Genomic DNA, 53,666 nt, shown 5'->3' with positions numbered 1-53,666 from the left:
CGGGGTCATCGGTGTGGATGTGCCCCTTCACGTAGCCCTCGGCCCCCACCACCAGGAGGGAGTCCCCGAAGGGGGCCACGGCCTCGCGGATCTTCTCTAGGGGCACCTCCACCCCCTCCATGAGGAACTCCGTGCAGTAACCGAACTCCTCGGGGGCGAAGGCGGTCTGGGCGTAACGCTCCACCTTGGGGGGTTCGGGGAGGGGAAGCCTCAAGGCGTAGCCCCGCAGGCCCTCCAGGAAGCGCACGTACCCCGCACCCCCCGCGTCCACCACCCCCGCCTGCTTCAGCACGGGGAGGAGCTCGGGGGTCGTGGCCAAGGCGGCCCGGGCGGCCTCCAGGGCGCTTTCCAGGACGGCCTCGAGGCCCTCCCCTTTGGCCCCCTCCGCCGCCGCCCTGGCCACGGTGAGGATGGTGCCCTCCACCGGCTTCATCACCGCCTTGTAGCCCGTCTCCGCCCCCAGGCGCAGGGCCTGGCGCAGGGTGGCGGCGTCCAGCACCTCCTTCCGGCGGATGGCCTCGGTGAAGCCCTTCAGGATCTGGGAGAGGATGACCCCGCTGTTGCCCCGGGCCCCCAGGAGGCTCCCGTAGGCGATGGCCCGGGCCACCTCGGGCATCCTGGAGGTGTCCACCAGGTCCAGCTCCCGCCGGGCGGACTGGAGGGTGAGGTGCATGTTGGTGCCGGTGTCTCCGTCGGGCACGGGGTAGACGTTGAGGGCGTTCAGCTCCTCCACGTAGACCCCAAACCAGTCCGTGGCGTAGCGGAAGGCCTCCGCCAGCTCCCCCGGGGCCCAGTTACCCACGCCCCACCCCCACCACGTGGACCCGCACCTGGGAGAGCCTCACCCCCGCCAGCTTCTCGGCGGCGAAGGCCACCCGTTCCGCCAGAGACTCCACCACCGTGGGGATGCGGGTGCCCACGGCCACCACCACGTAGAAGTCCGCGGTGTACTGGCCGGGGCTCGCCGGGTCCTGGCGCACCACCACCCCCTCGCTGGCCTCCTGCCGCCCCAGGATGCGCACCACCTGCTCCTTAAGCCCCGCCGGGGCCATGCCCACCACCCCCGGCACCTCGTGGGCGGCCAGGGCCAGGAGGGAGGCCAGGGCGGCTTCCGTGAGGGTCACGCGGCCCTGCATCCTACCTCCCGAGCGCCTCCTCCGGAGGCGTGTAGGCCAGGCCGAAGGCCTCGGCCACCCCAGGGTGGGTGAGGAGGCCCTTGTGGGTGTTCAGCCCCTTGCGAAGGGCCCCGTCCTCCCAGAGGGCCTCGAGGCCCTTCTCCGCCAGCTTCAGCACGTAGGGCAGGGTCTGGTTGGTGAGGGCGAAGGTGCTGGTCCTGGGCACCGCCCCCGGCATGTTGGCCACCCCGTAGTGCACCACCCCGTCCACCACGTAGGTGGGCTCCGCGTGGGTGGTGGGGCGGATGGTTTCCACGCACCCCCCCTGGTCCACGGCCACGTCCACGATGACCGAACCCTCCTTCATCAGGGGGAGCATGTCCCGGGTGACGAGCTTCGGGGCCTTGGCCCCCGGGACGAGCACCGCCCCGATGAGGAGGTCGGCGTGCTGGATGCTCTTCTTGATGTTGGCCTCGGTGGCGGTGAGGGTGACCACCCGTCCCCCGAAGACGTCGTCCAGGTACTGGAGCCGTTTGTGGTTGACGTCCAGGATGGTCACCTGGGCCCCCATGCCCAGGGCGATCTTGGCGGCGTTGGTGCCCACGGTGCCACCCCCCAGGACCACCACGCTGGCGGGGGCCACCCCGGGCACCCCCCCAAGGAGGACCCCCCGCCCCCCCTTGGGCTTCTCCAGGAACTGGGCCCCCACCTGGGGGGCCATGCGCCCCGCCACCTCGCTCATGGGCACCAAGAGGGGCAAGGTGCCATCGGGGAGCTGGACGGTCTCGTAGGCGATCCCCGTGACCCCGCTACGCAGCATGGCCTCGGTGAGGTGGCGGTCCGCGGCCAGGTGCAGGTAGGTGAAGAGGACGAGGCCCTCCCGCAGGAAGGGGTACTCCTCGGGCAGGGGCTCCTTCACCTTCACCACCATCTCCGCCCCCCAGGCCTCCTCCCGGCCCACCAGGTGGGCCCCCGCCCGCTCGTACTCGGCATCGGATAGGCCCGAGCCCACCCCCGCCCCCCGCTCCACCAGCACGGTATGGCCGCGCCTCACCAGGCTCTCCACCCCGCCCGGGGTCAGGGCCACGCGGTTCTCCAGGGTCTTGATCTCCTTGGGCACGCCGATCACCATAGCTACGCCTCCTTTACGAAAACCCGCCGGATCTTGAGCTTGAAGCCGTCGCCCTCCGCGATGGCCAGAAGCCGCCTGCGGGAGTCTACCAGGGTCACGTACCCCAAGGCGGGGATGGGCAAGGGTACCCCCTCCAGGACACGCCTGGCCTCGGTGTGGGAGAGCTCCACCACGGGGTAGGGCAGGGCGTCCACCTCGGGGATGGCCTTGTCCGGGGAGAGCTCGGAAAGCCTCACCGCCCGCTCCAGCCCGATCTTGCCGATGCGGGTGCGCACCAGCCCTGAGAGGAAGGCCTTGGTCTTAAGCCTCTCCCCGAGGTCGCGGGCAAAGGCCCGCACGTAGGTGCCCGGGCCCACCACCAGGCGGATCACCGCGGTGGGGTAGGGACCCAAGGGCTTGGGAAGCTCCACCTTCCTTCCCCCCTTCTCCGCAAGCCGCCAGCCCTTGGCGGAAGGGGCGATGGGATGGGGCGTGGGCGAGGGGTCAAGGGCCAGGAGCTCCACCTCCAGGTACTTCACCGGCCTAGGGCCCAGCTCCAGGGGCTGCCCTTCCCGGGCGGCCTCGTAGGCCCGCTTTCCCCCCACCTTGATGGCGGAGTAGAGGGGGGGCACCTGCGCCTTTAGCTCCAGGAAGGAGGGAAGGAGGTTCTCCAGGTCCTTGCGGTCAAAGCGCACGGGGGCTTCCTCGCTGATGGGCCCCTCCGCGTCCAGGGTGGGGGTGGTGGCCCCGAAGGAAACCCAGGCCAGGTACTCCTTGTCCTCCCCGGAGAGGAAGGGGACGAGCTTGGTGGTCTCCTGGGAAACCAGGAGGAGGAGCCCCGTGGCCAAGGGATCCAGGGTGCCGGTGTGCCCCACCCGGCGGGTAGCAAGGCGCTTCCTGGCCTCCTCCACCACATCGTGGGAGGTGAGGTGGAGGGGCTTGTCCACCGCGTAGAGGGCCATGCCTAGGGGATTGTATCACCGGAGAAGGGGCGGAAGAATGGAGGCATGGACCTGGAGGGCCGCTACCCCGCCCTGCGGTTTGCCTGGCCTAGGCCCGGGGTGCTGGAGATCACCTTTTCCGGGGAGAAGCTGAACGCCCTCCCCCCGGGGGCCCACCGGGACCTGTCCCGGATCTGGCGGGACCTCGAGGGCCTGGAGGAGGTCCGCTCCGTCCTCCTTAAGGGGGAGGGCGGGGTCTTCTCCGCGGGGGGTTCCTTCGCCCTCATTGAGGAGATGCGGGCCTCCCACGAGGCCCTGATGCGGGTCTTCTGGGAGGCCAGGGACCTCGTCCTGGGGCCCCTCAACTTCCCGAGGCCCGTGGTGGCGGCGGTGGAGGGGGTGGCGGTGGGGGCGGGGCTCGCCCTGGCCCTGGCCTCGGACGTGGTGGTGGCGGGGAGGAAGGCGAGGCTCCTGGACGGCCACCTGCGCCTGGGGGTGGCGGCGGGGGACCACGCCGTCCTCCTCTGGCCCCTCCTGGTGGGCATGGCCAAGGCCAAGTACCACCTCCTCCTGAACGAGCCCCTCACGGGGGAGGAGGCGGAGCGGCTTGGCCTCATCGCCCTGGCGGTGGAGGACGAAAGGGTCTACGAGAGGGCCCTCGAGGTGGCGGAGAGGCTCGCCCAAGGCCCCAAGGAGGCCCTAAGCCTCACCAAGCACGCCCTCAACAACTGGCTTAGGACCTTCCTCCCCCACTTTGAGGTCTCCCTGGCCCTGGAGTTCCTGGGGTTCTCAGGAAACGAGGTGGAGGCGGGCCTGAGGGCCCTGAGGGAAAAGCGCCCGCCCCACTTCCCATGATGCGCCTGCAAGCCTTCTTGGCCCGGGCCGGGGTGGCAAGCCGCCGGAATGCGGAGGACCTCATCCGCCAGGGCCGGGTGCGGGTGAACGGGGTGGTGGCGAGCCTCGGCCAGAAGGTGGGGCTCGAGGACCTGGTGGAGGTGGACGGGAAGCGGGTGGAGCCCCCCAAGGCGCGCCTGGTCCTGGCCCTCCACAAGCCCAAGGGCTACACCACCACCCGCCGCGACCCCCATGCCCGGCACACGGTTTACGAACTCCTCCCCGATATCCCCGGCCTGCACCCCGTGGGCCGCCTGGACCGGGACTCGGAGGGGCTCCTTCTCTTCAGCAACGACGGCGACCTCACCTTTCGCCTCACCCACCCCCGCTTCGGGGTGCGGAAGGTCTACCGGGTGTGGACGGAACGGGGCACCCTGCCCGAAGGGGTCTGCCAGAGGCTCCTAAAGGGCATACTCCTGGAAGACGGCCCCGCCCAGGCCCTCGCCTGCCGCCCCGCGCCCGGGGGGGCCTTCCTCACCCTGGCAGAGGGCAGGAAGCGGGAGGTGCGGCGGATGCTTAGGGCGGTGGGCTACCCGGTGCGGCGCCTCCTCAGGGTACAGATCGGGCCCATCCGCCTGGGGGATCTTCCCCCCGGCCGGTGGCGCCTCCTCTCGGAGGAAGAGGTGGCGGCCCTGCTCCGGGAAAGCCCGGTAGAATGAAGGGCATGTTTACCGCGGGGAACGGACCCGTGCAGCTAAGCGCGGAAGCCATCGCCAAGCGAGTTCAGGAGCTGGGGGAGGCCATCGCCCGGGACTACCAGGGAAAGAACCCCCACCTCATCTGCGTCTTAAACGGCGCCTTCATCTTCATGGCCGACCTGGTGCGGGCCATCCCCTTGCCCCTCACCCTGGACTTCATCTCCATCAGCTCCTACGGAAACGCCTACAAGACGAGCGGCGAGGTGGAGCTCATCAAGGACCTGCGCCTGCCCATCCACGGCCGGGACGTGATCGTGGTGGAGGACATCGTGGACACGGGGCTCACCCTCTCCTACCTCCTGGACTACCTGGAGGCCAGAAAACCCGCCTCCATCCGGGTGGCCGCCCTCCTCTCCAAGCCCGCCCGCCGTCAGGTGGAGGTGCCCATCCACTACCTGGGCTTTGAGATTGAGGACGCCTACGTCTACGGCTACGGCCTGGACCGGGCCCAGTTTGACCGCAACCTGCCCTTCATCACCTCCATCCGCCCGGAGGAAGAATGAGGTACCTGGACCTCCTCACCGCCCTCTTCGCCACGGTGCTTCTGGTCTCCAACGTGGCCTCCACCAAGCTGGTGGTGCTGGGGCCCTTTACCTTTGACGGGGGCACCCTCCTCTTCCCCTTGGCCTACATCTTCGGGGACGTGCTCACCGAGGTCTACGGCTACAAAAGGAGCCGCCGGGTCATCTGGACGGGCTTCTTCGCCCTCCTCCTCGCCACCCTCACCTTCCAAATGGTGGCGGCCCTCCCCACCCCGCCCGACGGGGAAAGCCGGCGCTTCGGTGAGGCCTTCGGCCTCCTCCTCGGCCTCACCCCCAGGATCGTCTTGGGAAGCCTCCTGGCCTACTTCCTGGGGGAGTTCGCCAACGCCTACGTGCTGGCCAAGCTCAAGGTGAGGACGGAGGGGCGCTTCTTCTGGCTCAGGGCCATGGCCTCCACCCTGGTGGGCCAGGGGCTGGACACCGGGGTCTTCCTCCTGGTGGCCTTCTACGGGGTCTTCCCCAACGAGGTGCTCCTCGCCGTCTTTCTCTCCAACTACGCCTTCAAGGTGGGCGTGGAGGCCCTCATGCTCCCCGCCACCTACGGGGTGGTGGGCTTCTTGAAGCGGGCCGAGGGCCTGGACGTCTACGACCGGGACACGGACTTCAACCCCTTCCGCCTGGCCTGAGCCCCGGCTCTCACCTCCCCCCGATACCGGACCCCTCTTCCCCAAAGGGGGGTTTCCCGGCCCTGGCCCCGGCTGGCGTAGACTTAGAGGGTATGCCGGGCATCGCCATCATCGGGGCGCAGTGGGGGGACGAGGGCAAGGGTAAGGTGGTGGATGTCCTGGCCCGGGAGGCCGACTACGTGATCCGCTACCAGGGGGGGGCCAATGCCGGGCACACGGTGGTGGCCGAGGGCAGGGTTTTCAAGCTCAACCTCCTGCCCTCGGGGGTCATCCACCCCCATGCGGTGAACGTTCTGGCCGACGGCATGGTCATAGACCCCTTCCGCTTCCAGGAGGAGCTTGCCCACCTCCGCCAGGAGGGCTTTGACCCCAAAGTCCTGGTCTCGGAGCGGGCCCACCTGGTCCTTCCCCACCACAAGCACGTGGAAAGCCGCCACAACTTCGTGGGCACCACGGGCCGGGGCATCGGCCCCGCCTACTCCGACCGGGCACGGCGGGTGGGGATCCGGGCCGGGGACCTTTTGGACGAGGCCACCTTGAGGGAGAGGGTGCGCCGCCTCCTCACCGAGAAGCCCAACTCCACCCGGGAGGCGGGCTGGGACACGGAGGAAAAGGCCCTCGCCGACCTCCACCGCATGCGGGAGATCCTAAGCCCCTACATCGCCGACACGGGGGCCATCCTCCGCGAGGCCTGGCGCAAGGGGAAGCGCCTCCTCTTCGAGGGGGCCCAGGCCACCCTCCTGGACCTGAACTACGGCACCTACCCCTTCGTGACCAGCTCCCATCCCACCGTGGGCGGGATCCTGGTGGGGACGGGCCTTTCCCACAAGGCCATCAACAAGGTCTACGGCGTGGCCAAGGCCTACGCCACCAGGGTGGGGGAAGGCCCCTTCCCCACGGAGATCCAAGGGGAGCTGGCCCGCCACCTCCGGGAAAAGGGCGGGGAGTACGGTACCACCACGGGCAGGCCCCGCAGGGTGGGCTGGCTGGACCTGGTGGCCCTCCGGTACGCCTGCGAGGTGAACGGGTTTGACGGCCTCGTCCTCACCAAGCTGGACGTGCTCTCCGGGCTGGAGAAGGTGAAGGTGGCCGTGGAGTACCTGGACGGAAGCCGCCCGGGGGAGGCGGACCCGAGGGCGGTGCGCTACGTGGAGCTTCCGGGCTGGGGCGACCTCTCCCACGTGAAGCGCCGGGAGGACCTCCCCCAAAGCCTCCTCCGCTACCTGGAGCTCGTAGAGGAACACACCGGAATCCCCGTGGTCCTCTTTTCCACCAGCCCCAGGCGGGAGGACACCTTCGGGGCGGTGAGCTGGGTGTAAGCGCCCAAGGCGCGCCCGCGTATACTGAAGCCATGCCCCGAAGCGCCCCCCTGCGCCGGGCCACCTTTGAGGAGTTCCTGGCCTTGGAGGCCGCCTCCTCCGAACGCCACGAGTTCGTGGAGGGGCTGATCTTCGCCATGGCCGGGGGAACGGATGTTCACAACCGCCTGGTGGCCCGCCTTCTCCTAAAGCTTCTCCCCAAAGCCGAGGCCAAGGGGTGCGAGGCCTTCGCCGAAGGCATGCTCCTCAAGGTGGGGGAAGCCGCCTACTACCCGGACCTCTTCGTCACCTGCGAGGAATCCCTAAACGGAGCCCCCTACAAGGAGACCGCGTGCCTGGTGGTGGAGGTCCTTTCCCCGGGCACGGAGGCCATAGACCGCGGGGAGAAGCTCCTCCGCTACCGGGAGCTTCCCGGCCTTCAGGCCTACGCCCTCGTGGCCCAGGAGGCCAGGCGGGTGGAGATCTACCGCCGCCTGCCCGATGGCAGCTGGCGCTACGAGGTGGTGGAGGAGGGTCAGGTGGAGCTTCCCTGCGTGGGAGCGGTCCTGGACCTGGAGGAGCTCTACCGTGGGCTCCCCCTGGGGCCTAGGCCCTGAGGAAGGCCACGTAGCGCTCCAGAAGCAGGTAGGCCTCCCCCGAGGCCAAGACCTCCCGGGCCAGGGCCACGCCCTCGGCGAGGGCCAACACCTTCCCCGCCGCGTAGAACCCGGCCCCTGCCGCCAGGGCCACGGCATCCGCCAGGGGCCCCTTTTCCTCCCCCTTGAGGAGGCGGCGGGCCAGCTCGGCGTTCTCCTGGGGGCTACCCCCTCTGAGGACCGAGAGGGGGGCCCTCTTCAGGCCCACCGCCTCCGGGGTGAGGGTATAGGGGCCCTTCCCCACCTCCACCACCTGGTTCTCCCCCAGGACGAGCTCGTCCGCCCCCTCCCCGTGGACCACGAGGCCCCTGGCCCCAAGCCGCTCCAGGGCCTCGGCCATGGGGGCGAGCCACGCGGGGCTAAAGACTCCGAGCACGTACCGGTCCGCCCCGGCGGGGTTGGTGAGGGGCCCCAGGAGGTTGAAGACCGTGCGGATGCCAAGCTCCGCCCTTACGGGGGCCACGTGGCGCATGGCGGGGTGGAAGACCCGGGCGAAGAGGAAGCCAAAGCCGAGGGTTTCTATGGCCTCCCCCACCCGTTCGGGGGGGGCTTCCAGGTCCACCCCCAGGGCCTCGAGGAGGTCTGCGCTCCCCGCGCGGGAGCTCGCCGCCCGGTTTCCGTGCTTAGCCACCGCCACCCCCCCCGCCGCCGCCACCAAGGCCCCCAGGGTGGAGAGGTTCAAAAGCCCCTGGTGGTCCCCCCCCGTGCCCACCAGGTCCAAGAGGGGGCGCCGCTTCACGGGAAGGGGCCTCGCCGCCTCCCGCATGGCCCTGGCCATGGCGGCGATCTCGTGGGGCCTCTCTCCCCGCAGGCTCAAGGCGGTGAGGAGCCCCGCGGTCCGCACCGGGGACACCTCTCCCCCCATCAGGGCCCGCATGACCCCGTGGGCCTCCTCCTCGGTCAAAACCTCGCCCAAAAGCACCTTCTTCACCGCGTCCATGGGTCCTCCAAGAAGTTCTTGAGGATGAGTTTACCCGCCTCCGTGAGGTAGCTTTCCGGATGGAACTGGACCCCGTGGGTGGGATACTCCCGGTGGCGAAAGCCCATCACTGTGCGGCCCCCCGCCTCCTCCACCCAGGCGTTCACCTCGAGGTCCTCAGGCACCTCCTCCACCACCAGGGAGTGGTAGCGGGTGGCGGGGAAGGGGTTGGGCACCCCGCGAAAGACCCCCGTGCCGTCGTGGTGGATCTCGCTCACCTTGCCGTGCATGAGCACGGGCGCCGGCACCACCTTTCCCCCGAAGGCCGCCCCGATGGCCTGGTGGCCTAAGCAGACCCCCAGGATGGGGTAGCGGGGAGCATAGCGGGCGATGAGGGGCACGGAAAGCCCCGCCTCAAAGGGGGTGCAGGGCCCGGGGCTCACCAGGATCCGCTCCGGGTCCAAGGCCTCCACCTCCTCCAGCCGGAACTGGTCGTTCCGCCACACGATGGGGCTCGCCCCCAGCTCCCCCAGGTACTGCACCAGGTTGTAGGTGAAGCTGTCGTAGTTGTCCACCACCAAGACCCTCATAGCCCCTCCTCCGCCATCTCCACCGCCTTCAGGAGCGCCTGGGCCTTGTTCAGGCACTCCTGGTACTCCCGCTCGGGCACCGAGTCCGCCACGATGCCGGCCCCCGCCTGCACGTGCATCTGGCCGTGGGCGATGACGAAGGTGCGCAAGGTGAGGGCCACGTCCATGGCCCCGTCGTAGGCCAGGTAGCCGAAGCTCCCCCCGTAGGGGCCCCGGCGGTGGGGCTCCAGCTCCTCAATGATCTCCATGGCCCTGATCTTCGGGGCCCCGGAGACCGTGCCCATGGGGAGCACGCTGGCCAAGGCGTCCAAGGGCGTCTTGCCCTCGGCCAAAACCCCCTCCACCGTGGAGACCAGGTGCATCACGTGGGAGTAGTACTCCACGTGCATGGGCTCCAGGACCCGCACCGTGCCAAAGGCGGCCACCCGGCCGATGTCGTTGCGGGAGAGGTCCAGGAGCATCACGTGCTCCGCCCGCTCCTTCTCGTCCTTAAGTAGCTCCTCCGCAAGCCTCCGGTCCTCCTCCTCGGTTTTGCCCCTTGGCCTGGTGCCCGCGATGGGGCGGGTGACCACCCTCTTCCCGTCCGAGCGCAGGAGGCTTTCCGGGCTCGCCGAGACCAGGACCACCTCCCCCAGGTCCAGGTACCCCATGTAGGGGCTCGGGTTCACGCTCCTGAGGGCGCGGTAGAGGGCAAAGGGGTGGACGGTGAGGGGGGAGGAAAGCCGCAAGGAGAGGACCACCTGGAAGATGTCCCCGGCCCGGATGTAGTCCAGGGCCTTCTCCACCGCCTTCAGGTACGCCTCCCGGGGCATGTCCTGCTGGAAGCGGGCCCTGCCCCCCGCCCGTCCCCCCGGCACCCCGGGCAGGGGGCCCTTGAGCCTCCTCTCCGCCCAGGCCAGCCGGGCCTCGGCCTCCTCCGGGTCGGTGCCCGGGGCCACCAGGTGGAGGAGGCTCTGGAGGTGGTCAAAGACAAGGACCACCTCGGGCTCCACGAAGAGGAGGTCGGGGAGGCCCAGGTCGTCGGGCTTGAGGGCGGGCAGGCGCTCGTAGTAGCGGATGAGGTCGTAGGCGGCGTAGCCCACCACCCCCCCGAAGAAGGGGGGCAGGTCGGGGTGGCGCTCCAGGGGGGCAGAGACCTCTTCGTAGAGGGTGCGCAAGGGGTCACGGGTTTCCACCCGCCTCCCGTTCACGGTGAAAACCCCGTCCTTCAGGCGGAAGGTGCGCCTCCCCCCCACCCCCACGATGGAGAAGCGGCTCTGCCTGCCCCGCTCCACCGACTCCAGGAGGAAGCTCACGGGGGCCTTCTCCGAAAGCTTCAGGTAGGCGGTCACCGGGGTTTCCAGGTCCGCCAGCAGGGTCCTGCGAAAAGGCCTTATGGTCGCCATGCCACCCCCTAAAGAAACCCCCCGGGTGTACCCCGGGGGAAAGGCCGCCTCCCTCCCGGGGCCTAGCCGGGCCACCAGGGGCGGGAGGTCGGGCTCATGTTCACCAGGATAGCCCAAAGGACCCCGGGGGTCCAGGGGGCTCAGAAGCGCTCGGCCACCGTCTTCATCTGCAGGAAGTGCAGGAGGTAGTCGGGGCCCCCCGCCTTGGTGTCCGTGCCCGAGAGGTTGAAGCCGCCGAAGGGCTGCACCCCCACCAGGGCCCCGGTGATCTTGCGGTTGAAGTAGAGGTTCCCCACGTGGAACTCCCGCCTGGCCCACTCCAGGTGCTCCCGCTTCCTGGAGTAGACCCCTCCGGTGAGGCCGTAAACGGTGCCGTTCGCCACCTCCAGGGCCTCGGCGAAATCCCCCACCCGGATCACGGAAAGCACGGGGCCGAAGATCTCCTCCTGGGCGATCCTGGCCGTGGGGGCCACCTCGGTGAAGATGGTGGGGGCGATGAAATACCCCTCGCCCTCCAGGCGCTTTCCGCCCAGGACCAGCTGGCCCTCCCCCTTGCCCACCTCAATGTAGGAGAGCACCTTCTCCTCCTGGGCCTTGGAGGCCACCGGGCCCAGGTCGGGGTTCTCCTCCGCGGGGCCCACCACCAGGCGCTCGGAGCGGGCCAGCACCCGCTCCATGAGGGGGGCAAAGGCCTTTTCCGTGACGATGAGGCGGCTTGCCGCCGAGCACTTCTGCCCCTGGAAGCCGTAGGCGGAGATGAGGATGCCCTCGGTGGCGGCGTCCAGGTCGGCGGTCTCGTCCACGATGATGGCGTCCTTCCCCCCAAGCTCCAAGAAGACCCGCTTGAGCCACCTCTGGCCCGGGGCCAGCTTGGCCGCGGCCTCCTGGATGTAAAGGCCCACCTCGAGGCTCCCCGTGAAGTTGATGAAGCGGGTCCTGGGGTGCTCCACCAGGAAGGCCCCCACCTCCCGCCCAGACCCGGGGAGGAGGTTCACCACCCCGGGGGGGAAGCCCGCCTCGTGGAAGATCTCAAAGACCTTGGCGGCGATGACCACCGTGTCCTCCGCGGGCTTGGCCACCACGGTGTTGCCCACCACCACCGGACCTGCCATCATCCCGGTGAAGATGGCGATGGGGAAGTTCCAGGGGGCGATGACCACCCCGGCCCCCAAGGGGATGTAGAAGCTCTCGTTGTCCTCCCCCGGGAAGGGCACCACCTCCACCGAGGGGTACTTGTACTTGAGGGCCTGGCGGGCGTAGTACTCCAGGAAGTCAATGGCCTCGGCCACCTCGGCGCTGGCCTCCACCCAGTTTTTGCCGATCTCGTAGACCAGGGTGGCCTCCAGCTCCCGGCGGCGCCGCTTCATGAGGGCGGCGGCCTTCAGCAGGAGGCGGGACCGGTCCTCCTGGGGCCAGTCCTTCCAGGTCTTGAAGGCCCTCCAGGCGGCCTCGAGGGCGGCCTCCGCCTCCGCCTTTCCCGCCTTGGCCACGGTGCCCACCACCTCCCGGGGGGCCGAGGGGTTCAGGGAGACGATCCGCTCCTTGGTGTCCATCCAGGCCCCATCCAGGTATAGGGGGTAGTGGCGGCCAAACTCGGCGCGCACCCTCCTAAGCGCCTCCTTCATCTCCCGCCGGGCCCCTTCCGTCTGGAAGGTCTCCACGGGCTGGTTGCGGAAAGGTTCTACCGTCATGGCTTCCTCCTTTTGCTAGCCCCTAAGAAGGCTCTGCAGCACCAGGAGAAGGTTCTCCGGCCTCTCGGCGATGCGCCGGGTCAGGTAGGGATACCAGTGGGTGCCGTAGGGCACGTAGGCCCGCACGGTGTACCCCTCCTGGGCAAGCCGGCCCTGCGCCTCGGACCGCACCCCGTAGAGGAGCTGGAACTCAAACCCCTCCTTGGGGAGGCCCATGGCCTCCGTGTAGCGCTTCACCTCGGCGATGAGGCGGGGGTCGTGGGTGGCGAAGGCCACATAAAGCCCTTCCCTCAGGGCGAGCTTCCCCAGGTGCAAGAACTCCGCGTCAATGAGGCGCTTGTCCTGGAAGGCCACCTCCTTGGGCTCCCGGTAAGCCCCCTTGACGAGCCGGAGGTTGGGCCTGTAGGGGAGGAGGTCCCAGAAATCCCGCTCCGTGCGGTAGAGGTAACTCTGGAGAACGATCCCCACCCCGGCAAACCCCTCTTCCCGCAGGGCCTTGTAGATGCGCAAGGTGGCCTCCACGCGGGGAGAGTCCTCCATGTCTATGCGGACGAAGACCCCGCGGGGCTCCGCCTCCTTTAGGATCTCCCGCATCAGGGAGAGGGCCAGGGCCTCCGAGAGGTCCAGGCCCAGCTGGGTGAGCTTCAGGGAGACGTACTTGGGCCAGGGCTTCCCGGCCAAGGCCCGGACGAGCTCCAGGATGCCCCCTTGAAAGGCCCGGGCCTCCTCCTCGCTACGCACCATCTCCCCCAGGAGGTCCAGGATGGCATGCACCCCCTGGGCCTCGAGGCGCTCCGCCGCCTGGAGGGCCTCCTCCAGGGTCTCCCCCGCCACGTAGCGGCGGACCAAGCCCTTGGCCCTCCCCTTGATGAGGGCCTCCACCCGCGGGTTTCCCGCCACGGAAAGCACCACCTGCCGATACGCCAGGTCCAGGTTCATAGCCCTCCTTTCCCGAGCCTCCCCACCACCAGGTCGCGGAACCGGTACACGTGGGCCTCCACCGCCCGCCTGGCCCCCTCGGGGTCCCGGGCCTTCAGGGCCTCGAGGATGGCCCGGTGCTCCCGCCGCGTGGCCTCGTCCTGGGAAAGGGTGGGGAGAGCGCTCCGGGCCAGGGCCAGGGTGGAGAGGAGGTCCTCGTAGAGGCCTAGAAGGGTCTTGTTGCCGGAAAGGCGCACAAGGGCGCGGTGGAACTCCAGGTCGCGGCGCATCTGCTCGGGGTAGTCCTCCCGGGGGGCCTCGTCTATGGCCCGCAGGTACCTTTCCAGCTCGGTGAGCTCCCAAGGGGTGGCCCTTAAGGCCGCCTCCCGCGCCGCCTCCCCTTCCAAGAGGGCCCGCACCCCATAAACCTCCTCCACCTCCTCCGGGGTGAAGACCCTGACCCTGGCCCCCCTGCCGGGGACGAGCTCTATAAGCCCCTCCTCCGCCAGGCGCATGAGGGCCTCCCGCACCGGGGTGCGGGAGACGCCGAGCTCCTGCGCCAGGAGGGGCTCGGAAAGCCTTTCCCCAGGGGCGAAGCGCCCGGAGAGGAGGAGGTCCTTCAGGTGGCGGTAAACCGCCTCGCGCACCTGGTTGGGTCGGCGAAAGCCCACAGCCTGCATCCTGTATACAGGATAAGCGGAGGAGGGCTCCCGGGCAACCCCTAAGCGCCCGACCCAGGGCTTCGCTGCAGGGGTGCTTAGGGTCTCCCCAAAAGCCGCTTCAGCCCTCCCCCGAGCCGCTTCCAAGCCCGTCCAAACCGCTCCTCGTAGCTCCGCGCCGCCGCCTCAGGACCCAGGTCCACCCCCAGCTCCTTGGCCAAGAAATAGCGGTGGTCCATGACCCAAAGGTAAAGGTCGGCTTCGCTGCGGCCCTTGAACTCCTGGAGAAGCCCCAGGTGGCGGATGGCCTCCACCGTGGGCCGGTAAAGGTTTTGGTGCCAGTCCACCACCGCCTCCTCCCAGGAGATCTCCCGGTCTTCCTCCAACCCCTTGAAGTAGCGACGGGTGGCGATGTGGTCCAGGAGGATGTCGTAGCGGCCCAAGGCGGTGAAGCGGATCTCCTCGGCCTGGGGAAGGAGTTCCTTAAGACGGGTCTTTTCCAGGAAGTTCGCGTACTCGGCCTTTAGAATCACGTCCTTCAGGGTGTCCCCCGGCTCCAGGGGGATCGGCACGTCCAAGGCGATCACGTGGGCATCTATGTACCTTTGCCCCGTGGCCTTGGCCAAGGCCACCCGGTGATGCCCGTCCTTCACGAAGTAGGCCTCCCCCACCTGGTAGACCTCAATGGGGGGAAGCTCCACCCCTTCAAGCTGCAAGGTCCTCAGGCGCTTCCAGCGCTCCAGGGTGTGGGGGGTTTTGGGGAGGAAGTGGCGGTCAAAGTCCTCGTAGCGGTCCACGGAGCCCACCACCTTGTCCACCTCGATGGTCTGGAGGCCCAGATGGTGCTCCCCTTTGGGCCTCAGGGCCAGGGCTTGGTGAAAGGGAAGGAGCGCATCGGGCTCCCCCTTCAGGCGCAAGAAGAGCTCCTGGAGCTTCACCCGGCGCTCCAGGTACACGGCCTCGGTTTCCGCCTGCAGGCGCTCTCGCATGGAAGCGCTCCCACCCCCTTTTCCCAGGGTACAACCCCCCTGTCAGAAAAGGATGAAAGCCCCGCGCCTGGACAAGGGCGGGGCTTAGGGGGTTAGATAGGGCCATGAGCGTGTCCCTGCGCACCCGCATCCAGAGCGAGCTAGAGCGGCTGAAAGGGGAGGGGCTCTACATTCGCCCCAAGGTCCTCGAGGCCCCCCAGGAACCCGTGACCCGGGTGGAGGGGCGTGAGGTGGTGAACCTGGCCTCCAACAACTACCTGGGCTTCGCCAACCACCCCTACCTCAAGGAGAAGGCCCGGCAGTACCTGGAAAGGTGGGGAGCGGGAAGCGGGGCCGTGCGCACCATCGCGGGCACCTTCACCTACCACCTGGAGCTGGAGGAGGCCTTGGCCCGCTTCAAGGGCACGGAAAGCGCCTTGGTCCTGCAGTCCGGCTTCACCGCCAACCAGGGGGTGCTGGGGGCCCTCCTCCAGGAGGGGGACCTGGTCTTCTCCGATGAGCTCAACCACGCCTCCATCATCGACGGCCTCCGCCTCACCAAGGCCACCCGGCTGGTCTTTCGCCACGCGGACGTGGCCCACCTGGAGGAGCTCCTCAAGGCCCACGACACCGACGGGCTCAAGCTCATCGTCACCGACGGGGTCTTCTCCATGGACGGGGACGTCGCCCCCCTGGACAAAATCGTCCCCCTGGCCAAGAAGTACGGGGCCCTGGTCTACGTGGACGACGCCCACGGCTCGGGGGTCCTAGGGGAGATGGGTAAGGGCACGGTCCACCACTTTGGCTTCCACCAGGACCCCGACGTCATCCAGGTGGCCACCCTCTCCAAGGCCTGGGCGGTGATCGGGGGGTACGCGGCGGGGGCCCGGGAGCTCAAGGACCTCCTCATCAACAAGGCAAGGCCCCTCCTCTTCTCCACGAGCCACCCGCCCGCGGTGGTGGGGGCGCTTCTGGGGGCCTTGGAGCTGATAGAGAAGGAGCCCGAGCGGGTGGAGAGGCTCTGGGCGAACACCCGCTACTTCAAGGAGGAGCTTGCCCGCCTGGGCTACGACACCTTGGGAAGCCAGACCCCCATCACCCCGGTCCTCTTCGGGGAGGCCCCCTTGGCCTTCCAGGCGAGCCAGATGCTCCTGGAAGAGGGGGTCTTCGCCGTGGGCATCGGCTTCCCCACCGTGCCCCGGGGCAAGGCGAGGATCCGCAACATCGTCACCGCGGCCCACACCCAAGAGATGCTGGATAGGGCCCTCGAGGCCTACGCGAAGGTGGGGCGGAAACTCGGTATAATCCGCTAAATGCTCTTCCCTCCCCCCCTACCTCCCACGCGGAGCCTCGGCCGGGTGGAAACCCCCCCTGAGGTGGTGCGCTTCATGGTGGGCCTGAGCGAGGCCCCCAAAGGGGGCAGGGTCTTAGAGCCCGCCTGCGCGGATGGGCCCTTCCTCCGGGCCTTCCGGGAGGCCCACGGAACGGATTACCGCTTCCTTGGGGTGGAAATCGACCCAAGGGCCCTGGACCTCCCCGCCTGGGCCCACGGGGTGGTGGCGGACTTCCTCCTCTGGGAACCCGGGGAAACCTTTGACCTCATCCTGGGCAACCCGCCCTACGGGGCCCTGGGGGCAGGGGCGCGGCTTCCCGCCTCCTTACGGGCGGCCTACCGCCAGCGCTTCACCACCTGGCGGGGGCGGTACAACCTCTACGGGGCCTTCCTGGAAAAGGGGGCGCGCCTCCTTCGCGAAGGAGGGGTGCTTTGCTACGTGGTCCCCGCGGGCTGGATGGTGCTGGAGGAGTTCACCCTCCTCCGCGCCTTTTTGGCCCGGGAGGGGGCCCTCGAGGTCTACTACCTGGGCCGGGCCTTCCCCGGCCTCAAGGTGCGGGCCACCGTCCTTCGCTTCCAGCGAGGGGGAAAGGGCCTGAAGCTTTATGACGCGGAGGGAAAGCCTCCGGAGCTCCTTTTGGAGGACCCCTTCTGGCGGGGGGAGATGGTGCGCTTTCCCCACCCGAAGGCCCTGGCCCTGGAGCGGGAAGGCGTTCCCTTAGGCCACCTCTTCCGCCTTCACTTCGCTGCGCGAAGCCCCGAGGTCCAGGCCCATCCCCTGACGCAAAAGGCGCCCGGCCCTGGCCTGGTTCCCGTCCTCACCGGGCGCAACCTCCTCCCGGGGCGCATTGACTACGAGACCCCCTACGCCCGCCTCTACTTTCCCAAGGCCGAAGCGCACCGCCTGAAGCCCTTCTACGCCTTCCCCCACCTGGTGGTGGGGCACACCCGCCACTACCGGGTGGTGGCGGCGTGGGACGAACGGGCCTACCCCTGGCGGGAGGAGTTTCACCTCCTTCCCAAGGATGGGGTGTGGGTGGACTGGGAGGGGGCGGTGGCCTACCTCAACGGCCCCCTGGCCCAGGCCTACTACCGGGGGCTTTACCGGGAGGTGGTTCCCCACCTCACCCGGGCCATGCTGGAGCGGTTTCCCCTGCCCAAAGACCTCCTCCTCACCGGCCCGTGAAGTAGACGCGAAGCACGAGCCCCACGGCGAAAAGAAGCCCCAGGGCCACGAAGACCTCCGGGCGCCTAGGGGGCTCCCGCAGGCTCCGGTAAAACCACCCCCCGGGCTCGAGGCCCCCCAGGTAGTGAAGCCCCGCCGCCAAGAGGAGGCCATAGACCAAGTGCAGGCCCTCCTTGGGCCTAAGGCCCAAAAGGAAGAGGCCAAAGCCCAAAACCACCTGGAGGATGGCCACCCAGGCCACCCCCCGGAGGGCGGCGTAGAAGCGGGGCGGCAAGGGGCGAAAGAACCCCCAAACCCCCACCAGGGCCAAGGCGGGCACCGCCAGGAGCAGGAAAAGCCCCAGGAAGGCGTGGAGATAAAGCAAAAGCGGCATAGGGGCATCTTAATGCCCCCGGAAGCCCGGGGAAAGGGGAGGTGTTACTCGGACTTGGTCCCGATAGAACGGGCAAGGAAAGGGGCATCTCACCCCTTCCTCACGGCAAAAATGCAAAGGGGCAACCTGTGCTATACTGAAGGGGTGAGCTACGACGCATCCGCCATTAAGGTGCTCAAGGGCCTGGAGGGCGTGCGCCACCGCCCGGCCATGTACATCGGCGGCACGGGGGTGGAAGGCTACCACCACCTCTTCAAGGAGATCCTGGACAACGCGGTGGACGAGGCCTTGGCGGGCTACGCCACCGAGATCGTCACCACCCTGAACCCGGACGGCTCCCTCACCGTGGAGGACAACGGCCGGGGCATCCCCGTGGACCTCATGCCCGAGGAGGGGAAGCCCGCGGTGGAGGTCATCTACACCACCCTGCACTCGGGGGGCAAGTTCGAGAGCGGGGCCTACAAGGTCTCCGGGGGGCTCCACGGGGTGGGGGCCAGCGTGGTGAACGCCCTTTCCGAGCGGACCCTGGTGGAGGTCTTCCGGGAGGGGAAGCACTACCGGATCGCCTTCAGCCGGGGGGAGGTGGTGGAACCCCTCCAGGTGGTGGGCCAAGCCCCCAAGGGAAAGCGGGGGACCCGGGTCACCTTCAAGCCCGACCCCCAGATCTTCGGAAGCCTGGCCTTTGACCCCAGCAAGCTGCGGGCCCGCCTGCGGGAGGTGAGCTACCTGGTGGCCGGGCTCAAGCTGGTCTTCAAGGACCTGCAGCACGGCAAGGAGGAGGTCTTCCTGGACAAGGGGGGCGTGGCCTCCTTCGCCAAGGCCCTGGCGGAAGGGGAGGAACTCCTCTACGAGAAGCCCTTCCTCCTCAAGGGCCAGGACGGGGACGTGGAGGTGGAGGTGGGCCTCATCCACACCAAGGGCTACACCGCGGAGATCCTCACCTACGCCAACATGATCCCCACCCGGGACGGGGGCACCCACCTCACCGCCTTCAAGGGGGCTTACAGCCGGGCCCTGAACCAGTACGCCAAGAAGGCGGGGCTCAACAAGGAAAAAGGCCCCCAGCCCACGGGGGATGACCTGTTGGAGGGGCTTTACGCGGTGGTCTCGGTGAAGCTCCCCCAGCCCCAGTTTGAGGGGCAGACCAAGGGGAAGCTCTTAAACCCCGAGGCGGGGAGCGCCGTGGCCCAGGTGGTCTACGAGAAGTTCCTGGAGATCCTGGAGGAAAACCCCCGCATCGCCAAGACCGTGTACGAGAAGGCCCTGCGGGCGGCCCAGGCCCGGGAGGCGGCGAGGAAGGCGAGGGAGCTCGTCCGCAGGCAGAACCCCCTGGAGTCCGACGACCTTCCCGGGAAGCTCGCCGACTGCCAGACGGAAAACCCGGAGGAGGCGGAGCTTTTCATCGTGGAGGGGGACTCGGCGGGCGGGAGCGCCAAGCAGGGCCGGGACCGCCGCTTCCAGGCCATCCTGCCCCTCCGGGGCAAGATCCTCAACGTGGAGAAGGCGGGGCTTTCCAAGGCGCTCAAGAACGCCGAGGTGCGGGCCATGGTGGCCGCCATCGGGGCGGGGATCGGGGGCACGGGGGACGAGGCCCACTTTGACCTGGAAGGGCTCCGCTACCACAAGATCATCATCATGACCGACGCCGACGTGGACGGGAGCCACATCCGCACCCTCCTCCTCACCTTCTTCTACCGCTACATGCGCCCCCTCCTCGAGGGGGGCTACGTGTACATCGCCCAGCCCCCCCTCTACCGCCTGCAGGTGGGGAAGAAGGTGGAGTACCTCTACTCCGAGGAGGAGCTTCAGGCCCGCCTAAAGGATCTGGAGGGGAAAAACTACGAGGTGCAGCGCTTCAAGGGCCTGGGGGAGATGAACCCCGAGCAGCTTTGGGAGACCACCATGAACCCGGCGAAGCGGGTGCTGAAGAAGGTGGAGCTCCAGGACGCCCTCGAGGCCAGCGAGCTCTTCGAGAAGCTCATGGGCCAGGACGTGGCCCCGAGGCGGGAGTTCATTGAGGAACACGCCCGCTATGCGGAGCTGGACATCTGAAGGCCACCCCGCGCAGGCCCCTGCCCGCACGGGGGCCCCGGTGGGGATTGAGGAAGCCGAGCATAGCGTCCGCCGGACCGCCTGAGGGCCCATGAGGGACTGGATGGACCAAGGGGTGGCCCTCCTCCTCAAGGAGGGCCGCCTCCTCCTCAAGGCCCCCCCAGGGGCGGGCAAGAGCACCCTCTTTCCCCTCAAGCTCCTGGAGGTCCTCCCGGGAAAGGTGCTCCTCTTTGAGCCGAGGCGGGTGGCGGCCCGGGCGGTGGCGGCGCGGCTGGCGGAGAACCTGGGGGAGCCCTTGGGCAAGACCGTGGGCTACCGGGTGCGCCTGGAGGGCCAGGAAAGCGGGGAAACCCGCCTGTTGGTCATGACGGAGGGCCTCCTCACCCGGCTCCTCCTGGAAGACCCGGGCCTGGCCGGGGTCTCCGCCGTCCTCCTGGACGAGGCCCACGAGCGCCATCTGGAAGGCGACCTGGCCTTGGCCCTCCTCCTCCGGGTGCAGGAGACCCTCCGGCCCGACCTGAGGATCGCCCTCCTCACCGCCACCCCGGACGAGGAGCTGAAACGGGTCCTGCAGGGGGCGGTCTTGGAGGTGGAAGGGGAAAGCCACCCGGTGGAGGTCTTCCACCTGGAAAGGCCCCCCGAGGGCCCCCTCGAGGCCCTGGCCGCACGCTACGCCAGGAGGGCCTTCCTGGAGGGGGAGGGGGACGTCTTGGTCTTCCTGCCGGGGAAGGCGGAGATCGCGCGGACGAAGAGGCTTCTTTCCGACCTCCCCGCCTTCCCCTTGCACGGGGGGCTCCCCCTCACGGAGCAGGCGGCGCTCCTGCGGCCAGGGCCCCGGAAGATCGTGCTGGCCACCGACGTGGCGGAGACGAGCCTCACCCTGCCCCAGGTGCGGACGGTGGTGGACACGGGGCTCGCCAAGAAGCCCCGCTTTGACCCCAGGACGGGCCTCACCCGCCTGGCCCTGGGGCGCATCCCGGAGGAGTCCGCCCGGCAGCGGGCGGGCCGGGCGGGGCGCACGGGGCCTGGCCGGGTCTTCCGCCTCTACCCCGAGGGCCCCTTTCCCCCCAAGCGGCCCGAGATCCTGGAGTCCGACCTCTCCCGGGCCCTCCTCCTGGCCCTGGCCTTCGGGGAGGATTTGAGCGCCCTGCCCCTCCCCACCCTTCCCCCCAAGGGGGCCCAGGAAGCCGCGTGGGAGCTCCTGGGGCTCCTCGGGGCCGTGGAGGCCGGGCGCCTCACCCCCTTGGGGAAGCGGATGCTCCTCCTGCCCACCCACCCGCGCCTGGCCCGAATGGTCCTGGCCGCTTCCTCGTCAGAGGAACACCCTAAAGCCCTCTCCCTGGCCGCGGACCTCCTGGCCCTCCTGGAGGAAGGGGGGGAAGGGGACCTCCTGGGCCAGCTCGAGGCCCTCCTGGAGGCGCGGCGGACCGGACGGGGCCCCCTCCTCGGGGTGGAGCGGGTGGCGGCCCTCTGGCAGAAGCGGCTCGGGGTGCGGCCCCTGACCAGCCTCCCCCCGCCGGAGGAGGTGGGGAGGCTCCTCCTTTACGCCTACCCCGACCGGGCGGCGGAACGGGTGTCCCCGGGGCGGTACCGCCTGGCCAGCGGCCCCCTCCTGCGCCTGGAGGGGGATGGCCCCCCGTACCTGGTGGCGGCGGGGGCGGACCTCGCCCCCCGGGGAGCCCGGGAAGGCCGCCTCCTCCTCTACGCCCCCCTGGCCCGGGAAGACCTCCTGGAGCGGGCGGAGGTGGTGGCCTGGACGGGGTGGGAGGAGGGGAGGCTCAAGGGCTACTTGGAAAGGCGCTACGGGGCCCTGAGGCTGGAGCGGGTGGCGGTGGATCCCGGACCGCCCACGGAAGCCCAGCTAAGGGAAGCCCTCAAGGGGGGGCTTCCCCTCCCCGAAGAGGCCCAGCAGGTCCTCCTCCGCCTGGCCTTCCTCAAAGCCCACGGGGTGGCGGTGCCGGAGGTGGCCGGGGGCGGGCCAAGCCCGGGCCTCGCGGAGGCGTTGCTCCAAGACCTCACCTGGCTCCTCCCCTGGACCCAGGGGGTGCGGCGGCAGGAGGAGCTGGCGGCGCTCCCTTGGAAAGAGATCCTGCTCTCCCTCCTGGGAGAGGCCCGGAGGCTCCTGGAGGAGCTAGCCCCGGAAAGCCTCCTCCTCCCCTCGGGGCGGAAAAAGCGCCTTCACTACCGCCAAGACGCCCCACCCCTCCTCTCCTTGCGCATCCAGGAGGCCTTCGGCCTGCGGGAAACCCCCAGGGTCCTGGGCGGGAGGGTGCTGGTGGCGGTGGCCCTCCTCTCCCCCGCCGGGCGTCCGGTGCAGGTGACCCAGGACCTAAAGGGCTTCTGGGAGCGGCATTACCCCAAGGTGCGGCAAGAGCTCATGCGCCGCTACCCCAAGCACCCCTGGCCGGAAACCCCCTAGGGCCGGAAGACCTCGGCGCGGAAGCCCAGGCGCCTTGCCCTTTCCACCAGAAGGGGGTTGTCGTCCAGGTAGAGGGCCTCCTCCCTGCCGAGCCCCAGGACGCGGAGGGCCAGGGCTAGGGCCTCGAGCTTCTCCGGATGGTGGAAGGCGGCGAGGCCCGGAGGCGGGGGGAGGTCCGAGACCAGGTGGAAGGGCTCGGGGAAGGCGAGGCCCCGGGGGCGGAAGGCCTGGGGGTAGAGCCTCGAGGCCCCGGGGAAAAGGGCCTCCAAAACCCCGGGGCCCTCCTCCTTGAGGCGGGGAAGGAGCCCGTAAAAGGCCTGGGACAGATAGAAGGGGGGTTCGCCCGCGGCCTCGGCAAGAAGCCGGACCAGGCGCGGCTCCACCGGCTCGCAGTAGACCCCGGAGAGATCCAGGAGGTAGACCACCTTCCCAGGCTATCCTAAGCTCAAACGAAAAACCGCCGCCCGCAGGCGGCTTCTTCCTCTGACTTCTTCATTATACCACGGGTTACCCCTATGTAAAGGGCTATGCAGCAAAACCCCTCCCCAGGCCCGGGGATGAAAGCCTCCACCCGGCAAATCACAGCCAAAACAAGATAGGCCCCTCGGGAATGTGGTTCCGCACCCCCACCCCTTCCCGCGCCGGCGCTAGGCTAGCCTTGCAAGCCGAGGAGGTGACCATGGCCCGCTACCTGGTGGTGGCCCACCGCACGGCCAAAAGCCCTGCGCTGGCGGAAAAGCTCCGGGAGATCCAGGCCCAGGATCCAGAGGCGCGCTTCGTCCTCCTGGTGCCCGCCGTGCCCCCGCCCGGCTGGGTGTACGAGGAGGGGAAGGTGCTGGAACGGGCCCAGCAAGAGGCCCAGGCGGCCAAGGCGGCCCTGGAGGCCCAGGGCATCGTCATAGAAGAGGCCAAGCCCGGGGACATCTCGCCCCTTCTGGCCTTGGAGGAAGAACTCCTGGCCCACCCTGGGGCCTACCAGGGCCTCGTGCTGGCCACCCTACCCCCCGGGCTTTCCCGGTGGCTCCGGCTGGACGTGCACACCCGGGCCGAGCGCTTTGGCCTGCCGGTATTTCACGTGATCGCCGCTCCTTAGGGCGGGCCCAAGCTAAGGGGATGCTTTCTCCGCTTCTCATCTTGGCCCCGTATACTCGGCCTGGTGTTGGGCCGTTATGTGCTCAAGGAGGTCCTGGTCCCCTACCTGGTGGGGGTCTTGCTCTTCGTGGCCCTCCTCACCTTTGACCTCCTCTCCAGCCTCTCCGGGGTGCTCCTGAGCCGGGGGGTGGGGGTGGAGGCCATCGCCCAACTCGTCCTCCTGCGCCTTCCCTGGACCCTGAGCCTCGCCCTTCCCTTGGGCCTGGTCTTCGCCATTTTGGTGGGGCTTTCCCGCCTCATCCGCCACTCGGAGCTGAAGGCGGCCCAGGCGGCTGGGGTGCCTCCCTTGGCCCTGCTCTGGCCCCTGGTGTCCCTGGCCCTGGGGGTAAGCCTCCTCAACCTCCTCAACCTGGCGGAGCTCAGGCCCCGGGCCCTGGAGGCCTACGATGCCCACCTCTCCCGCCTCCTCTACGGGGAAGGGGGGCTGAGCGGGGTCATCCGCAGGCAGCTTTACGCCCCCCCCGGCCTCGGGGTCTTCTACGCGGAAGAGGTGCGGCCCGAGGTGGGGCAAAACCGCCTCTTCGGGATCAGGGTGGTGGACGAGAAGGGACGGGTCTACAGCGGGAGGGAGGGGGTGTGGGACCGGGAAGGCTGGCACTTCCTGGGCCACGTGCTGGAGGGGGAGAAGGCGAAGCCCTTCCAGGGGACCCTCCCCTTTCCCGCCGCCTTCCGCCCCAAGGAGAGCTTGGGCTCCCGTGACCCCTACGACTCCACCACCCTGAGGGAGCTCTGGGAGCGGGGCAAGGTGGAGAGCGCCGCCCGCTTCGCCCTCTACCGCCGCCTGGCCGACGCCCTGGGGGGGCTCTTCCTGGGCTGGGTGGCGGCGGCGCTCGGGCTTTCCTTCCGGGAGGCGGCCTGGGCCTTCCTGAGCATCGTCCTCCTCATCTTCGGCTACTACGTCCTCTGGACCCTGGCCGCCCAGCTCGCCCGCTACGACGTGAACCCCCTCTTGGCCTTCCTCCCCAACGGCGTCTACGGGGCTTTGGCCCTCTTCCTCACCTGGAGGCTTCGGTGAAGACCCTGGACCGCTACCTCCTGCGCGAGGCCTTGGCCCTTTTCGCGGGCGGGCTTCTCGTGATCGTCCTCCTCTTCCTGGCGGGGGCGGTCTACGAGGTCCTGGCCCCCCTGGTGGCCAAGGGAGCCGACCCCTACACCCTCCTCCTCTACCTCCTCTACCGCACCCCCGAGGCCCTGGTGCGGGGGGCGGCGGTGGCCTACCTCTTCGCCCTCCTCTTCCTCCTCTCCCGCATGGCGGAGGACTCGGAGCTTAAGGCCCTCCTGGCCCTGGGGGTGCGGCGGGAGCGGGTGCTTCTGCCCTTCCTGGCCTTCGGGGGGGGGCTTGCCCTCCTCACCTTCGCCCTGGGGGAAAGCCTGGTGCCCAAAGCCCTGGCCCAGGGGCAGGACCTCCTGCGGAGGCAAGTCCTGGAGCGTCCCCGGGCCCTCCTCACCCCCGGCACCACCTTCCAGGACGCCAAGGGGCGGGTGGTGTATGTGGGAGAGGTGGCGGGGGAGCGCATCGGCAAGCTCCGGGTGCTCTCCCGGGAGGAGGTGCTCCTGGCGGAGCGGGGGAGCTTCCAAGGAGGGGTCTTGCGGGTGGAGGAGGGCCTCCGGGTCACCTACGAGGGGGACCGCCCCCGCACCCTCACCCGGTTCCGGGAGGGGGAGCTGGTGCTCAAGGACCTGACCTTTGAACCCTGGCAGAACCCCGCCAACCGCATGACCCTGGGGGAGCTCAGGAAAGAGGTGGAAAGGCTACGCCAGATGGGGGTGAAGGCGGGCCTCGAGGCCACCACCTACTACCGCCGCTTCGCCGAGCCCCTGGCCGCCCCCGTCTTCGCCCTCTTCGCCGTGGGGCTCGCCTTCTACCTCCTCGGGGGGAGCCGGGGCCTGGGGCTCGTGGGGGTGGCGGTCCTCACCTTCTTCTACTACGCCACCTGGAGCGTGGGGCGCATCATGGGGGAGGAAAACGCCTTGGACCCGGTCCTGGCCGCCTTCGGGCCCAACCTGGCCTACGGGCTTTTGGGGCTTTTCCTTTTCTTGGGAGGAAGGCGGTGAGGTGGCTTGTCCTCTGCCTCCTCCTCCTGGCCCCGGCCTGGGCCCAGGAGAAGGTGCTCAAGGTCTTGGAGGCGGAGAAGCTGGAGCTGAGGCAGGAGGGGGAGGAGGAAGCCTTCGTCCTCACGGGCAACCCCGTGCGCCTGGAGCGGGAGGGGGAGGCCATCCAGGCGGGCCGGGTGGTCTACTACCGCACCCGAAGGCTCCTCGTCCTCTCGGGGGGCGTGCGCTACCGGGACGGGGAGGGAAGGGTCATAGAGGCGGAGGAACTCCAGATAGCCCTCTCCGACGAAAGCTTTGACGCCCTGGAGGTGCGCATTGAGGCCAAGGACCTCCTCCTCACCGGGCCCCTCTGCCAGCGGGTGGCGGGGGTCATCCTCCTGGAGGGGGGCTACGCCACCCCGTGCGCCTCGTGCGGCCAGGAGGTGCCGGACTACGCCTTCCGCGCCCGGGAGATCCTCCTCTACCCGGGGGACCGGGTGGTGGCCCGGGACGTGACCCTCCTGGTCCAGGAAAAGCCCGTCCTCACCCTCCCCGTCCTCCTCCTCTTCCTCTCGGAGAGGAGGCCCCGCCTGGAGGTGGGGCAGGACGGGGAGGGGGTCTACTTCAAGGCCGACCTCCCCTACGTCTCCCCCTTTGGCCTCGGCTACACCCTCCTCCGCTACTACCAGGGCCGGGGCTACGGCTTCGGCCTGGACCACGTGGGGGTGGGGGAGGCCAAGGAGCGCTACTTCTTCCTCCACACCCCCCCCGACACCTTCCAGTACCGGGGGGAGTACAGCCTGAAGCGCCGGGAGTTTTCCCTGGCGGCCCTCCTAGAGCGGGACGACACCCGGGAAAAGCTCTCCCGCTTCCGCCTCGAGGCCCTCCTCCCCGGCACCCCCACCCCCCAGGACTGGCGCTACGCCCTGAGGCTGGAGGGCTTCCTGGACCACGACCCCGCCACCCCCCCGCCCCGCACCCTGCAGCGCCTCCCCGAGCTGGAGGCGCAAAGCCCCACCTTCCGGGAAGGCCCCTTCAGCCTCCAGGTGGGGCTCCAGGCGGGCCGCCACCTGGCCGAGACCAACCCCCTAAACCGCTCCGCCCGCGCCCTCGGCCCTTACGCCGAGGCGGGAAGGCTCCTCCTCACCCACGGGGAAAGCCTCGCCCTCGCCCCCTGGCCCGGGGCCACCTTGCGGGGGGAAAACCGCTTCCGGGGCTTCTACTACACCACGCAGAACCCAAACGGGGAGCACGAGCGCCAGGTGGACTGGACCACCCAGGTGGCCCTGCGTCAGGCCCTAGGGGGGTTCAGCCTGGAGGCGGGCTACCTGAGGAGCGTCCAGGAGGGGGAAAGCCCCTTCCGCTTTGACGCTTTGCCCCAGCGCCGGACCCACCAGGCCACCCTGGGCCTGGGCTTCCAGGAAAGGCCCCTCGCCCTCAGCCTGAAGGGGGGGAGGGACCTGGAGGCGGGCCGGTACCTTCCCCTCGAGGCCCAGGCCACCCTCCAGGACCCGGGCTACGCCCTCACCCTGGCCCACCGGCGGGGCCTGGAGGGGGAGGGCCCCCTGGAAACCCGCCTGGAGGGAAGCCTCACCCCCTTCCCCTTCTCCTTGCGGATGAGCCTCCGCTACGACCACCCCAAGGCCCTCTTCGACCCCCTCCTCCTCCAGGGGGCCTACGCCCTCCCCGGGGGCAGCCTTAACCTCAGCCACCGCCACGACCTGAACGGGAAGGGTCCCCTCACCACCGACCTCGCCTACGCCCTGCGAGAAGGCCCAAACGCCTACACCCTCCAGGCCAGGCGGGACTGGCAGCAAGACCTCCTCGCCCTTCAGGCCCAGGCCATCCTGGGCCCGCAAAGCCTCTCCCTGCAGGCCGCCCTGGACCCCAGGGCCCTGGCCTACCAGGCAGGCTTCCGCTCGGGAAGCGTTCCAGGGCCCATCTTGGACCTCCTCCTCTCCGGGAGGTACCAGGAGGGCTTCCGGGAGACGAACCTCCGCCTCGGCCTGACCCAGGCCCTCCCCGAGGTGGGCTTCCGCCTCACCGCCAACCTGCACCTCCCCGAGGCGGAGGACGGGGGGATCTACCTGAAGGACGCCACCTTCAGCGGCGGGGCCGAGCTTTGGCCGCCCATTCCCGCGGAGGAGGGGGCTATCCCCGGGCTTTCCTTCTCGGGAAGCCTGTCCTACACCCGCAGGCCCACAAGCCCCGAGGGGTACAGCCTGGCCCTCAGGAGCTTCGGCCCCACCCTCACCTTCCTGGGCCGGGAGAACACCAAGCTCCACTTGAGCGCCCTCCTCACGCAAAACCTCCCCGGGGAACCCCTGAAGCCCCGCTTCGTGTTGGTCCTGGACCGGTGTTGCTGGGCCTTGCGCTTCACCCTGGACGCGCAAAAGGGGGCCGTGGGCCTGGCCTTCCTCTACGGGGGCCAGGCGGCCGGCCTCCTCCTCTCCGAGGAGGGCCTAAAGCTGGGAGGTGGCCGGTGAGAAAGCTTGGGTACGCCCTTTTGCTTCTCCTCTCCGCCTGCACGGGAAGCCTGGAGCCCCCCCTCCCCGCCCTGGTGGCCGCGGGGGGCCAGGAGGAGGTGCGCTTTTACCGGGCCCGGGACCTCCAGGGAGGAACCGCGGCCCCGGTGGCCGCGTGGAACACCCCCGGCCTCCAGGACCTGGCCTACAGCAACCCTGCCCAAAGGCTCTACCTCCTCTTCCCCGACCGGGTGGAGGCCTACGACACCTCGGGCTTCACGGAGGCCTCGGTCCCAAAGGGCACGCCCGCGGTCCAGGCCCTACCCGCCGGCGCGGACTGCACGGGAGGCTACCTGCGCCTGGGGCGAAACCGCCTCCTCGCCCACTGCCCCGGGGCGGCCCGGGCCTTCCTCTGGAGCTTAGACGGGAGCGGCAGCCTGGAGGAGGCCGACCTCACGGGCCTTCCCCCGGGGGCGCGCCTCGCCCTTCTCCCCCAGGGCACCCTGGACCTCCTGGCCTACCTGACCCAAGAGGCCCTGGGCTTCCGCCCCGCCCAGGACCCCGGGGGGAGCCCCCGGCTGGAAAAGCCCCTTGACCCCTCGCCCTCCCAGGCCCCCTATGACCTCCGGGCGGACCGGGACCGGGAGGAACTTTTGGGCCTCGCCCCCACCGCCACGGAGGTGCGCCTCTACACCCTAAAGGGGGAGAGCCTGCAAAGCCGCAAGGTGCTGGGGGACTTCCCCCAGGCCTCCCGCCTGGCCCTGGACCCCGTGGGGGGGACCGTGGTCTATGGCCGGGGCTTCCAGGTGCTCCTTCCCCGGGAGTCCCCCGTGCAGCAGCCCTTCCGCACCTACACCGCCGGGCTCGTGGGGCAGGACGGGTACCTGTACCTGGCGGCGGGCGAGTCCCTAGAGGTCTGGGACCTGGTGCCCTCCCCTCCCCTCCAGGTGCGCGGCCTCTCCTTGGGCTTTAGCCCCCATTCCCTGGCCTTCCTTCCGGTAGAATGAGGCCATGCTCCAAGGAAAGGCTTTCCTGGTCACGGGGGCGGGGGGGGCCCTCTCCCGGGCCATCATCCCCGCCTTGCACCGGGCGGGGGCCAGGCTCTTCCTCTCCGACCCCCGCCTGGAGCGGATGGCGGAAAGGGCGGAGGCCGTGGGGGCCAAGACCTTCGTGGCCGACCTCACCCGCCTCGAGGAGGCCCTGGCCCTGGCCCGCTTCGTGGAGCGGGAGGCCCCCCTCTACGGGGTGGTGCACACGGTGGGGGGCTTCGCCGCCGGGCGCTTCCTGGACTCCGACCCCGGCCTTTACGACTGGATGCTGGACCTGAACCTCCGCACCGCCTTCAACCTGCTCCAGGCGGTTCTTCCCTACATGGAAAAGCGGGGGGAGGGCTTTTTCGCCGCCGTGGCCGCCGGGCCTGCCTGGACGGGGGCGGGGCCGGGCCGGGCCCTTTACGCCGCCGCCAAGACCGCCCTGGCCACCCTCCTCAAGTCCCTGCAGGGGGAAGTGGAGGGGGTGCGCTTCCTGGTCCTCTACCCCATGGGCACCCTGGACACGGAGGCCAACCGCAAGGCCATGCCCCAGGCGGACCCCAGCCGCTGGATCGCCCCCGAACTCATCGCCGAGGCCCTGGTCCTGGCCGCCTCGGCTCGAGGGGGAAGGTTTTTGGAGCTTCCCATCTACCCCAAAGCCTAGCCCCCACCCAGGCCCCGAGGAAATCGGCGAGGAGGTCCAAGCCGAAGGCCTCCCGCCCGGGGACGAAGCTCTGGTGCCACTCGTCCACCACCCCGTAGAGGGAGGCGAACAGGAAGGCCAGGGAAAACCCGCCGAGGCCCAGGCGCAGGAGCAGGCCCAGGACCAGGTAGGCCAGGAAGTGGGCCGCCTTGTCCCAGGGATGGGGCAGGCCCACTCCGGTGGCGGGCTGGGCGGAAAACCACCACAAGACCCCCATCCAGAGGAGGGCGAGGAGGAGGTAGGGAGGGCGCACTAGGCCTCCACCAGCTCCCAAAGCACCCCGAGGCCGAAGCTAGGGTGGAGGAAGGCCACCCGGTGCCCCCCGAAGCCGGGCCTGGGGGTTTCGTCCACGAGCCTCGCCCCTTCCGCCCTAAGCCGGGCCAGGTCTTCCTCTATCCGGGGCGTGGCGAAGGCCAGGTGGTGAAGCCCGGGGCCCCGCTTGGCCAGGAAGCGGCCCACGGGGGTCTCGGGCCCCAAGGGGGAAAGGAGCTCCACCAGGGTCTCCCCCTCGCCCTTGAGCAGGGCCACCCGCACCCCCTGGGCGGCCACCTCCCCCTCCGCCACCACCCGAAAGCCCAGCGTCTGGTAGCGGGCCTTGGCCGCCTCCAGGTCCTCCACGGCAATGCCCACGTGGTGGAGCCGCATGGGGCCATTCTACAGGTCGTACCAGGGGGGCTTGCCCCGGAAAAGCTCCAGCTCCTTGCCCACCTCCTCCTTGGGGGCCTCCTCCAGGGCCATCACCTGGGGCGGGCAGCTCTCCACGCAGGCCCCGCACCCCGTGCAGGCCTCCACCTTGAGATAGAGGACGTACTCCTCCCCCTCCCGCACCCGGTAGACCGCCCCCGTGGGGCAGACGTTGGTGCAGACCGGGCACAGGGTGCACCCCTCCTCCACCCGCACCTTGGGCCAGCGCACCCCCGGGGCGCGCCGGGCCGCCTGGCGCCTCAGGCGAAGCTCGGGGGGCAGATCCTTCCCCTCCTCCGCCTCTTGGGGCAGGGGAAGCTCGGGGACGAGGTCGGCGGCGGTGCGCTTAGCGCTTCCCATGAGGGCCTGGAAGAGTTCTCTGCGCCCCACCTTCTCCCCCGGGAGTTCTCCCTCCACCACCTCCACCTCCACGGGGAAGTAGCGCCTCGCTTCCTCCGCCATCCGCTCCAGGTGTTCGGGAACCTGGGGGCCGCCCACCTTGCAGGTGGCGCACGCCCCTCGGGCGAGGACCACCTTGCCGAAGCGGCTACCCGCCTCGGCCAATAGCCCCGGGGTGAGGCGGCCCAGGCACAGGACCTCCTCCCCCTTCCCCTCCGCCTTGGAGCACCTAAGCTTCCCCTTACCCCGGATGAGGGCCTCCTGGATCCCCCCTAAGGGGTACTCCAGGGCGATGCCCGGGCATACCCCGGTGCAGAGGCCGCACCCCGTGCACAAGACCTCGTCCAGCTCCACCCGCCACCCCTCGAGGCGCACCGCCCCCTTGGGGCAGGCCTGGTAGCACCGGTCGCACCCCCCCACGCTGTTCTTGTAGAGGAGGCAGCGGGCCTCGGTGTAGCGGGGCCTCGGGTCCGTGGCCTTGAGGAAGGCGTTCAGGAGGTTATCCAAAAAGCCCATCAGCCCTCGGGGAGGAGGTCCCTTATGGCCTCCAGGAAGCGCGCGAACTGGGCGAAGTCCATCTGCTGCTGGTTGTCGGAGCGGGCCACCTTGGGGTTGGGATGGACCTCCACGTGCACCCCGTCCGCCCCCACCGCCAGGGCCGCCCGGGCCAAGGGGGCCAGGAGGTCTGTGCGCCCGGCGGCGTGGGTCACGTCCACGATCACGGGCAGGTGGGTCTCCTGCTTGGCCAGGGCCACGGCGGAGAGGTCCAGGGTGTTCCGGGTCCAGCGCTCAAAGGTGCGGATGCCCCTTTCCGCCAGGATCACCGCCTCGTTCCCCTGGGCCAGGATGTACTCCGCGGCGTAGAACCACTCCTCCATGGTGGCGGCGAGCCCCCGCTTGAGGAGGACGGGGCGCCCCGCCTTCCCCACCTCCTTGAGAAGGGCGAAGTTCTGCATGTTCCGGGCCCCCACCTGGAGGATGTCCGCGTACTCCGCCACCACCTCCACGTCCCGGGTGTCCATGACCTCGGTGACGAAGACCATGCCGAAGGCGTCCGCCGCCTTGCGGCCAAGCTTGAGCCCCTCCACCCCCAGGCCCTGGAAGCCGTAGGGGCTCGTCCTGGGCTTGAAGGCCCCACCCCTCAGGACCCTCACCCCTTGCCTAGCCAGGAAGCGGGCGGTCTCCATCATCTGCTCCTCGCTCTCAATGGAGCAGGGCCCGGCGATGAGGAGGGGTTTTTCCCCGAAGACCACGTCCCTCACCCGCACCCTTGTGGGCTCGGGCTTGTGTTTTCTGGAGTAGAGGAACTTCTTCTGGTCCTGGCGCTCCTCCAGGTCCAGGCTCGCCTGGAAGATCTCCTTGAAGAGCTTCCTGATGGTTTCGTTGGGAAAGGGGCCGGGGTTTTCCGCGGTGAGGTAGGCCAGCATCTCCTCCTCCCGCTTGGGGTCGTAGTGGGGCAGGCCGAGCTCCGTCTGGATGCGGCCGATCTCCTGCACCAGGCGGCCCCTCTCCGAGAGGAGGCGCAAGATCTCCCGGTTCACCCGGTCCACCTCTTTGCGCAGGGCCAGAATGCGGGCGTCCATGGGCTATTCTATGGGGCAAAGCCCCTTAGGGTGTCAAGCCGCCTCTTCCCGGGGCCGCTGCCTTTCCGCCAGGCGGGCCACCAGGACGGAGATCCAGTAGAGCACGAGGAGGGGACCGGTGACGATGGCGAGGGAGACCACGTCCACCGTGGGGGTGATGACCGCGGCCAGGGTGAGGAGGAGGACCACGGCGATGCGCCAGTTGCGGGCCAAAAAGCCGGAGGAGACGAGGCCCAGGCGGGCCAGGAGGTAGCTCACCACCGGCATCTCGAAGACCAGGCCCATGACGCCCATCATCATGAGCACCTGGCCCATGTAGCGCCCGATGGAGATCTGGGGGGTGATCACGTCCCCCAAGAAGCCCAGGAGGAAGGGGATGGCGAAGGGCAGGAAGCCGTAATAGGCGAAAAGCGCCCCCAAGGCGAAGCTGAAGCCCGCCCCCAGGAGGAAGGGCACCGCCAGGCGCTTCTCGTGCTCGTAGAGCCCGGGGGCGATGAAGGCCCAGACCTGGTAGACGATGAAGGGAAGGGCCAGAACGAGCCCGCCGAAGGCCGCCACCTTCAGGGACACCAGGAAAGGCTCGGTGATGTCCAGGACGATGAGGTTCACCTGGATGCCGTTCTGCTTGGCCGCCAGGTCCAGGGGCCGCCTAAGCCACTCCAGGAGCTGGACCCTAAAGGTCCAGGCCACCCCCGTGCCCACCACCCAGGCCAGGAGGGCCCAGAGGATGCGGGCGCGGAGCTCCTCCAGGTGTTCTACCAGGGGGGCTTCCTTCAAGCCTTACGCTCCTCGGCCTCGAGGGCCTTTCCCGCAGGGCCTTCCGCCTTGACCTCCTCCTTCGCGGCCTCGGCCCCCCTAGGCTTGGGCTCCTCCTTGACCTCCACGCTCTTCTCCAGCTCCTCGCGGATCTCCTGCGCTCCCCGCTTGAACTCGCGGATGCTCTGGCCCAGGGAGCGCCCAAGCTCCGGGAGCTTCTTGGGGCCAAAGATGAGGAGGGCCACCACCAGGATCACCAGGATTTCCGGCATGCCCAGGTTCATACCCCCCAGTTTAGCACCCCGCGGAAGGGAGGGTGAACCCTTAGCCCCCATCCCGCTTGCGGCGGGCGTAGCCTTCGATGTTGCGCTGCCTTCCCCGGGCCACGGCCAGGGCCTCCGCCGGCACCTCGTGGGTGATCACGCTCCCCGCCCCCACGAGGGCATGGTCCCCCACCCGGACCGGGGCCACCAGGACCGCGTTGGAACCGATGAAGGCCCCCTGGCCGATCAGGGTCTTGTGCTTCCGCTTGCCGTCGTAGTTGGCGGTGATGACCCCGGCCCCGATGTTGGTCTCCGCCCCCACCTCCGCGTCCCCCAGGTAGGCGAGGTGCCCCGCCTTCACCCCCTTGTGGAGGAGGCTATTCTTCACCTCCACGAAGTTCCCCACGTGGACCTCCTCCTTAAGGACCGCCCCCGGGCGGAGCCTGGCGAAGGGCCCGGCGGAAGCCCCCGGGTAGAGGTAGGCCCCCTGGGCCACGGTGTGGGCCAGAACCCTGGCCCCGGGCTCCAGCACGGTGTCCTCCAGCACCGCGTAAGGCCCCACCTCTGCCCCCTCCCCAACCCGGGTCCTCCCCTTTAGGACCACCCCGGGCCACAGGGTCACGTCGGGGGCAAGCTCCACGGTGGGCTCCAGGTAGACGCTCTCCGGCAGGACCATCCGCACCCCCCGCCGCATCCACTCCCGGCGCAGGGCCCCAAGGAGCACCCCCTCCACCCGGGCGAGCTCCTCCCGGGTGTTCACCCCCAAGGCCTCCTCCGCCACGCCCCGCACCGCCACCACCTTCTTCCCGTGGGCCCGGTAGATGGCGATGAGGTCGGGGAGGTAGTACTCCCGGGCGGCGTTTTCGTTTCTCACCTCCCTTAGGGCCTGGAAGAGGAAGCCGTCAAAGGCGTAGGCCCCGGCGTTCACCTCCCGGATGGCCTTCACCTCGGGAGGGGCGTCCTTCTCCTCCACGTTGGCGAGGACCGCGTCCCCCTCGCGGAGGATACGGCCGTAGCCCGTGGGGTCCTCCAGTTCCACGGTGAGGAGGGCCATGCCGGCACCCCCCTCCACCCGCTCCAGGAGGGCCTTTAGGGTCTTGGGGGAAAGGAGGGGGGTGTCGCCCTGGGTCACGAGGACGGGGCCGGAAAAGCCCCGGAGGAGGTCTTCCGCCTGCAAGAGGGCGTGGGCGGTCCCCAGCTGCTCCCTTTGCCAGACCACCTCCACGGGGTAGCCCTCCAGGACCCCCGCCACCTCCTGGCCCCCGTGGCCCACCACCACCAGAAGCCTTTCCGGCCTTAGGGCCAAGGCCGCCTCCACGGCGTAAAGGAGCATGGGCTTGCCCAAAAGGGGATGCAGGACCTTGGGCAGGCGGGACCTCATCCGGGTCCCCTGCCCGGCGGCCAGGATCACGTGGGCGTGCATAGGGCTATCCTACCTCGGGAAGTTCCACCTGAACGCCTCGCCCCAGAAGGCCTCGGTCTAGGGTCAACACCCCTTTCCCTTCCCCCCCGGCCAGGGCCAGCAGGAGAACATCGGGAAAGTCCAGTCCGGATGCAGGGTAAACCTCTAAGGCCGCAGTACCCCCTCCTCCCGCACCCGAAAGGGCTGGGTGGAGAGGAGGAGACCCAGTTCCTGCGCCGCTTGGGCTCGTGGGACCCCGTAGATCCGACCCTCCAGAACGTAAAGGGCCTCCGCCACGTGTACTGCGTGCACCTCCAGAATCCTCCCCTCGGCCTCCGCCCGAAGAATCCAAGCCCGCACCGCCCGGTAAAGGGATTCCGGCCCTTTCGTCAACAGGCGCAGGAGGACGTTGGTATCGGCTATCAACGCCTCCACGCCGCTCTAGCCTCCTCTTCCTCGGCCTTCAGGAGGGCTTGCGCGTTCCCAAAGGTAATCTGAGGCGGGTGGCCTGACAGCCGGTCCAACACCTCGGCCAGGCTAGGACGCCCCCTCAGAGGCCTCAGCCGGAGGCTATCCCCTTCCACCTCCACCCAGAGCTCGTCCCCCGGTTTCAACCCCAAAGCCTCCCGAACGGCCTTGGGCAACACCACCTGCCCCTTGGAGGAAAGGCGGGTTCGGCTCACGCCTCCATCTTACCCCCGGTAAGACGTCCCCGGCCCAACCGGCGCAACATGTAGAGGGAGAGAAGCACAAGGGGCAGGCTCACCACCTGGGTGGCGGTGAAGAGGCCGATGCCCAGCTCGTCGTTGCGGTACACGGGAAGCCACAAGGGGTTCAGGCGGAAGGGCTCTTCCAAAACCGAGCGCAAGACGCTGTACCAAAGGAGGAAGTTCCAGAAGGCGTAGCCGTAAAAGGGCCGCTTCCTGAGCCAGTAGTAGGCAAGGGGCAGGAGGATGAGGCCCACCAGGGCCCCGTAGACCTGGGTAAGGTGCACGGGGCCGCGAAGGAGCTCCTGGCACCGGTAGACCTGGGAGATGTCGTCAATGCCCGGGCAGACTCCGGGAAACCCCTTGGCCCACTCCGGCCAGGTGAAGCCGAGGGGCAAGGAGGTGAGGCGGCCCGCGGTGTCGGAGCCGTTCATGAGGTTGCCGATCCGGCCCGCGATGATCCCCAGGGCCACCCCAGGGGTGGCGGCGTCCAGGTAAGGCCAAAGGGGGTAGCCCTTCCGGCGGTGGTAGTAGAGGAAGACCAAGGCCCCCCCCAGGATGGCCCCGTGGAAGGAAAGCCCCCCGTGCCAAACGTAGAAAACCTCCACGGGGTTTTCCAGGAAATAGCCGGGCGAGGTGAGGACGTAGCCAAGCCGCGCCCCCACCACGCCGAAGACCACGGCCCAGAAGGCCACGGTCTCAAACTTCTCCGCATCCAAGCCCCAGGCCCTAAGCCGGCGCTTGGCCAGCTCAAAGCCGATGAAGATGGCCAAGGTGAGGAGGAAGCCGTACCACTGGATGCGCAGGGGACCGATCTGAATCATGGTGGGGTTCATCTCTTCCCTCCCCAAAGGGCGGCCCCCAGGGCCGCAAGCTCCGCTTCCCCAAAGCCCCCTTCCAGGAGCACCCGTTCCCCCAGGAGGAGCACCGGCACCCGGAAGGCGTAAAGCCGGAGAAGCCCGGGGTCTTGGTCCACGTCCCGCCGCACGTAGGGCACGCCCAGGGCCCAGAGGGCCCGCTCGGCCCTTTCGCAGAGGCCACACCCTTCCCGGGTGACGAAGACCAGGCTCACGGGAGAAAGCATACCCCAGGCCCTCAGAAGATGGCCCGGATCACCAGGAGCCCCATGGCCAGGTGGAGGAGGGCCTTGGCCACCACGCCCCCCATGAGGCCCACCAGGGTGCCCCAGGCGGCCCGGAGGGCCTCGAGGGGCCCGCGGCCGGAGAGGTACTCCAGAAGCCAGGCCAGGAGGAAGGGGAGGACCAAGACCCCCCAAAACCCCAGGAAGAGGCCCAGGAGCCCCCCCAGGAAGGCCCCCCACAGGCCCGCCCGGCCCGCCCCGTACCGCCTGGCCCCGAGGAGGGCGGCCAGGTTGTCCACGGCCATGGCCAGGAGGGCCAGAACCCCCAGGGCGAGCCAGGTCCCCAGGGAAAGCTCCCGGAAGCCCAGCAAGAGCTCGTGCAGGAAGGCGGCCAGGAGGATCAGCAAGGTGGTGGGGACGAAGGGCACGAAGGTGAGGAGGACGCCCACCCCCCAGAGGACCACGAAGAGCCAGTCGGCCAAGGCCTCCACGGGAAGAGTCTAGGCGGGAGAAGGGTGAGAAGGACGAGGGACATCCGCCACCGGCCCAGGGCGTAAGCTCAGGGACGAGGAGGCGGTATGGACTTCGGCCTACCCAAAGAGCGGGCGCGCCTGAAAACCCTTCCCCCCTTTGGGGAAGAGGTCTGGGAAGGAAGGGTGGCCCTCACCCCCCAGGGGGTGCGGGAACTCACCCAGCGGGGCCACCGGGTGTACGTGGAGCGGGGAGCGGGGGAGCGGGCGGGCTTCTCCGATGTCCTTTACGAGGAGGCCGGGGCCCGGCTGGTGAGCCAGGAGGAGGCCTTCGGCCGGGGGGAGGTGGTGCTGAAGGTGGGGAGGCCCACCCTGGAGGAAATCGCCCTCCTGCGCCCCGGGGCCACGGTCATGGCCTTCTTGCACCTGGCGGTGGCGGAATCGGGGCTCGTGGAGGCCATGGCGGAAAAGGGCCTCACCGCCATCGGCTACGAGCTGATGGGGGCCGAGGGCAAGCGGCCCGTCCTCAAGGCCATGAGCGAGATCGCGGGGCGGCTTGCCCCCCAGATCGCGGGCCGGCTCCTCGAGGCCCCCCTGGGCCCCGGGGTGCTCCTCTCCGGCCTCCCCGGCATCCCCCCCGCGGACGTGGTCATCCTGGGGGCCGGGGTCCTGGGCCGGGCGGCGGGGAGGGCTTTCCTCGGGGCGGGGGCCTCGGTCTACCTGCTGGACAAGCACCTTCCCCCCCTGGAGGAGGCGGCCAGGGAGGCCAAGGGGGCGGTGACCGCCCTCATCACCCAAAGCCGCCTGGAGCGGTATGTGGCCTTCGCCGACGTGCTGGTGGGGGCGGTGGCCGTCCCTGGGGAGCGGGCCCCCCTCCTCCTCACCCGGGACCTCTTGCGGCGCATGCGGCCCGGGAGCGTCCTCCTGGACTTCGCCATAGACCAGGGGGGGATTGCGGAGACGAGCCGCCCTGGGGTCTACCAGGAGCTGGGCATCACCCACTTCTGCCTCCCCAACGTCCCCGCCCTCGTCCCCCGCACCGCGAGCCACGCCCTCACCGCCACCCTTCTCCCCTTCCTGCTCCAGGTGGAGGACGACCCCCTGGCCCTTCCCGAACTCCGCCAGGGGGCCTACCTCCTCCTGGGCCAGAAAGGAGGCCACCTAGAATGAGCTACCGCAAGAAGCTCACCTCCCCCGAGGACGCGGTAAGCCTCATCCGGTCGGGCATGCGGGTCTTCGTCTCCGGGAACGCCGCCACCCCCACGCCCCTCCTCAAGGCCCTGGCCGCCCGCTGGGAGGAGCTGGAGAACGTGGAGCTCGTCCACCTCCTGCAGATGGGGGAAGACCCCTTCGCCGCCCCGGAGATGGAGGGCCGCTTTAGAAGGCGCTCCCTCTTCGTGGGCCCCACGGACCGGGAGGCGGTGAACCAGGGCCGGGCCGACTACGTGCCCATCATGCTCCACCAGGTGCCCTGGCTCTTCAAGCGGCGCGTCCTCCCCCTGGACGCCGCCCTGGTCCAGGTCTCTCCCCCCGACGAGCACGGCTTCTGCTCCTTGGGGGTGGAGGTCATCGCCACCAAGGCCGCCCTCGAGGCCGCCCCCATCGTCATCGCCATGGTGAACCCCAGGATGCCCAGAACCCTGGGGGACACCTTCGTCCACGTCTCCCGCTTCACCGCCATCGTGGAGATGGACTGGCCCCTGCCCGAGCTTAAGCGGGAGGGGTTTGGGGAGGTGGAGCGGAGGATCGGGGAGCACGTGGCGAGCCTCATTGAGGACGGGGCCACCCTGCAGATGGGCATCGGGGCCATCCCGGATGCGGTCTTGGCGAGCCTGGAAGGCCGCAAGGACCTCGGGGTGCACACGGAGATGATCTCCGATGGGGTCCTCGAGGCCTTTGAAAAGGGCCTCATCACCGGGGCCAGGAAGTCCCTCCACCCGGGGAAGGTGGTGGGCACCTTCGTCCTGGGCTCGGAAAGGCTCTACCGCTTCGTCCACGACAACCCCCTCTTTGAGCTTCACCCCACCGACTACGTGAACGATCCCTTCGTGGTGGCCCAAAACCGCAAGATGGTGGCCATCAACTCCGCCATTGAGGTGGACCTCACGGGCCAGGTGGTCGCGGACTCCATCGGCACACGCATCTACTCCGGCTTCGGCGGCCAGCTGGACTTCATCCGGGGGGCGGCGCGGAGCGAGGGGGGAAAGCCCATCATCGCCCTGCCCTCCACCGCCAAGGGGCAGAGCCGCATCGTCCCCTTCCTCAAGCCGGGGGCGGGGGTGGTCACCACCCGGGCCGACGTGCACTACGTGGTCACGGAGTGGGGCATCGCCGAACTCTTCGGCCGCTCCCTGAGGGAGCGGGCCCTGGCCCTGATCGGGGTGGCCCACCCCGACTTCCGGGAGGAGCTATTGCAGGCCGCCTGGGAGAGGAAGCTCCTTCCCCGAAGCTTCCCCGGGGCCCACCTCAAGGCCCAGGACGAGCCGCGGACTTGACAAGGCCGCCCTTGCGCTCCTAAATAGGGGGCGATGCCGACCAAGGGAGCACGCCAGGCCGTCCCCCGGGCCAAGCCGGAGGCCGAAAGGGCCGCCACCCTGGTGGTGGTGGAGTCCCCGGCCAAGGCCAAGAGCATCCAGAAGATGCTGGGCCCCGGCTACGAGGTGCGGGCGAGCCGGGGCCACGTGGCCGACCTCCCCGAGCGGGAATTGGGCGTGGACGTGGACCGGGACTTCGCCCCCACCTACGAGGTGAAGAAGGACAAGAAGGCGGTGGTGGAGGAGCTGAAGCGGGCCGCCCGGGGCAGGCGCCTCCTCATCGCCACCGACCCCGACCGGGAAGGGGAGGCCATCGGCTGGCACGTGGCCCGGCTCCTGGGGCGCGACCCCAAGGAGCCTCTCCGGGTGGAGTTCCACGAGATCACCCCCAAGGTGGTGCGGGAGGCGGTGGGAAGGCCCAGGCCCATAGACCAGAACCTGGTGGACGCCCAGCAGGCCCGCAGGGTCCTGGACCGCCTCTTGGGCTACAACCTCTCCCCCCTCCTCTCCCTGGAGTTCCGCAAGCGGGCCCTCTCCGCGGGCCGCGTGCAGAGCGTGGCCTTGAGGCTCGTGGTGGAGCGGGAGGAGGAGCTTCAGGCCTTCCGCCCCGAGGGCTACTGGGTCTTGGAGGGGCTTTTCCAGGTGGCTGCTTCTCCGTCAGGAGAACACATCGAAGGCGCCACCTTCCCCGCCCGGCTCCACGAGGTGGCGGGCCAGCGCCTCTGGACCGGCCAAGGGGAAAAGGAGGGCAGGCTCCACCTCAAGACCGAGGCGGAGGCCAAGGCCCTGGCGGAGGAGGCAGCGCGGGCGGCCTACCGGGTGGCCCGGGTGGAGGTGAAGGAGCGCCGCAAGTCCCCCCCGCCCCCCTTCACCACCTCCACCCTGCAGCAGGCCGCCTCCAGCCGCCTGGGCTACACGGCGAGCCGCACCATGCGCATCGCCCAGCGCCTCTACGAGGGGGTGGACCTCCCCGAGGGCACCGTGGGCCTCATCACCTACATGCGCACGGACTCGGTGCGGGTCTCCCCGGAGGCTTTGGCCCTGGCCCGGGAGGTGATCGGGAAGGCCTTCGGCCCCGCGTACCTGCCCGAGGAGGCGCGGGTCTACCGGAACCGGAAGGGGGGGGTGCAGGACGCCCACGAGGCCATCCGCCCCACCGACCCCAGGCGCACGCCCAAGGACGTGCGCCCTTACCTCTCCGAGGAGGAGTACCGCCTTTACGACCTCATCTGGCGCCGCTTCCTGGCGAGCCAGATGAAAGACGCCCTCTACGAGGGGACCGCCGTGCTCCTGGAAGGAGGGCGGTACACCTTCCGGGCCTCGGGCTCGGTCCTGAAGTTTGAGGGCTACCTGAAGGCCTGGGGGCAGGCGGCCTCGCCGTCAGGCGAACCCTTGGAGGCCCCCTTGCCCGAGGGCCAAGCGGGCGCGGAAGAGGAGGAGGGCCCCCCGGTGCCCGCCGTGCCCGAAGGGGCTTCGGCCCGGCTCCTGGAGGTGCGCCTCGAGGCCCGCGCCACCGAACCCCCGCCCCGCTACACCGACGCCAGCCTGGTGAGGACCATGGAGGAGCTGGGCATCGGCCGCCCTTCCACCTACGCCCCCACCCTGGAGACCCTGGAAAAGCGGGGCTACGTGGAGCGCAAGGGGCGCACCCTTCTCCCCACCCCCCTGGGCCGCCAGGTGGTGCACTACCTCAAGGAGCGCTTTCCCCGGGTGGTGGCCTACGAGTTCACCGCCCGCATGGAGGACCACCTGGACCAGGTGGAGGAGGGCAAGACCCCCTGGCCCAAGGTGGTCTGGGAGTTCTACGAGCCCTTCCTGGCCGAGCTGGCCCAGGTGCCCAAGAAGAGCTGCCCCCGGTGCGGCCGCCCCCTGGAGCTGAAGGTGAGCCGTTTCGGCCAGTTCCTGGGGTGCACGGGCTACCCCGAGTGCACCTACACCGAGCCCCTGGAGCGGAAGGAGGCCGAACCCATCGGGGAGGCCTGCCCCCGGTGCGGCAGGCCCCTGGTGCGCAAGGAGGGCCGCTACGGGAGCTTCATCGCCTGCACCGGCTATCCGGAGTGCGGCTACACCCGGGACGACGGCCAGCCCACGGGCCACGCCTGCCCCAAGTGCGGAAGCCAGGTCCTGGAAAAGCGGAGCAAGCGGGGCAAGCCCTACTACAAGTGCGAAAACAAGGCCTGCGACTTCCTCTCCTTCTACCCCCTTCTTGAGGAAACCTGCCCCTCCTGCGGCTGGCCCCTGGTCCAGCGGGGGGAGAAGGCCGCCTGCATGAACCCCGCCTGCCCGGCCCACGACCCCAAGCTGGTTCCCGCAAGGGCCAAGCCCAAGGGGAAGCCCTCCCGGGGGGGAAGCCCCTCGGCCGCCAAGCCCCCCGCCCCGCCCCGGGACTGGAACGAACTCAAGGCCTTCCTCCCCGGGCTACCCGAGGCCGAGAGGAAGGCGGTGGAGGCCTTGGCCCAAGGCCAGCCCCTTTCCGAGGAGGAGGCCAGGCTCGCCAAGCGGGCCCTCTTCAAGCTCCGCATGAGGAAGGGCCGGGCCAAGAAGGAGGTGGCCCGGGCCTGATGGAAAGCTTTAAGCTCCACCTCCTGCGCCTGGCCCGGGAAGGCCGGGTGGAGGTGCCGGGCCTCCCCCTTAGGGCCTACACCCTGAGGGCGGGGGAGGAGCGCGCCCAAGGGGCCTTTTACCTCCTTTTGGAAGGGGAGCTGGTCATTGACCTGCCGGAGGGGCGGTACCTTCACCTGCGGCGGGGGGAAGGGGCCTGGGTGAAGGAGCCCCACCGCCTCCTTCCCGTGGAGCGGGCGGTGCTCCTGGAGCTTCCGGCTTAGGCCCCACCAAATAGACCGCCCCCCAGGGGCGGTAGACGCTCACCACTTGGTCCTCCCGCACCTGCCCGTCCCGGTAGCGCACGGTGCGCCGCACCAACACCTTGGCCCCCTCGGCGGCGAAGTCCACCTGCTTGCGCGTCCCCGGGGGCAAGGAGGGGTCCGGGATCTCCCTGGGGGGCAGGGGCGGCTTGCGCTCGGAGACGAAGGGGCTTTCCCAGCGCACCTCCCGGTCCTTGGTGCCGAAGAGATGGAAGCGGAGCCTGGTGCCCACCACGGAGCGCTGGACCAGGAGGTGCCCTGGGGTGTCGTTCAGGACCTTCAGGTCCTTGTAGGGCTGGAACACCGCCGCGTCCAGCCCCGGGGGCTTGTAGTAGGCCACCTGGTAGCTGTGGGCGTGGCGCTCCAGGAGGGGAAGCCCGGCGAAGAAGAAGGCCCGGAACAAGGTGGTGGAGACCTGGCAGACCCCGCCCCCCACCCCCTGCTCCGTGCGGTCCCCCACGATGACGAAGGCCTCCTTGTACCCCTCCTCCTCGGTCACGGGCCCCAGGGCCTCGTTGAAGGAAAAGGGCCCCGGGGGGATGAGGAGGCCGTCCAGCTTGGCCGAGGCCAGGAGGAGGTTGTGCCTCCGTTCGGGGCTCGAGCCCCTAAAGTCCGTCTCCCCCGTGGCCAGGTGTTCCCGCACCCCCAGGGCGTGGAGCTCCCGCAGGCTCGGGCTTGGGGGGAGGTAGCGCACGGGGAGGCGGAAGCTCTTCTTCCCCTGCGCCCGGGCCTCCCGGTAGGCGGCGAGGGCCTCCTTCTCCTCAAAGGCCAGGCCCTTCTTCTCCACCCCCCGCCATTTCCCCTCTTGGAAGACAAACCGGGGGGGACGGGGTTCGCGGGCGAGCTTCTTGAGGAGGGCCTTGAGTTCCCCTTCCGAGGCCACGGGGTAGCGCTGGACCCCGGTGTAGGTGCGGAGTTCCCCCTCCTCTATGACCTCCTCCTGAAGCACAAGGAGCGCCTCCAGGGCCGGAGGGCCGCCTTGCGCCAGGGAAAGGCCCAGGAGGAGGGCGAGGCTTAGCCGTTTCATGGGGCGAGGGTACCACGGCTTGAGTCAAAGGGGTGTGAAAAACCCCGAGCCCCTACACCTTGCGTTTGCAACATGGAATGGCCTGGCCAAGGCCCTCAAGGGGTTGCGCCTTCACAAGGGGTGCCGGGGGTAGGGCTTTTGGGGCTCCTGCTCTGGCCTGCGCCAGGGCATGGCACTTAGGGGCGAAGCCCCACCGCCCGGTAGAGGGCCCCTTCCTCCGCCTCCGTGAGGGGGCGGGCCTCCCCCAGGGGGAGGTCGCCGAGCCCCAGGGGGCCCAGGGCCAGGCGCTTGAGGTAGAGGACCCGGTTCCCCCGGGCCTGGAACATGCGCTTCACCTGGTGGAAGCGCCCCTCCTTAAGCACCACCTCGGCCCAGGTGGGGTCTTCCAAGGGGTGTAGCTCGGCGGGGAGGGTCCTCTTGCCGTCTAGGATTAGGCCCTCCAGGAAGGCCTCCTGATCCCTAGGCTCCACGGGCCTTTCCAGGCGCACCAGGTAGCGCTTTTCCACCTTGTGCCGGGGGTGGGTGAGGCGGTGGAGGAGGAGGCCGTCCGTGGTGAAGAGCAAAAGCCCCTCGGCGTCCTTGTCCAGGCGGCCCACCGGGGAGAGGTCCCGGGTGGGGAAGCCCTGGAGGAGGGCGTAGACGGAAGGCCCCTCGATCCGGCTCGTCACGAAGCCCCGCGGCTTGTGCAGGAGGACGTGGAGGTGGCGGCGCACCTCCAGGGGCCTTCCCTCCACCTCCAGGGAGGCCCCTTCCGGCACGTGGAAGCCGGGGTCCCGCACCACCTGGCCCAGGACCCGCACCCCCCCTCGGCGCACCAGCCGGGCCACCTCCTTGCGGCTTCCGAGGCCCAGCCGGGCGAGGAGCCTATCCAGCCTTTCCCCTTTCATAGCTCCAAGGCCCCCTCCAGCCACCAGAGGGCGCCTTTGGCCTTCAGCCGGGCGAACTCCTCGGGGGTGAGCCCCCGGGCCTCCCCCAAGGCTTCCCGCACCCACCTGGCGAACTCCTCCCGGTCCAAGGGCGCCACCCTTCTTATCCTAAAGGGCATGAGGCTTTACCAGCTGGACAGCTACGCCACCCGCTTCCAGGCCCGGGTGGAACGGGCCTGGACGGACGAAAAGGGGCACCACGCGGTGCTCTCCCAAACCCTCTTCTACCCCGAGTCCGGGGGGCAGCCCGCGGACACCGGGGTCCTCCGGGGGCCTTTCGGTGAGGTGCGGGTGCTTCACGCCTACGAGGAGGAGAAGGCCTTTGGGGACGTGGTCCACGTGCTTTCCGCTCCCATCCCCGAGGGGGTGGAGGTGGAGGGGGAGATTGACTGGCCGAGGCGCTTCCGCCACATGCAGCGCCACACCGCCCAGCACCTCCTCTCCCAGGCCCTCCTCAGGGCCGGGGGCTACCACACGGTGGCCGTGAGCCTGGATGGGCCCGTGTGCACCGTGGACCTGAGGGAGGAAGTGGAGGAGGAGAAGCTCCGCCAGGCCGAGGCCCTGGCCAACTTCGCCGTGTACGCCGACCACCCGGTGGAGGCCTTCTTCGTCTCCGAGGAGGAGCTTTCCCGCTACCCCCTCCGCCGCCCCCCCAAGGTGCGGGGGAAGGTGCGCCTGGTGAGGATCGGGGACTTTGACCTGGCGGCCTGCGGGGGAACCCACCTGAGGACCAGCGCCCAGGCCGGGCCCATCAAGGTCCTCAAGTGGGAGCGGTACAAGGGAGGGAGCCGGGTCTCGTTTACGGCGGGCTGGGAGGCCCTGGAGGACTACCACGCCAAGCACGCCCTCCTCGCCCGCCTGGCCCTGGCCTTTTCCACCAACCCCCTGGACCTGGAGAAGCCCGTGGGGAAACTCCAAGAGGAGGCCTACGCCCTAAAGGGGGAGAACCTGAGGCTCAAGGAGGCCCTGGTGGAGGCCCTCCTGCCCCGGGCCTTGGCGGAAGGGGTGCTCCTCGTCCCCGGGCCCGTCCTGGGGGATCTGGCCAAGAGGCTCCTGGCCTGGGGCGAGAGAACCTTCCTCCTGCTTTCCCCCGAGGGGCGCTTCGCCCTCCTGGGCCCCGGCAGGGAAAGGGCCCTGGAAAAGCTCAGGGCCCTGGGGGCCAAGGGCGGGGGCAAGGAGGTGGTCCAGGGGGCCCTCCCCAAGGAGCGGGTGGCGGAGGCCTTGGACCCGGGGCTTATAAGCTAAGGGCATGGGGCTTTTTGAGGGGAAGGGGGTCCTGGTGACGGGGGCGGCCCGGGGCATCGGCCGGGCCATCGCCCGGGCCTTTGCCCGGGAAGGGGCTTTGCTGGGCCTTTGCGACCTAAGGCCCGAGGGGCGGGAGGTGGCGGAGGAGGTGGGGGGCTTTTTCGTCCAGGCGGACCTGGCCGAGGAGCGGGGCCGGGTGCGCTTCGTGGAGGAGGCCGCCCGGGCCTTGGGGCGGGTGGACGTGCTGGTCAACAACGCCGCCCTTTCCGCCCCCGGATCGGCCCTCACGGTAAAGCTCTCCGAGTGGCGAAGGGTCCTGGAGGTGAACCTCACCGCCCCCATGCACCTTTCCGCCCTGGCCGCCCGGGAGATGGCGCGGGCCGGGGGCGGGGCCATCGTCAACGTGGCCAGCGTGCAGGGGCTTTTCGCCGAGCAGGAAAACGCCGCCTACAACGCCTCCAAGGGGGGGCTCGTCAACCTCACCCGCTCCCTGGCCCTGGACCTCGCCCCCCTGCGCATCCGGGTGAACGCGGTGGCCCCCGGGGCCATCGCCACGGAGGCGGTCCTGGAGGCCATCCTCCTCTCCGAGGATCCGGAGAAGACCCGCCGGGACTGGGAAGACCTCCACGCCCTAAGGCGGCTGGGCCAGCCCGAGGAGGTGGCGGAGGCCGTGCTCTTCTTGGCCTCGGAGAGGGCCAGCTTCATCACCGGGGCCATCCTCCCCGTGGACGGGGGGATGACCGCCAGCTTCATGATGGCGGGCCGGCCCGTATGAGCCACCCCCTGCTGGCCCAGGCCAGCCTGGGGGCCCCGGTAAAAGGACCAGGAAAGAGGGTACGAAAGCCTACTTAGCGTGGTCCTTGTAGGGCTCGCCCCTCAGGTCGGAGATGAGGTGCACGGCCACGTAGGCCCCATCCCCCGCGCTCACGATGGCGTGACCCGGCACCTTGCCCCGGGCCACCCCGGCGGCGTAGACCCGGGGGTAGCTGGTGCGCCCGCCCTCGTCGGTGTCCACGTGGGTACCCTTGCGGGCGAGGCCCAGGAGGGAAGGCAGGGTGGGGTCCTTGTGGGTGCAGAGGAGAAGCCTTTCCGCCTCCTCCACCCCTTCCTCCGTCTCCACCGCAAAGACCCCCCCGAGGTCCCGCACCCCCTTCACCACGCCCCTCCGGATCTCCGCCCCGTAGCGGCGGGCGTGCTCCCGCATCCTCCGCAGAAGCTCCTCCCCCGAGGGTTCGTCCAGAAGCCCCGGGTAGTTGGGGACCTGGCTCACCTGGGCGATCTTGGCGTGGCCCCCGTCCAAGACCAAGACCTTGAGGCCCGCCCGGGCCAGGAAGAGGGCGGCGGAAAGGCCCGCTGGGCCACCGCCCACCACGAGAACGTCCCACATACCTTCTAAAGTATAGGCTGGGATACCCGGAAAGCGAAGGGCGGTCCCGGGGTATAATCGGCGGCGCATGGTTCTGGACGACCGCTACCCGGTGCTGGAGACCCTCGAGGCGCGGGAGGGCGTGACCCTCTACCGGGTGGAAGGGGGGCTCGTCTTCTTCTTCCAGGTGCACACGCCCGAGGAGCGGGAGCGCTTTTACCGTTACCGGGCGGCCCTGAAGCGCCTCATGGAGCTCGGCCTCCTGGAGGCCCAGGTTTCCGCCAAGCCGGGGCGCTACTACGCCTTCTTCCCCGAAAAACCCCTCTCCCGCAAGCCCCCGCCCCAGGCGGCCCTGGAGGCCCTGGCCCCCTTGGGCTTCGCCCGGGAGCACCTGGCCGTGGCCGAGGAGGGCGGGGTGGCCTACCTCTCCCCCTGGCCCCTGGGCCGGGCCGTGCCCCAGGGAAGGCCCGCCCGCCCCAGGCCCGGCTTCCTCCTGGGGGTGGCCCCGGGCCTGGTCCTGGCCTTCCTCGGCCTCTGGCTCCTCGCCTTGGGGGTTTACCGCTACTTCAACCCCCCGGAGTACGTGGTGCCGGAGCTGGTGGGCAAGACCGCCCGGGAAGCCTTCCTGCTCCTCAAGGACACCGGGCTCCGCCTGGAGGTGGCCGAGGGCAACGACCCCACCAAGCCCAAGGAGGTGGTCCTGGACCAGGAGCCCCCTCCCGGCACCCGCCTCCGGGAGGGGCGGAGCGTGCGCCTCGTCCTGAACCAGGCCCGGCTCAACCCCCTGCCCGACCTGCGGGGCCTGCGCCAGGAGGAGGCGGAAAGGAGGCTCGCCGAGCTCGGGTTTCGCCTCGAGGCCACCTCCCAGGTGGAAAGCCCCGAGCCCCTGGGCACGGTGCTGGCCACCGCCCCTCCCCCCAACACCCCCCTGGCCCCGGGGAGCGGGGTGAGGCTTCTGGTGTCCCGGGGGGCCTCCCTGGGGCCCACCGTGCCCCTGCCCCAGCTCACGGGCCTGGACCGGCAGGAGGCCCTCTTCCTCCTGAACGCCGCCGGGCTTCAGGCCCAGGTGGAGGAGGTGCCCTCCGGGGCCCCCCCGGGCACGGTCCTGGCCCAGGAGCCCGCCCCGGGAACCCCCATGCCCCCAGGGGGCGGGGTGCGCCTCCGGGTGGCCGTCCGGGGCGAGGTGCTGTTGCCGCCATCCCCCCCTGAGCCCGAGCCACGCCCGGTGGCCTTCACCCTGGACCTGCCGCCGGAAGCCGCGGGCCGCCAGGTGCGGCTGGTGCTCTTGGACGCCCGGGGGGAGCACGTCCTCTACGAGGGGCCGGGAGAGGAGGGCCTGAGGCTCTCGGGCACCTACCAGGCCCAGGGAGAGGCCCGCTTCCGCCTCTACCTGGACGGGGAGCTCTTCCGGGAGTGGACGCCCTAATGCGGGGCGCCTGGGCCGAGGAAGCCGCCCTCCGCCACCTCCTGGGGCGGGGCTACCGGCTTTTGGGGAGAAACCGCCGCACCCCCTTCGGGGAGGTGGACCTCTTCCTGGAAAAAGACGGGGTCTACGTGGTGGTGGAGGTGAAGCAAAGGCGCACGGACGCCTTCGGCACGCCCTTGGAGGCCATCACCCCGGGGAAGGTGAGAAGGCTTCTCCAAAGCGCCCGCTTCCTCCTGGGCCGGGACGACCTGCCGGTGCGCCTCGAGGCCATCCTGGTCCACGGCACCCCGAAGGACTTCCGCCTGGAGCACCTTGTGCTGGAGCTCTAAGGGTAAGCTTTAGGCGTGTTTAGGAACCTTCGGGCCTACCTCGAGGCCTTGGAAAGGCGGGGCGAGCTCCACCGGGTGAAGGTCCCCGTGAGCGCCGAGCTGGAGATCGCCGAGATCGCGGACCGGGTGGTGAAGGCGGGAGGCCCCGCCCTCCTCTTCGAGCGGGTGGTGGGCAAGGACTTCCCCGTGGCCATCGGGCTTTTCGGCACGCGGGAACGCACCGCCTTCGCCCTGGGGGTGGAGGATCTGGACGAGCTGGCCCGCAAGGTGGAGCTCCTCCTGGAGCTAAAGCCGGGGAAGGGGGGGCTTTCCGCCCTTTTGGGGCTCCTCCCCAAGCTCCCCCTCCTCCGGGGCTTCTTCCCCAGGCGGGTGCGTAAGGCCCCGGTGCAGGAGGTGGTCTGGCGGGGGGAGGAGGTGGACCTAAACCGCCTTCCCGTCCTCAAGTGCTGGCCCCTGGACGGGGGGCCCTTCCTCACCCTGCCCCTCGTCATCACCAAGGACCCGGAGACCGGGGAGCTCAACCTCGGCATGTACCGCATGCAGGTGCTGGACCCGAGGAGCACCGCCATGCACTGGCAGCTCCACAAGGTGGGCCGCCGCCACCTGGAGAAGGCCAAGAGGCTGGGGAAAAGGCTGGAGGTGGCCGTGGCCCTAGGGGGAGACCCCGTCCTCACCTACGCCGCCACCGCCCCCCTGCCTCCCTTGCCGGGGATAAGCGAGTTCCACCTGGCGGGCTTCCTCCGGGGGGCCCCCATGGAGCTCGCCAAAGGGGTTACGGTGGACCTGCCGGTGCCGGCGGAGGCGGAGTTGGTCCTGGAGGGCTACATAGACCCCGAGGAGCCCCTGGTGGAAGAGGGCCCCTTCGGGGACCACACGGGGTTTTACACCCCCATAGACCTCTACCCCCGCTTCCACGTGACCGCCATCACCCACCGGCGCAAGGCCATCTACCCCGCCACCCTCGTGGGGGTCCCCCCCATGGAGGACGCCTACCTCATAGAGGCCACGGAAAGGCTCTTTCTCCCCGCCCTCCGCCTCGTCCTCCCCGAGGTGGCGGACTACCACATGCCCCCCGAGGGCGTGGCCCACAACTGGGTGAACGTGAGCCTCAGGAAGGCGTACCCGGGGCACGCCTACAAGGTGGCCTACGGGATGCTGGGCCTGGGGCAGATGATGTTCGCCAAGGTGATCGTGGCGGTGGACGGGGACGTTCCCGTAAAGCCTGGCCTTCCCGCCCTTCTGGAGGCCCTCAAGCACGCCCTTCCCGGCCGGGACACCCTCCTCCTAAGGGGCCCCATGGACGTCCTGGACCACAGCGCCCGGGCCTTCGCCTTCGGGGGGAAGCTCCTCATAGACGGCACGAGGAAGCTCCCGGAGGAAGGGGGGGAGGTGGCCTTCGCCCCCAAGGCCCATGCCGAGCTTCCCCAGGACCCCGAGGTCCGGGCCCAGAGGCAGTGGCCGGGCCTCTGGGGCGTGGTCCTGGCGAAGGGACGCCCCCACCAGGCCTGGGAGGTGGCGGGAAGGCTTCTAAGGGCCCCGCAAAGCGCCGGGATCCGCCTCCTCCTCCTCGCCGATGAGGACACGGCCCTAAGCCCTGAGGAACTCCTCTGGTACGTCCTCAACAACATAGACCCCGAGCGGGACGCCCGGGTGATGCCGGGCGTGGAGGGGCCGGTCCTGGTCCTGGACGGCACGAGGAAGCTCCCCGAGGAAGGCTTTCAGAGGGTCTGGCCCGAGAGGATCCGCATGGACCCCAAGGTGAAGGCCCTGGTGGAGGCGAGGTGGGAGGAGTACGGCTTCTAGTACCGCCCCCTGCTGGCTTGCGCCAGCACGGGGACCCCGCGCGTGGCCACCGGCCCCAGGGGAGGCCTCCCGGGGTAAGGGCCCTTAACCGGTACGCAAAGCCCGGTTGCGCAAAAGCCCGCTCCGGAAAGCCCGCACCACCTCACGGGAAAGCCGGCCTTCCTTGGCCTCCTTCTCCACCACCGCCAAGGCCTCCTCGGGGTTCAGGGGCTTGCGGTAGGTCCGCACGCTGGTGAGGGCATCGTAGATGTCCGCGGCGCTCACCGCCTGCACCAGAAGGGGGACCTCGCTCAGGCCGTCGGGGTAGCCGGAGCCGTCCAGCTTCTCGTGGTGCCAGCGCACGTAAGGGCGCAAGCGGGGGTAGGCCCGGAGGGGCCTTAGGATCTCGTCCCCCTTGAGGGGATGCGCCCGGATAAGGCGCCGCTCGGCCTCGCTAAGCGGGTAGTCCCCGCGGAGGATATGGTCAGGGATGCCGATCTTGCCCACGTCGTGCAGGAGGGCCCCAAGGCGGAGGTCCGCCAGCTCTTCCTCCCCGGCCCCGAGCTCCTCCGCCGTCCAGAGGGCGTACTCCGCCACCCGCTCCCCATGGCCGGCGGTGTAGGCGTCCTTGGCCTCCACCGCCCGCATGAGGACGAGGAGGGTCCGCTCCAAGTCCTCCAGCTTCTCCTGCAGCCGGCGCCGCTCCAGATGGCCCTTCACCCGCAAGCGGAGCTCGGCGAGGTCCACGGGGCGGTTGAGGAAGTCGTCGGCCCCCGCCTCAATGCCCCTTAGGCGCACCTCCCGGTCCCCGTCCGCGGTGAGGAGGATCACGGGAAGCAAGGGATCCTGGGCCTTGAGCCTCCGGGTGAGCTCCAAGCCGTCCACAAGCGGCATGTGGAGGTCCGTAAGCACCACCTGGGGGAACCCGTCCTTTAAGAGGTCCAGGGCCTCTTGCCCGTTGCGGGCCTCCCACACCTCCACCTCGAGGGGGGCCAGGGCCCGCATGAGGAGCAGGCGCTGGACCGGGTCGTCGTCTACCACCAGCACGCGCATGGCTTTCTACCCCGAACCCATGGGGCCAGCCACCACCAGCTTCAGCGGTTCCATAGCCCCCGAATCCCCGAAAGGAGGCCGGCATCCTTGGACCTCCCCCCGGCCTCGGCCCGCTTCACCGCCCCCAGGTGCTGAAGCTTATAGAGGTAAAGGCGCACCTGGTCTAGGGGGATGGAGAGGGCACGGGAAATCTCCTGAGCCGAGGCCCCCCGCTTGAGGTAGGGGAGAGCGAGCTGGAAGAAATCCTTGAAGCGAGGGTCAGCGGGGGAGCTACCCGCCAGGCGAAAGCGGGCCTCCGGGGACGGCAAAAGGGAGCGGTAGGCCTCGAGCTCGTCTTGCAGGGTGGTCAGGGAAAGGAGGACTTTCTCCGTGGGCCAGTTCAGGCGCTCCCTGTGCTTGGGCTTGGCTCCGGGAATGAACTCAAAGCTGCCCTGCCGGGCCAAGAGCAGGGCCTGGAAGACCGCCTTGGCCTTGAGGGAGGGCAAGGGCTTGCCGTGCTGGTCCAGGGAGCGGATGCGCCCGGGCTTCAGGTAGATGGTGGTGGGGGGTATATCCTTCAGGTTCCAAAGCTCCAGCGCCCCTTCCTTCTGGGAAAGGAGGGAAAGGATCTCCTCCAGGGGCATGGAATCCAGGCTGCCAAATAGGGCCATACCTACCTCCTAAGAGCAACCTAGACTTTCCCTGTGCAAGGGGTGTGAAAATCGCCTATAATCCCTCCTCGTGCTGGTGCGCCCCGCCCTCCTTCCCGCCTGGCCCCCGAGGCTTCAGGACCTCTTCGGGCGGGAAGGCCCTTTGGTGCTGGAGATCGGCTTCGGGGACGGGCGCTTCACCGCCTCCCTCGCCAAGGAGCACCCCGACTGGCTCGTCCTGGGGGCGGAGGTCTCGGCGGCCAGCGTCCTCAGGGCCTACAAGAGGGTGCGGCGGGAGGGTCTTGGGAACGTGCGCCTCTACCACGGCACGGGCCCCTTCGCCCTGCGCAACCTGGTGCCTCCCGGGAGCCTCCTGGCCGCCATCGTGAACTTCCCCGACCCCTGGCCCAAAAAACGGCACCAGGAGCGCAGGCTTCTAAAGGAGGCCTTCTTCCGCAGGCTCTCCACCCGGCTCAAGACGGGGGGGGAACTCCTGCTCACCACCGACCACGAGGCCTACTTCCGCTTCGCCCAAGAGGAGGCGGAGCGCACCGGGCTTTTCCGGGTGGAGGTGCGCCCCCCTCCGGAGGCCCATCTCGGCACCAAGTACGCCCTGAAGTGGAAGGAGGAGGGCCGCACCTTCTACCATGCGGCCTTCATCAAGGTGGCCGAGGCCCAAGAACCCTGGCCCCCCATTAGGAGGTACGCCGTGGCCCATGCGCTTTTGGAAGGAAGCCTCCCGGAAACCCTGGCCCTGCCCCAGGGGCCAGTGGCGGTCCGGGGAGGTGTGGCGGTGTTTTTGGAGGTGGCTCGAGGCCAAGGGGGCTTTTACGTGCTCACCCACGTGGAAGAGGAAGACCTCACCCAGGACCTCCTCCTGGAGGTGCGGCGAAGCGCCCACGGGGTCTACGCGGGGGTGAGCCGCTTCGGGAGCCCCCTCATCACCGAGGGGGTGAAGGGGGCGGTGCGGGCCCTGGTGGGGGAGCTGGAAGCCCTGGGCCTAAGGCTCAGGCAGGACCACACCTGAACCGGTAAGATAGCCCCATGGAGCTTCCTCCCCGCCAGGATTCCCTGAAGTGGAGCGCCTATCCGGAGGACGTGCTTCCCCTTTGGGTGGCGGACATGGACTTCCCGGTGGCCGAGCCCGTGCGCCGGGCAATCCGCGAGCGGGCGGAGGGCTTTTTGGGCTACCCGCCCCGGGAGGGGGATGCCGAGCTCAAGGCCCTCCTGCTGGACAAGGCGGGCCTTTCCGGGGAGGTAGCCTTCATGCCCGGGGTGGTGGTGGGGCTTTATGCGGCAGTGGCCGCCTTCACCGCCCCCGGCCAGGGCGTCCTGACCCAGGTACCCGTCTACCCCCCCTTTCTGGCCGCCATCCGTGAGC

General features: G+C 69.5%; 58 protein-coding genes (1 of these 58 running past the window's edge). 27 read left to right on the top strand and 31 right to left on the bottom strand.

All coding sequences use genetic code 11. The annotated features are described in order from the left end of the window. The 4 genes in view from ACYQ0J_RS09205 to truB are tightly spaced (at most 2 nt apart) and all read right to left on the bottom strand, a layout consistent with a single transcriptional unit that may run on beyond the window. Positions 1-802, bottom strand: partial view of a DAK2 domain-containing protein gene (locus tag ACYQ0J_RS09205; protein ID WP_460171860.1) — the 5' portion only. Its footprint begins 764 nt before the window's first position; only the first 802 of its 1,566 coding nucleotides appear in the window; the start codon lies at positions 800-802; the stop codon falls past the left edge of the window. Continuing rightward, positions 795-1,136 (bottom strand): Asp23/Gls24 family envelope stress response protein, encoded by a 342-nt coding sequence (locus ACYQ0J_RS09200; RefSeq protein WP_460171859.1) that lies wholly within the window; start codon positions 1,134-1,136, stop codon positions 795-797. The genes ACYQ0J_RS09205 and ACYQ0J_RS09200 overlap by 8 nt, the downstream gene beginning before the upstream one ends. Before the next feature lies 1 nt (position 1,137). After that, on the bottom strand, positions 1,138-2,247 hold the full coding sequence (gene ald, locus ACYQ0J_RS09195; protein ID WP_460171858.1) for an alanine dehydrogenase: 1,110 nt from the start codon (positions 2,245-2,247) through the stop codon (positions 1,138-1,140). A 2-nt stretch (positions 2,248-2,249) separates the two neighbouring features. After that, positions 2,250-3,188: a tRNA pseudouridine(55) synthase TruB gene (truB, locus tag ACYQ0J_RS09190; RefSeq protein WP_460171857.1), complete on the bottom strand. Its 939-nt coding sequence runs from the start codon at positions 3,186-3,188 to the stop codon at positions 2,250-2,252. Positions 3,189-3,233: 45 nt separating this feature from the next. On the opposite strand from truB, the gene ACYQ0J_RS09185 reads away from it, so the two are divergent. The 6 genes from ACYQ0J_RS09185 to ACYQ0J_RS09160 all read left to right on the top strand — a co-directional run bounded on the left by ACYQ0J_RS09185 (position 3,234) and on the right by ACYQ0J_RS09160 (position 7,842). Next, positions 3,234-4,022 carry an enoyl-CoA hydratase/isomerase family protein gene (locus tag ACYQ0J_RS09185; RefSeq protein WP_460171856.1) on the top strand — a complete coding sequence of 263 codons (789 nt, stop codon included), beginning with the start codon at positions 3,234-3,236 and terminating at the stop codon, positions 4,020-4,022. After that, the gene (locus ACYQ0J_RS09180; protein WP_460171855.1) at positions 4,022-4,720 is read left to right on the top strand and encodes a pseudouridine synthase; all 699 of its coding nucleotides are present in this window, start codon (positions 4,022-4,024) and stop codon (positions 4,718-4,720) included. Before ACYQ0J_RS09185 ends, ACYQ0J_RS09180 begins: the two co-directional genes overlap by 1 nt. After that, positions 4,717-5,262 (top strand): hypoxanthine phosphoribosyltransferase, encoded by a 546-nt coding sequence (gene hpt, locus ACYQ0J_RS09175; protein WP_460171854.1) that lies wholly within the window; start codon positions 4,717-4,719, stop codon positions 5,260-5,262. Before ACYQ0J_RS09180 ends, hpt begins: the two co-directional genes overlap by 4 nt. Next, positions 5,259-5,927 (top strand): queuosine precursor transporter, encoded by a 669-nt coding sequence (locus tag ACYQ0J_RS09170; RefSeq protein ID WP_460171853.1) that lies wholly within the window; start codon positions 5,259-5,261, stop codon positions 5,925-5,927. Before hpt ends, ACYQ0J_RS09170 begins: the two co-directional genes overlap by 4 nt. A gap of 92 nt (positions 5,928-6,019) precedes the next feature. Beyond that, positions 6,020-7,246: an adenylosuccinate synthase gene (locus ACYQ0J_RS09165; RefSeq protein WP_460171852.1), complete on the top strand. Its 1,227-nt coding sequence runs from the start codon at positions 6,020-6,022 to the stop codon at positions 7,244-7,246. A gap of 32 nt (positions 7,247-7,278) precedes the next feature. Beyond that, complete coding sequence (locus ACYQ0J_RS09160; protein WP_460171851.1) at positions 7,279-7,842, top strand: Uma2 family endonuclease; 564 nt, start codon at positions 7,279-7,281, stop codon at positions 7,840-7,842. Here ACYQ0J_RS09160 and trpD read toward each other — a convergent pair. The 7 genes from trpD to ACYQ0J_RS09125 form a co-directional block, all read right to left on the bottom strand. Then, complete coding sequence (gene trpD / locus ACYQ0J_RS09155; protein ID WP_460171850.1) at positions 7,832-8,821, bottom strand: anthranilate phosphoribosyltransferase; 990 nt, start codon at positions 8,819-8,821, stop codon at positions 7,832-7,834. The genes ACYQ0J_RS09160 and trpD overlap by 11 nt on opposite strands. Further along, a complete protein-coding gene (locus ACYQ0J_RS09150) occupies positions 8,809-9,390 on the bottom strand; it encodes an anthranilate synthase component II (protein WP_460171849.1) in 582 nt (193 codons plus the stop codon). The genes trpD and ACYQ0J_RS09150 overlap by 13 nt, the downstream gene beginning before the upstream one ends. Then, a complete protein-coding gene (trpE, locus tag ACYQ0J_RS09145; protein ID WP_460171848.1) occupies positions 9,387-10,775 on the bottom strand; it encodes an anthranilate synthase component I in 1,389 nt (462 codons plus the stop codon). Before trpE ends, ACYQ0J_RS09150 begins: the two co-directional genes overlap by 4 nt. Before the next feature lie 140 nt (positions 10,776-10,915). Then, entirely contained in the window at positions 10,916-12,466 is a 1,551-nt protein-coding gene (gene pruA / locus ACYQ0J_RS09140; RefSeq protein WP_460171847.1) for an L-glutamate gamma-semialdehyde dehydrogenase, read from the bottom strand. 15 nt (positions 12,467-12,481) lie between these two features. Beyond that, positions 12,482-13,405: a proline dehydrogenase gene (locus ACYQ0J_RS09135; RefSeq protein ID WP_460171846.1), complete on the bottom strand. Its 924-nt coding sequence runs from the start codon at positions 13,403-13,405 to the stop codon at positions 12,482-12,484. Further along, positions 13,402-14,064, bottom strand: coding sequence for a GntR family transcriptional regulator (locus ACYQ0J_RS09130; RefSeq protein ID WP_460171845.1), 663 nt, complete (start codon positions 14,062-14,064; stop codon positions 13,402-13,404). The genes ACYQ0J_RS09135 and ACYQ0J_RS09130 overlap by 4 nt, the downstream gene beginning before the upstream one ends. Positions 14,065-14,141: 77 nt before the next feature. After that, entirely contained in the window at positions 14,142-15,032 is an 891-nt protein-coding gene (locus ACYQ0J_RS09125) for a DUF4032 domain-containing protein (protein ID WP_460171844.1), read from the bottom strand. A gap of 104 nt (positions 15,033-15,136) precedes the next feature. Here ACYQ0J_RS09125 and ACYQ0J_RS09120 point away from each other — a divergent pair, with 104 nt between their 5' ends. Both ACYQ0J_RS09120 and ACYQ0J_RS09115 read left to right on the top strand, forming a co-directional pair. Next, complete coding sequence (locus ACYQ0J_RS09120; RefSeq protein ID WP_460171843.1) at positions 15,137-16,324, top strand: glycine C-acetyltransferase; 1,188 nt, start codon at positions 15,137-15,139, stop codon at positions 16,322-16,324. Continuing rightward, positions 16,325-17,530, top strand: coding sequence for a TaqI-like C-terminal specificity domain-containing protein (locus ACYQ0J_RS09115; RefSeq protein ID WP_460171842.1), 1,206 nt, complete (start codon positions 16,325-16,327; stop codon positions 17,528-17,530). Here the strand turns inward: ACYQ0J_RS09115 and ACYQ0J_RS09110 are convergent. Continuing rightward, a complete protein-coding gene (locus ACYQ0J_RS09110) occupies positions 17,517-17,903 on the bottom strand; it encodes a hypothetical protein (protein ID WP_460171841.1) in 387 nt (128 codons plus the stop codon). The two genes, ACYQ0J_RS09115 and ACYQ0J_RS09110, sit on opposite strands and share 14 nt — an antisense overlap. A 144-nt stretch (positions 17,904-18,047) precedes the next feature. On the opposite strand from ACYQ0J_RS09110, the gene ACYQ0J_RS09105 reads away from it, so the two are divergent. Beyond that, on the top strand, positions 18,048-19,955 hold the full coding sequence (locus tag ACYQ0J_RS09105; protein WP_460171840.1) for a DNA topoisomerase subunit B: 1,908 nt from the start codon (positions 18,048-18,050) through the stop codon (positions 19,953-19,955). A gap of 103 nt (positions 19,956-20,058) precedes the next feature. After that, complete coding sequence (gene hrpB / locus ACYQ0J_RS09100; protein WP_460171839.1) at positions 20,059-22,374, top strand: ATP-dependent helicase HrpB; 2,316 nt, start codon at positions 20,059-20,061, stop codon at positions 22,372-22,374. Here the strand turns inward: hrpB and ACYQ0J_RS09095 are convergent. After that, entirely contained in the window at positions 22,371-22,799 is a 429-nt protein-coding gene (locus tag ACYQ0J_RS09095; RefSeq protein ID WP_460171838.1) for a hypothetical protein, read from the bottom strand. The genes hrpB and ACYQ0J_RS09095 overlap by 4 nt on opposite strands. Positions 22,800-23,053: 254 nt before the next feature. Between ACYQ0J_RS09095 and ACYQ0J_RS09090 the strand changes: the two genes are divergently transcribed. The 6 genes from ACYQ0J_RS09090 (at position 23,054) to ACYQ0J_RS09065 (ending at position 29,720) form a co-directional block, all read left to right on the top strand. Further along, entirely contained in the window at positions 23,054-23,467 is a 414-nt protein-coding gene (locus ACYQ0J_RS09090) for a hypothetical protein (protein WP_460171867.1), read from the top strand. Positions 23,468-23,530: 63 nt separating this feature from the next. Continuing rightward, the gene (locus ACYQ0J_RS09085) at positions 23,531-24,541 is read left to right on the top strand and encodes an LptF/LptG family permease (RefSeq protein ID WP_460171837.1); all 1,011 of its coding nucleotides are present in this window, start codon (positions 23,531-23,533) and stop codon (positions 24,539-24,541) included. Continuing rightward, positions 24,538-25,581 (top strand): LptF/LptG family permease, encoded by a 1,044-nt coding sequence (locus tag ACYQ0J_RS09080; protein WP_460171836.1) that lies wholly within the window; start codon positions 24,538-24,540, stop codon positions 25,579-25,581. The genes ACYQ0J_RS09085 and ACYQ0J_RS09080 overlap by 4 nt, the downstream gene beginning before the upstream one ends. Next, a complete protein-coding gene (locus ACYQ0J_RS09075; RefSeq protein ID WP_460171835.1) occupies positions 25,578-28,046 on the top strand; it encodes an LPS-assembly protein LptD in 2,469 nt (822 codons plus the stop codon). Before ACYQ0J_RS09080 ends, ACYQ0J_RS09075 begins: the two co-directional genes overlap by 4 nt. After that, positions 28,043-29,032 (top strand): hypothetical protein, encoded by a 990-nt coding sequence (locus tag ACYQ0J_RS09070; RefSeq protein ID WP_353300176.1) that lies wholly within the window; start codon positions 28,043-28,045, stop codon positions 29,030-29,032. The genes ACYQ0J_RS09075 and ACYQ0J_RS09070 overlap by 4 nt, the downstream gene beginning before the upstream one ends. 4 nt (positions 29,033-29,036) lie before the next feature. Continuing rightward, complete coding sequence (locus ACYQ0J_RS09065) at positions 29,037-29,720, top strand: SDR family NAD(P)-dependent oxidoreductase (RefSeq protein WP_353300177.1); 684 nt, start codon at positions 29,037-29,039, stop codon at positions 29,718-29,720. Here ACYQ0J_RS09065 and ACYQ0J_RS09060 read toward each other — a convergent pair. The 12 genes from ACYQ0J_RS09060 to ACYQ0J_RS09005 all read right to left on the bottom strand — a co-directional run bounded on the left by ACYQ0J_RS09060 (position 29,641) and on the right by ACYQ0J_RS09005 (position 37,125). Continuing rightward, positions 29,641-30,012 (bottom strand): VanZ family protein, encoded by a 372-nt coding sequence (locus tag ACYQ0J_RS09060; RefSeq protein ID WP_353300178.1) that lies wholly within the window; start codon positions 30,010-30,012, stop codon positions 29,641-29,643. The two genes, ACYQ0J_RS09065 and ACYQ0J_RS09060, sit on opposite strands and share 80 nt — an antisense overlap. Continuing rightward, positions 30,012-30,404 carry a methylmalonyl-CoA epimerase gene (gene mce / locus ACYQ0J_RS09055; RefSeq protein ID WP_353300179.1) on the bottom strand — a complete coding sequence of 131 codons (393 nt, stop codon included), beginning with the start codon at positions 30,402-30,404 and terminating at the stop codon, positions 30,012-30,014. The genes ACYQ0J_RS09060 and mce overlap by 1 nt, the downstream gene beginning before the upstream one ends. 9 nt (positions 30,405-30,413) lie before the next feature. Then, entirely contained in the window at positions 30,414-31,358 is a 945-nt protein-coding gene (locus ACYQ0J_RS09050) for a 4Fe-4S dicluster domain-containing protein (protein WP_353300180.1), read from the bottom strand. Further along, positions 31,358-32,425 (bottom strand): bifunctional 3-deoxy-7-phosphoheptulonate synthase/chorismate mutase, encoded by a 1,068-nt coding sequence (locus tag ACYQ0J_RS09045; RefSeq protein ID WP_460171834.1) that lies wholly within the window; start codon positions 32,423-32,425, stop codon positions 31,358-31,360. The genes ACYQ0J_RS09050 and ACYQ0J_RS09045 overlap by 1 nt, the downstream gene beginning before the upstream one ends. Positions 32,426-32,458: 33 nt before the next feature. Next, positions 32,459-33,202 carry a twin-arginine translocase subunit TatC gene (gene tatC, locus ACYQ0J_RS09040; RefSeq protein WP_460171833.1) on the bottom strand — a complete coding sequence of 248 codons (744 nt, stop codon included), beginning with the start codon at positions 33,200-33,202 and terminating at the stop codon, positions 32,459-32,461. Next, on the bottom strand, positions 33,199-33,465 hold the full coding sequence (locus tag ACYQ0J_RS09035) for a TatA/E family twin arginine-targeting protein translocase (RefSeq protein ID WP_353300183.1): 267 nt from the start codon (positions 33,463-33,465) through the stop codon (positions 33,199-33,201). The genes tatC and ACYQ0J_RS09035 overlap by 4 nt, the downstream gene beginning before the upstream one ends. 40 nt (positions 33,466-33,505) lie before the next feature. Beyond that, the gene (gene glmU / locus ACYQ0J_RS09030; RefSeq protein WP_353300184.1) at positions 33,506-34,867 is read right to left on the bottom strand and encodes a bifunctional UDP-N-acetylglucosamine diphosphorylase/glucosamine-1-phosphate N-acetyltransferase GlmU; all 1,362 of its coding nucleotides are present in this window, start codon (positions 34,865-34,867) and stop codon (positions 33,506-33,508) included. Positions 34,868-35,011: 144 nt separating this feature from the next. Continuing rightward, the gene (locus ACYQ0J_RS09025) at positions 35,012-35,281 is read right to left on the bottom strand and encodes a hypothetical protein (protein ID WP_460171832.1); all 270 of its coding nucleotides are present in this window, start codon (positions 35,279-35,281) and stop codon (positions 35,012-35,014) included. Beyond that, positions 35,269-35,529, bottom strand: a complete 261-nt coding sequence (locus ACYQ0J_RS09020; RefSeq protein WP_460171831.1) for an AbrB/MazE/SpoVT family DNA-binding domain-containing protein — start codon at positions 35,527-35,529, stop codon at positions 35,269-35,271. Before ACYQ0J_RS09020 ends, ACYQ0J_RS09025 begins: the two co-directional genes overlap by 13 nt. Continuing rightward, on the bottom strand, positions 35,526-36,377 hold the full coding sequence (gene lgt, locus ACYQ0J_RS09015; protein ID WP_460171830.1) for a prolipoprotein diacylglyceryl transferase: 852 nt from the start codon (positions 36,375-36,377) through the stop codon (positions 35,526-35,528). The genes ACYQ0J_RS09020 and lgt overlap by 4 nt, the downstream gene beginning before the upstream one ends. Positions 36,378-36,385: 8 nt before the next feature. After that, positions 36,386-36,637: a glutaredoxin family protein gene (locus ACYQ0J_RS09010; protein ID WP_460171829.1), complete on the bottom strand. Its 252-nt coding sequence runs from the start codon at positions 36,635-36,637 to the stop codon at positions 36,386-36,388. A gap of 11 nt (positions 36,638-36,648) precedes the next feature. Then, positions 36,649-37,125, bottom strand: a complete 477-nt coding sequence (locus tag ACYQ0J_RS09005; protein WP_460171828.1) for a DUF456 domain-containing protein — start codon at positions 37,123-37,125, stop codon at positions 36,649-36,651. Positions 37,126-37,212: 87 nt separating this feature from the next. Here ACYQ0J_RS09005 and ACYQ0J_RS09000 point away from each other — a divergent pair, with 87 nt between their 5' ends. From ACYQ0J_RS09000 to ACYQ0J_RS08985, 4 genes are read left to right on the top strand one after another with little or no spacing between them, the layout of a single operon-like run. Further along, on the top strand, positions 37,213-38,274 hold the full coding sequence (locus ACYQ0J_RS09000; RefSeq protein ID WP_460171827.1) for a Rossmann-fold NAD(P)-binding domain-containing protein: 1,062 nt from the start codon (positions 37,213-37,215) through the stop codon (positions 38,272-38,274). Then, positions 38,271-39,599, top strand: a complete 1,329-nt coding sequence (locus ACYQ0J_RS08995) for an acetyl-CoA hydrolase/transferase family protein (protein WP_460171826.1) — start codon at positions 38,271-38,273, stop codon at positions 39,597-39,599. Before ACYQ0J_RS09000 ends, ACYQ0J_RS08995 begins: the two co-directional genes overlap by 4 nt. Before the next feature lie 33 nt (positions 39,600-39,632). Further along, positions 39,633-42,200 (top strand): type I DNA topoisomerase, encoded by a 2,568-nt coding sequence (gene topA, locus ACYQ0J_RS08990; RefSeq protein ID WP_460171825.1) that lies wholly within the window; start codon positions 39,633-39,635, stop codon positions 42,198-42,200. After that, positions 42,200-42,463, top strand: coding sequence for a hypothetical protein (locus ACYQ0J_RS08985; RefSeq protein WP_143004337.1), 264 nt, complete (start codon positions 42,200-42,202; stop codon positions 42,461-42,463). The genes topA and ACYQ0J_RS08985 overlap by 1 nt, the downstream gene beginning before the upstream one ends. Here ACYQ0J_RS08985 and ACYQ0J_RS08980 read toward each other — a convergent pair. The 3 genes from ACYQ0J_RS08980 to ACYQ0J_RS08970 all read right to left on the bottom strand — a co-directional run bounded on the left by ACYQ0J_RS08980 (position 42,345) and on the right by ACYQ0J_RS08970 (position 44,553). Further along, entirely contained in the window at positions 42,345-43,529 is a 1,185-nt protein-coding gene (locus ACYQ0J_RS08980) for a VanW family protein (RefSeq protein ID WP_460171824.1), read from the bottom strand. The genes ACYQ0J_RS08985 and ACYQ0J_RS08980 overlap by 119 nt on opposite strands. Before the next feature lie 176 nt (positions 43,530-43,705). Next, positions 43,706-44,416, bottom strand: a complete 711-nt coding sequence (locus tag ACYQ0J_RS08975; protein WP_460171823.1) for a pseudouridine synthase — start codon at positions 44,414-44,416, stop codon at positions 43,706-43,708. Continuing rightward, positions 44,413-44,553 (bottom strand): hypothetical protein, encoded by a 141-nt coding sequence (locus tag ACYQ0J_RS08970; protein WP_176758142.1) that lies wholly within the window; start codon positions 44,551-44,553, stop codon positions 44,413-44,415. The genes ACYQ0J_RS08975 and ACYQ0J_RS08970 overlap by 4 nt, the downstream gene beginning before the upstream one ends. A gap of 19 nt (positions 44,554-44,572) precedes the next feature. On the opposite strand from ACYQ0J_RS08970, the gene ACYQ0J_RS08965 reads away from it, so the two are divergent. Both ACYQ0J_RS08965 and ACYQ0J_RS08960 read left to right on the top strand, forming a co-directional pair. Beyond that, the gene (locus ACYQ0J_RS08965) at positions 44,573-45,700 is read left to right on the top strand and encodes an alanyl-tRNA editing protein (RefSeq protein ID WP_460171822.1); all 1,128 of its coding nucleotides are present in this window, start codon (positions 44,573-44,575) and stop codon (positions 45,698-45,700) included. Positions 45,701-45,704: 4 nt separating this feature from the next. After that, positions 45,705-46,475: an SDR family NAD(P)-dependent oxidoreductase gene (locus ACYQ0J_RS08960; protein ID WP_460171821.1), complete on the top strand. Its 771-nt coding sequence runs from the start codon at positions 45,705-45,707 to the stop codon at positions 46,473-46,475. Positions 46,476-46,544: 69 nt separating this feature from the next. On the opposite strand, the gene ACYQ0J_RS08955 is transcribed toward ACYQ0J_RS08960, so the two are convergent. Further along, complete coding sequence (locus tag ACYQ0J_RS08955) at positions 46,545-47,087, bottom strand: FAD-dependent oxidoreductase (RefSeq protein WP_460171820.1); 543 nt, start codon at positions 47,085-47,087, stop codon at positions 46,545-46,547. Positions 47,088-47,154: 67 nt separating this feature from the next. On the opposite strand from ACYQ0J_RS08955, the gene ACYQ0J_RS08950 reads away from it, so the two are divergent. From ACYQ0J_RS08950 to ACYQ0J_RS08940, 3 genes are read left to right on the top strand one after another with little or no spacing between them, the layout of a single operon-like run. Next, entirely contained in the window at positions 47,155-48,492 is a 1,338-nt protein-coding gene (locus ACYQ0J_RS08950) for a PASTA domain-containing protein (protein ID WP_460171819.1), read from the top strand. Then, positions 48,492-48,821, top strand: coding sequence for a YraN family protein (locus tag ACYQ0J_RS08945; protein ID WP_460171818.1), 330 nt, complete (start codon positions 48,492-48,494; stop codon positions 48,819-48,821). The genes ACYQ0J_RS08950 and ACYQ0J_RS08945 overlap by 1 nt, the downstream gene beginning before the upstream one ends. 15 nt (positions 48,822-48,836) lie before the next feature. Then, on the top strand, positions 48,837-50,624 hold the full coding sequence (locus ACYQ0J_RS08940; RefSeq protein ID WP_460171817.1) for a menaquinone biosynthesis decarboxylase: 1,788 nt from the start codon (positions 48,837-48,839) through the stop codon (positions 50,622-50,624). Between the two features lie 84 nt (positions 50,625-50,708). On the opposite strand, the gene ACYQ0J_RS08935 is transcribed toward ACYQ0J_RS08940, so the two are convergent. Continuing rightward, a complete protein-coding gene (locus tag ACYQ0J_RS08935; RefSeq protein ID WP_460171816.1) occupies positions 50,709-51,656 on the bottom strand; it encodes an HD-GYP domain-containing protein in 948 nt (315 codons plus the stop codon). Between the two features lie 41 nt (positions 51,657-51,697). Continuing rightward, the gene (locus ACYQ0J_RS08930; protein WP_460171815.1) at positions 51,698-52,306 is read right to left on the bottom strand and encodes a DUF4388 domain-containing protein; all 609 of its coding nucleotides are present in this window, start codon (positions 52,304-52,306) and stop codon (positions 51,698-51,700) included. 70 nt (positions 52,307-52,376) lie between these two features. Between ACYQ0J_RS08930 and trmB the strand changes: the two genes are divergently transcribed. Together trmB and ACYQ0J_RS08920 are read left to right on the top strand one after the other, a co-directional pair. Further along, positions 52,377-53,312 (top strand): tRNA (guanosine(46)-N7)-methyltransferase TrmB, encoded by a 936-nt coding sequence (trmB, locus tag ACYQ0J_RS08925; RefSeq protein ID WP_460171814.1) that lies wholly within the window; start codon positions 52,377-52,379, stop codon positions 53,310-53,312. Between the two features lie 17 nt (positions 53,313-53,329). After that, positions 53,330-53,666, top strand: a 337-nt coding sequence (locus tag ACYQ0J_RS08920) for an aminotransferase class I/II-fold pyridoxal phosphate-dependent enzyme (protein WP_460171813.1), incomplete at its 3' end; no start/stop codon positions are given.

Source organism: Thermus sp. FJN-A (genome assembly GCF_054655095.1).
The sequence above is the reverse complement of the archived record's forward strand: the minus strand, read 5'-3'. Positions and strand labels throughout refer to the sequence as shown.

Coding starts and splice junctions, on each gene's coding strand:
- ACYQ0J_RS09200 (WP_460171859.1), bottom strand. CDS start 1,136: ATGCAGGGCCGCGTGACCCTCACGGAAGCCGCCCTGGCCTCCCTCCTG.
- ACYQ0J_RS08975 (WP_460171823.1), bottom strand. CDS start 44,416: ATGAAAGGGGAAAGGCTGGATAGGCTCCTCGCCCGGCTGGGCCTCGGA.
- ACYQ0J_RS09010 (WP_460171829.1), bottom strand. CDS start 36,637: ATGCTTTCTCCCGTGAGCCTGGTCTTCGTCACCCGGGAAGGGTGTGGC.
- ald (WP_460171858.1), bottom strand. CDS start 2,247: ATGGTGATCGGCGTGCCCAAGGAGATCAAGACCCTGGAGAACCGCGTG.
- ACYQ0J_RS09160 (WP_460171851.1), top strand. CDS start 7,279: ATGCCCCGAAGCGCCCCCCTGCGCCGGGCCACCTTTGAGGAGTTCCTG.
- ACYQ0J_RS09110 (WP_460171841.1), bottom strand. CDS start 17,903: ATGCCGCTTTTGCTTTATCTCCACGCCTTCCTGGGGCTTTTCCTGCTC.
- trpD (WP_460171850.1), bottom strand. CDS start 8,821: ATGGACGCGGTGAAGAAGGTGCTTTTGGGCGAGGTTTTGACCGAGGAG.
- ACYQ0J_RS08955 (WP_460171820.1), bottom strand. CDS start 47,087: ATGTGGGACGTTCTCGTGGTGGGCGGTGGCCCAGCGGGCCTTTCCGCC.
- ACYQ0J_RS09150 (WP_460171849.1), bottom strand. CDS start 9,390: ATGAGGGTCTTGGTGGTGGACAACTACGACAGCTTCACCTACAACCTG.
- ACYQ0J_RS09120 (WP_460171843.1), top strand. CDS start 15,137: ATGAGCGTGTCCCTGCGCACCCGCATCCAGAGCGAGCTAGAGCGGCTG.
- ACYQ0J_RS09125 (WP_460171844.1), bottom strand. CDS start 15,032: ATGCGAGAGCGCCTGCAGGCGGAAACCGAGGCCGTGTACCTGGAGCGC.
- truB (WP_460171857.1), bottom strand. CDS start 3,188: ATGGCCCTCTACGCGGTGGACAAGCCCCTCCACCTCACCTCCCACGAT.
- ACYQ0J_RS08980 (WP_460171824.1), bottom strand. CDS start 43,529: ATGAAACGGCTAAGCCTCGCCCTCCTCCTGGGCCTTTCCCTGGCGCAA.
- ACYQ0J_RS08965 (WP_460171822.1), top strand. CDS start 44,573: ATGAGGCTTTACCAGCTGGACAGCTACGCCACCCGCTTCCAGGCCCGG.
- ACYQ0J_RS09170 (WP_460171853.1), top strand. CDS start 5,259: ATGAGGTACCTGGACCTCCTCACCGCCCTCTTCGCCACGGTGCTTCTG.
- ACYQ0J_RS09135 (WP_460171846.1), bottom strand. CDS start 13,405: ATGAACCTGGACCTGGCGTATCGGCAGGTGGTGCTTTCCGTGGCGGGA.
- ACYQ0J_RS08930 (WP_460171815.1), bottom strand. CDS start 52,306: ATGGCCCTATTTGGCAGCCTGGATTCCATGCCCCTGGAGGAGATCCTT.
- ACYQ0J_RS08945 (WP_460171818.1), top strand. CDS start 48,492: ATGCGGGGCGCCTGGGCCGAGGAAGCCGCCCTCCGCCACCTCCTGGGG.
- ACYQ0J_RS08995 (WP_460171826.1), top strand. CDS start 38,271: ATGAGCTACCGCAAGAAGCTCACCTCCCCCGAGGACGCGGTAAGCCTC.
- ACYQ0J_RS09185 (WP_460171856.1), top strand. CDS start 3,234: ATGGACCTGGAGGGCCGCTACCCCGCCCTGCGGTTTGCCTGGCCTAGG.
- hrpB (WP_460171839.1), top strand. CDS start 20,059: ATGGACCAAGGGGTGGCCCTCCTCCTCAAGGAGGGCCGCCTCCTCCTC.
- ACYQ0J_RS09035 (WP_353300183.1), bottom strand. CDS start 33,465: ATGAACCTGGGCATGCCGGAAATCCTGGTGATCCTGGTGGTGGCCCTC.
- topA (WP_460171825.1), top strand. CDS start 39,633: ATGCCGACCAAGGGAGCACGCCAGGCCGTCCCCCGGGCCAAGCCGGAG.
- ACYQ0J_RS09115 (WP_460171842.1), top strand. CDS start 16,325: ATGCTCTTCCCTCCCCCCCTACCTCCCACGCGGAGCCTCGGCCGGGTG.
- ACYQ0J_RS09180 (WP_460171855.1), top strand. CDS start 4,022: ATGCGCCTGCAAGCCTTCTTGGCCCGGGCCGGGGTGGCAAGCCGCCGG.
- hpt (WP_460171854.1), top strand. CDS start 4,717: ATGAAGGGCATGTTTACCGCGGGGAACGGACCCGTGCAGCTAAGCGCG.
- mce (WP_353300179.1), bottom strand. CDS start 30,404: ATGCGGCTCCACCACGTGGGCATTGCCGTGGAGGACCTGGAGGCGGCC.
- pruA (WP_460171847.1), bottom strand. CDS start 12,466: ATGACGGTAGAACCTTTCCGCAACCAGCCCGTGGAGACCTTCCAGACG.
- ACYQ0J_RS08935 (WP_460171816.1), bottom strand. CDS start 51,656: ATGCGCGTGCTGGTGGTAGACGACGACCCGGTCCAGCGCCTGCTCCTC.
- ACYQ0J_RS09065 (WP_353300177.1), top strand. CDS start 29,037: ATGCTCCAAGGAAAGGCTTTCCTGGTCACGGGGGCGGGGGGGGCCCTC.
- ACYQ0J_RS09090 (WP_460171867.1), top strand. CDS start 23,054: ATGGCCCGCTACCTGGTGGTGGCCCACCGCACGGCCAAAAGCCCTGCG.
- glmU (WP_353300184.1), bottom strand. CDS start 34,867: ATGCACGCCCACGTGATCCTGGCCGCCGGGCAGGGGACCCGGATGAGG.
- ACYQ0J_RS09165 (WP_460171852.1), top strand. CDS start 6,020: ATGCCGGGCATCGCCATCATCGGGGCGCAGTGGGGGGACGAGGGCAAG.
- ACYQ0J_RS09130 (WP_460171845.1), bottom strand. CDS start 14,064: ATGCAGGCTGTGGGCTTTCGCCGACCCAACCAGGTGCGCGAGGCGGTT.
- ACYQ0J_RS09000 (WP_460171827.1), top strand. CDS start 37,213: ATGGACTTCGGCCTACCCAAAGAGCGGGCGCGCCTGAAAACCCTTCCC.
- ACYQ0J_RS09045 (WP_460171834.1), bottom strand. CDS start 32,425: ATGGACGCCCGCATTCTGGCCCTGCGCAAAGAGGTGGACCGGGTGAAC.
- ACYQ0J_RS08985 (WP_143004337.1), top strand. CDS start 42,200: ATGGAAAGCTTTAAGCTCCACCTCCTGCGCCTGGCCCGGGAAGGCCGG.
- trpE (WP_460171848.1), bottom strand. CDS start 10,775: ATGGCGACCATAAGGCCTTTTCGCAGGACCCTGCTGGCGGACCTGGAA.
- ACYQ0J_RS08950 (WP_460171819.1), top strand. CDS start 47,155: ATGGTTCTGGACGACCGCTACCCGGTGCTGGAGACCCTCGAGGCGCGG.
- lgt (WP_460171830.1), bottom strand. CDS start 36,377: ATGATTCAGATCGGTCCCCTGCGCATCCAGTGGTACGGCTTCCTCCTC.
- ACYQ0J_RS09050 (WP_353300180.1), bottom strand. CDS start 31,358: ATGGGCTTTTTGGATAACCTCCTGAACGCCTTCCTCAAGGCCACGGAC.
- ACYQ0J_RS08960 (WP_460171821.1), top strand. CDS start 45,705: ATGGGGCTTTTTGAGGGGAAGGGGGTCCTGGTGACGGGGGCGGCCCGG.